This is a genomic window from Hylemonella sp. P2_B10, from assembly GCF_056404875.1.
Genome location: NZ_JBFUDE010000004.1, coordinates 614591 through 670374 on the forward strand (window position 1 = coordinate 614591; position 55784 = coordinate 670374).

55 protein-coding genes and 1 riboswitch (2 of these 56 running past the window's edge) are annotated in these 55784 nt (G+C 65.8%); of the genes, 11 read left to right on the forward strand and 44 right to left on the reverse strand.

The annotated features are described in order from the left end of the window. A protein-coding gene (gene ahcY / locus AC1DX2_RS20655) for an adenosylhomocysteinase (protein WP_477198278.1) crosses the window boundary here: on the reverse strand, positions 1-407 show its start. Its footprint begins 1027 nt before the window's first position; 407 of the gene's 1434 nt are visible here — the first part of the coding sequence; the start codon lies at positions 405-407; the stop codon falls past the left edge of the window. A 76-nt stretch (positions 408-483) separates the two neighbouring features. Then, positions 484-570, reverse strand: a riboswitch (S-adenosyl-L-homocysteine riboswitch). A gap of 250 nt (positions 571-820) precedes the next feature. Here ahcY and AC1DX2_RS20660 point away from each other — a divergent pair. Both AC1DX2_RS20660 and AC1DX2_RS20665 read left to right on the forward strand, forming a co-directional pair. Then, positions 821-2452, forward strand: coding sequence for a peptide chain release factor 3 (locus AC1DX2_RS20660; RefSeq protein WP_477198279.1), 1632 nt, complete (start codon positions 821-823; stop codon positions 2450-2452). A 134-nt stretch (positions 2453-2586) separates the two neighbouring features. Then, positions 2587-3201: a hypothetical protein gene (locus AC1DX2_RS20665; RefSeq protein ID WP_477198280.1), complete on the forward strand. Its 615-nt coding sequence runs from the start codon at positions 2587-2589 to the stop codon at positions 3199-3201. A 40-nt stretch (positions 3202-3241) separates the two neighbouring features. Here the strand turns inward: AC1DX2_RS20665 and AC1DX2_RS20670 are convergent, their stop codons facing one another. The 7 genes from AC1DX2_RS20670 to AC1DX2_RS20700 all read right to left on the reverse strand — a co-directional run bounded on the left by AC1DX2_RS20670 (position 3242) and on the right by AC1DX2_RS20700 (position 9468). Beyond that, positions 3242-4111 carry a hypothetical protein gene (locus AC1DX2_RS20670; RefSeq protein WP_477198281.1) on the reverse strand — a complete coding sequence of 290 codons (870 nt, stop codon included), beginning with the start codon at positions 4109-4111 and terminating at the stop codon, positions 3242-3244. Beyond that, on the reverse strand, positions 4108-5568 hold the full coding sequence (locus AC1DX2_RS20675) for an oligosaccharide flippase family protein (protein ID WP_477198282.1): 1461 nt from the start codon (positions 5566-5568) through the stop codon (positions 4108-4110). The genes AC1DX2_RS20670 and AC1DX2_RS20675 overlap by 4 nt, the downstream gene beginning before the upstream one ends. Next, positions 5565-6713, reverse strand: a complete 1149-nt coding sequence (locus AC1DX2_RS20680; RefSeq protein ID WP_477198283.1) for a glycosyltransferase family 4 protein — start codon at positions 6711-6713, stop codon at positions 5565-5567. Before AC1DX2_RS20680 ends, AC1DX2_RS20675 begins: the two co-directional genes overlap by 4 nt. 1 nt (position 6714) lies before the next feature. Beyond that, on the reverse strand, positions 6715-7686 hold the full coding sequence (locus tag AC1DX2_RS20685) for a glycosyltransferase (protein ID WP_477198284.1): 972 nt from the start codon (positions 7684-7686) through the stop codon (positions 6715-6717). Between the two features lie 62 nt (positions 7687-7748). Then, on the reverse strand, positions 7749-8315 hold the full coding sequence (locus AC1DX2_RS20690) for a YceI family protein (protein ID WP_477198285.1): 567 nt from the start codon (positions 8313-8315) through the stop codon (positions 7749-7751). A 19-nt stretch (positions 8316-8334) separates the two neighbouring features. Continuing rightward, entirely contained in the window at positions 8335-8877 is a 543-nt protein-coding gene (locus tag AC1DX2_RS20695) for a cytochrome b (RefSeq protein WP_477198286.1), read from the reverse strand. 3 nt (positions 8878-8880) lie between these two features. Next, positions 8881-9468 carry a peroxiredoxin gene (locus tag AC1DX2_RS20700; RefSeq protein WP_477198287.1) on the reverse strand — a complete coding sequence of 196 codons (588 nt, stop codon included), beginning with the start codon at positions 9466-9468 and terminating at the stop codon, positions 8881-8883. A gap of 110 nt (positions 9469-9578) precedes the next feature. Here AC1DX2_RS20700 and AC1DX2_RS20705 point away from each other — a divergent pair, with 110 nt between their 5' ends. Then, positions 9579-11126, forward strand: coding sequence for a phospholipase D-like domain-containing protein (locus tag AC1DX2_RS20705; RefSeq protein ID WP_477198288.1), 1548 nt, complete (start codon positions 9579-9581; stop codon positions 11124-11126). A 15-nt stretch (positions 11127-11141) separates the two neighbouring features. Continuing rightward, positions 11142-11555 (forward strand): VOC family protein, encoded by a 414-nt coding sequence (locus tag AC1DX2_RS20710; RefSeq protein WP_477198289.1) that lies wholly within the window; start codon positions 11142-11144, stop codon positions 11553-11555. A gap of 9 nt (positions 11556-11564) precedes the next feature. Here AC1DX2_RS20710 and AC1DX2_RS20715 read toward each other — a convergent pair whose 3' ends face one another. Next, positions 11565-12536: an AraC family transcriptional regulator gene (locus AC1DX2_RS20715; protein ID WP_477198290.1), complete on the reverse strand. Its 972-nt coding sequence runs from the start codon at positions 12534-12536 to the stop codon at positions 11565-11567. A gap of 9 nt (positions 12537-12545) precedes the next feature. Next, a complete protein-coding gene (locus tag AC1DX2_RS20720; protein ID WP_477198291.1) occupies positions 12546-13070 on the reverse strand; it encodes an OsmC family protein in 525 nt (174 codons plus the stop codon). Positions 13071-13363: 293 nt separating this feature from the next. On the opposite strand from AC1DX2_RS20720, the gene AC1DX2_RS20725 reads away from it, so the two are divergent. Next, a complete protein-coding gene (locus AC1DX2_RS20725) occupies positions 13364-14203 on the forward strand; it encodes a class I SAM-dependent methyltransferase (RefSeq protein WP_477198292.1) in 840 nt (279 codons plus the stop codon). A 74-nt stretch (positions 14204-14277) separates the two neighbouring features. Here AC1DX2_RS20725 and AC1DX2_RS20730 read toward each other — a convergent pair whose 3' ends face one another. The 3 genes from AC1DX2_RS20730 to AC1DX2_RS20740 all read right to left on the reverse strand — a co-directional run bounded on the left by AC1DX2_RS20730 (position 14278) and on the right by AC1DX2_RS20740 (position 15805). After that, positions 14278-14547, reverse strand: coding sequence for a hypothetical protein (locus tag AC1DX2_RS20730; RefSeq protein ID WP_477198293.1), 270 nt, complete (start codon positions 14545-14547; stop codon positions 14278-14280). A gap of 48 nt (positions 14548-14595) precedes the next feature. After that, positions 14596-14751, reverse strand: a complete 156-nt coding sequence (locus tag AC1DX2_RS20735; RefSeq protein ID WP_477198294.1) for a hypothetical protein — start codon at positions 14749-14751, stop codon at positions 14596-14598. Positions 14752-15163: 412 nt separating this feature from the next. Continuing rightward, positions 15164-15805: a hypothetical protein gene (locus tag AC1DX2_RS20740; RefSeq protein ID WP_477198295.1), complete on the reverse strand. Its 642-nt coding sequence runs from the start codon at positions 15803-15805 to the stop codon at positions 15164-15166. A 214-nt stretch (positions 15806-16019) separates the two neighbouring features. Here AC1DX2_RS20740 and AC1DX2_RS20745 point away from each other — a divergent pair, with 214 nt between their 5' ends. Next, on the forward strand, positions 16020-16991 hold the full coding sequence (locus tag AC1DX2_RS20745) for a glycosyltransferase (RefSeq protein WP_477198296.1): 972 nt from the start codon (positions 16020-16022) through the stop codon (positions 16989-16991). A gap of 38 nt (positions 16992-17029) precedes the next feature. Here AC1DX2_RS20745 and AC1DX2_RS20750 read toward each other — a convergent pair whose 3' ends face one another. From AC1DX2_RS20750 to AC1DX2_RS20760, 3 genes are read right to left on the reverse strand one after another with little or no spacing between them, the layout of a single operon-like run. After that, entirely contained in the window at positions 17030-17809 is a 780-nt protein-coding gene (locus AC1DX2_RS20750) for an NIPSNAP family protein (protein ID WP_477198297.1), read from the reverse strand. Beyond that, on the reverse strand, positions 17806-18366 hold the full coding sequence (locus tag AC1DX2_RS20755; protein WP_477198298.1) for a hypothetical protein: 561 nt from the start codon (positions 18364-18366) through the stop codon (positions 17806-17808). Before AC1DX2_RS20755 ends, AC1DX2_RS20750 begins: the two co-directional genes overlap by 4 nt. 6 nt (positions 18367-18372) lie before the next feature. Beyond that, a complete protein-coding gene (locus AC1DX2_RS20760; protein WP_477198299.1) occupies positions 18373-19602 on the reverse strand; it encodes a LysE family translocator in 1230 nt (409 codons plus the stop codon). Between the two features lie 103 nt (positions 19603-19705). Between AC1DX2_RS20760 and AC1DX2_RS20765 the strand changes: the two genes are divergently transcribed. Together AC1DX2_RS20765 and AC1DX2_RS20770 are read left to right on the forward strand one after the other, a co-directional pair. Beyond that, complete coding sequence (locus AC1DX2_RS20765) at positions 19706-20674, forward strand: helix-turn-helix transcriptional regulator (protein WP_477198300.1); 969 nt, start codon at positions 19706-19708, stop codon at positions 20672-20674. Positions 20675-21077: 403 nt separating this feature from the next. Then, the gene (locus tag AC1DX2_RS20770; RefSeq protein ID WP_477198301.1) at positions 21078-21434 is read left to right on the forward strand and encodes a hypothetical protein; all 357 of its coding nucleotides are present in this window, start codon (positions 21078-21080) and stop codon (positions 21432-21434) included. Between the two features lie 207 nt (positions 21435-21641). Here AC1DX2_RS20770 and uvrA read toward each other — a convergent pair whose 3' ends face one another. The 12 genes from uvrA to AC1DX2_RS20830 form a co-directional block, all read right to left on the reverse strand. Continuing rightward, complete coding sequence (uvrA, locus tag AC1DX2_RS20775) at positions 21642-27569, reverse strand: excinuclease ABC subunit UvrA (RefSeq protein WP_477198302.1); 5928 nt, start codon at positions 27567-27569, stop codon at positions 21642-21644. 144 nt (positions 27570-27713) lie between these two features. After that, positions 27714-28247: a hypothetical protein gene (locus tag AC1DX2_RS20780; RefSeq protein ID WP_477198303.1), complete on the reverse strand. Its 534-nt coding sequence runs from the start codon at positions 28245-28247 to the stop codon at positions 27714-27716. A gap of 207 nt (positions 28248-28454) precedes the next feature. Beyond that, entirely contained in the window at positions 28455-30125 is a 1671-nt protein-coding gene (locus tag AC1DX2_RS20785; RefSeq protein WP_477198304.1) for an MFS transporter, read from the reverse strand. A 191-nt stretch (positions 30126-30316) separates the two neighbouring features. After that, positions 30317-30958 carry a 2-hydroxychromene-2-carboxylate isomerase gene (locus tag AC1DX2_RS20790; protein ID WP_477198305.1) on the reverse strand — a complete coding sequence of 214 codons (642 nt, stop codon included), beginning with the start codon at positions 30956-30958 and terminating at the stop codon, positions 30317-30319. Next, the gene (locus tag AC1DX2_RS20795) at positions 30955-31197 is read right to left on the reverse strand and encodes a DUF1289 domain-containing protein (RefSeq protein WP_477198306.1); all 243 of its coding nucleotides are present in this window, start codon (positions 31195-31197) and stop codon (positions 30955-30957) included. The genes AC1DX2_RS20790 and AC1DX2_RS20795 overlap by 4 nt, the downstream gene beginning before the upstream one ends. After that, entirely contained in the window at positions 31194-31700 is a 507-nt protein-coding gene (locus tag AC1DX2_RS20800) for a YbaK/EbsC family protein (protein WP_477198391.1), read from the reverse strand. Before AC1DX2_RS20800 ends, AC1DX2_RS20795 begins: the two co-directional genes overlap by 4 nt. A gap of 40 nt (positions 31701-31740) precedes the next feature. After that, complete coding sequence (locus tag AC1DX2_RS20805; RefSeq protein WP_477198307.1) at positions 31741-32649, reverse strand: hydroxymethylglutaryl-CoA lyase; 909 nt, start codon at positions 32647-32649, stop codon at positions 31741-31743. Between the two features lie 9 nt (positions 32650-32658). Then, the gene (locus tag AC1DX2_RS20810; protein WP_477198392.1) at positions 32659-33579 is read right to left on the reverse strand and encodes a 2-hydroxyacid dehydrogenase; all 921 of its coding nucleotides are present in this window, start codon (positions 33577-33579) and stop codon (positions 32659-32661) included. 11 nt (positions 33580-33590) lie between these two features. Further along, entirely contained in the window at positions 33591-35633 is a 2043-nt protein-coding gene (locus tag AC1DX2_RS20815; protein ID WP_477198308.1) for an acetyl/propionyl/methylcrotonyl-CoA carboxylase subunit alpha, read from the reverse strand. 24 nt (positions 35634-35657) lie between these two features. Continuing rightward, a complete protein-coding gene (locus tag AC1DX2_RS20820) occupies positions 35658-36836 on the reverse strand; it encodes a dienelactone hydrolase family protein (protein WP_477198309.1) in 1179 nt (392 codons plus the stop codon). A 13-nt stretch (positions 36837-36849) separates the two neighbouring features. After that, on the reverse strand, positions 36850-38472 hold the full coding sequence (locus AC1DX2_RS20825) for a carboxyl transferase domain-containing protein (RefSeq protein WP_477198310.1): 1623 nt from the start codon (positions 38470-38472) through the stop codon (positions 36850-36852). 123 nt (positions 38473-38595) lie between these two features. Continuing rightward, positions 38596-39252: an HAD family hydrolase gene (locus AC1DX2_RS20830; protein ID WP_477198311.1), complete on the reverse strand. Its 657-nt coding sequence runs from the start codon at positions 39250-39252 to the stop codon at positions 38596-38598. 111 nt (positions 39253-39363) lie between these two features. Here AC1DX2_RS20830 and AC1DX2_RS20835 point away from each other — a divergent pair, with 111 nt between their 5' ends. After that, on the forward strand, positions 39364-40800 hold the full coding sequence (locus tag AC1DX2_RS20835; RefSeq protein WP_477198312.1) for a hypothetical protein: 1437 nt from the start codon (positions 39364-39366) through the stop codon (positions 40798-40800). Between the two features lie 35 nt (positions 40801-40835). Here the strand turns inward: AC1DX2_RS20835 and AC1DX2_RS20840 are convergent, their stop codons facing one another. Genes AC1DX2_RS20840 through AC1DX2_RS20850 form a run of 3 tightly spaced genes read right to left on the reverse strand, consistent with a single transcriptional unit; the run spans position 40836 to position 42016 of the window. Next, on the reverse strand, positions 40836-41150 hold the full coding sequence (locus AC1DX2_RS20840) for a hypothetical protein (protein ID WP_477198313.1): 315 nt from the start codon (positions 41148-41150) through the stop codon (positions 40836-40838). A gap of 19 nt (positions 41151-41169) precedes the next feature. Beyond that, positions 41170-41607: a YchJ family protein gene (locus AC1DX2_RS20845; RefSeq protein WP_477198314.1), complete on the reverse strand. Its 438-nt coding sequence runs from the start codon at positions 41605-41607 to the stop codon at positions 41170-41172. Continuing rightward, positions 41597-42016 (reverse strand): rhodanese-like domain-containing protein, encoded by a 420-nt coding sequence (locus AC1DX2_RS20850; protein WP_477198315.1) that lies wholly within the window; start codon positions 42014-42016, stop codon positions 41597-41599. The genes AC1DX2_RS20845 and AC1DX2_RS20850 overlap by 11 nt, the downstream gene beginning before the upstream one ends. A 151-nt stretch (positions 42017-42167) precedes the next feature. Between AC1DX2_RS20850 and AC1DX2_RS20855 the strand changes: the two genes are divergently transcribed. Then, entirely contained in the window at positions 42168-43289 is a 1122-nt protein-coding gene (locus AC1DX2_RS20855; protein WP_477198316.1) for an HD-GYP domain-containing protein, read from the forward strand. 4 nt (positions 43290-43293) lie between these two features. Here the strand turns inward: AC1DX2_RS20855 and AC1DX2_RS20860 are convergent, their stop codons facing one another. After that, positions 43294-44424: an acyl-CoA dehydrogenase family protein gene (locus AC1DX2_RS20860; RefSeq protein ID WP_477198317.1), complete on the reverse strand. Its 1131-nt coding sequence runs from the start codon at positions 44422-44424 to the stop codon at positions 43294-43296. Between the two features lie 99 nt (positions 44425-44523). On the opposite strand from AC1DX2_RS20860, the gene AC1DX2_RS20865 reads away from it, so the two are divergent. Beyond that, positions 44524-45648 carry a J domain-containing protein gene (locus AC1DX2_RS20865; RefSeq protein ID WP_477198318.1) on the forward strand — a complete coding sequence of 375 codons (1125 nt, stop codon included), beginning with the start codon at positions 44524-44526 and terminating at the stop codon, positions 45646-45648. 20 nt (positions 45649-45668) lie between these two features. Here the strand turns inward: AC1DX2_RS20865 and AC1DX2_RS20870 are convergent, their stop codons facing one another. The 12 genes from AC1DX2_RS20870 to aceK form a co-directional block, all read right to left on the reverse strand. Then, on the reverse strand, positions 45669-46937 hold the full coding sequence (locus AC1DX2_RS20870) for an NAD(P)/FAD-dependent oxidoreductase (protein ID WP_477198393.1): 1269 nt from the start codon (positions 46935-46937) through the stop codon (positions 45669-45671). Next, positions 46937-47269 (reverse strand): c-type cytochrome, encoded by a 333-nt coding sequence (locus AC1DX2_RS20875; protein WP_477198319.1) that lies wholly within the window; start codon positions 47267-47269, stop codon positions 46937-46939. The genes AC1DX2_RS20870 and AC1DX2_RS20875 overlap by 1 nt, the downstream gene beginning before the upstream one ends. A gap of 28 nt (positions 47270-47297) precedes the next feature. Further along, positions 47298-48056 carry a sulfur oxidation c-type cytochrome SoxA gene (gene soxA / locus AC1DX2_RS20880; protein WP_477198320.1) on the reverse strand — a complete coding sequence of 253 codons (759 nt, stop codon included), beginning with the start codon at positions 48054-48056 and terminating at the stop codon, positions 47298-47300. Further along, on the reverse strand, positions 48053-48379 hold the full coding sequence (locus AC1DX2_RS20885) for a thiosulfate oxidation carrier complex protein SoxZ (RefSeq protein WP_477198321.1): 327 nt from the start codon (positions 48377-48379) through the stop codon (positions 48053-48055). The genes soxA and AC1DX2_RS20885 overlap by 4 nt, the downstream gene beginning before the upstream one ends. A 3-nt stretch (positions 48380-48382) precedes the next feature. Next, positions 48383-48835, reverse strand: coding sequence for a thiosulfate oxidation carrier protein SoxY (locus tag AC1DX2_RS20890; protein ID WP_477198322.1), 453 nt, complete (start codon positions 48833-48835; stop codon positions 48383-48385). Continuing rightward, positions 48832-49263: a sulfur oxidation c-type cytochrome SoxX gene (gene soxX, locus AC1DX2_RS20895; RefSeq protein ID WP_477198323.1), complete on the reverse strand. Its 432-nt coding sequence runs from the start codon at positions 49261-49263 to the stop codon at positions 48832-48834. Before soxX ends, AC1DX2_RS20890 begins: the two co-directional genes overlap by 4 nt. A 7-nt stretch (positions 49264-49270) precedes the next feature. Beyond that, positions 49271-51481 (reverse strand): xanthine dehydrogenase family protein molybdopterin-binding subunit, encoded by a 2211-nt coding sequence (locus AC1DX2_RS20900; RefSeq protein ID WP_477198324.1) that lies wholly within the window; start codon positions 51479-51481, stop codon positions 49271-49273. Further along, positions 51478-51981, reverse strand: a complete 504-nt coding sequence (locus tag AC1DX2_RS20905; protein WP_477198325.1) for a (2Fe-2S)-binding protein — start codon at positions 51979-51981, stop codon at positions 51478-51480. Before AC1DX2_RS20905 ends, AC1DX2_RS20900 begins: the two co-directional genes overlap by 4 nt. Positions 51982-52302: 321 nt before the next feature. Next, the gene (locus tag AC1DX2_RS20910) at positions 52303-52761 is read right to left on the reverse strand and encodes a VOC family protein (RefSeq protein ID WP_477198326.1); all 459 of its coding nucleotides are present in this window, start codon (positions 52759-52761) and stop codon (positions 52303-52305) included. Between the two features lie 188 nt (positions 52762-52949). Beyond that, positions 52950-53369: a hypothetical protein gene (locus AC1DX2_RS20915; RefSeq protein ID WP_477198327.1), complete on the reverse strand. Its 420-nt coding sequence runs from the start codon at positions 53367-53369 to the stop codon at positions 52950-52952. Between the two features lie 311 nt (positions 53370-53680). Further along, positions 53681-54871, reverse strand: coding sequence for an acetyl-CoA C-acyltransferase (locus tag AC1DX2_RS20920; RefSeq protein WP_477198328.1), 1191 nt, complete (start codon positions 54869-54871; stop codon positions 53681-53683). Between the two features lie 48 nt (positions 54872-54919). After that, a protein-coding gene (aceK, locus tag AC1DX2_RS20925; protein ID WP_477198329.1) for a bifunctional isocitrate dehydrogenase kinase/phosphatase crosses the window boundary here: on the reverse strand, positions 54920-55784 show its 3' portion. It continues 1010 nt past the right edge of the window; only the last 865 of its 1875 coding nucleotides appear in the window; its start codon lies off the right edge, out of view; the stop codon is at positions 54920-54922.

The following is a 55784-nucleotide window of genomic DNA, read 5'->3' on the forward strand; positions in this document are numbered from 1 at the left end:
GGGCCTTCGCCTTCAGAGCCCTTGGGGCCAAAGTCGAAAATGCGGTGCGTGTAGTCCCAGTAGTCGGTCAGGTTCTCGCCCTTGTAGGCGAACACCGGCGTGCCGGTGGCCACCAGCGCGGCGGCGGCGTGGTCCTGCGTGGAGAAGATGTTGCACGAGGCCCAGCGCACTTGCGCGCCCAGTGCCTGCAAGGTTTCCACCAGCACGGCCGTTTGAATGGTCATGTGCAGCGAACCGGTGATGCGCGCACCCTTCAGCGGTTGCTTGGGGGCGAATTCTTCGCGGATGGCCATCAGGCCGGGCATTTCGGTTTCGGCAATGCGCAATTCCTTGCGGCCCCAGGCGGCCAGCGACAGGTCGGCAATGACGTAATCTTGTTCAGTGGTGGATTTGAGAACAGCACTCATGGAAGGCTCCAAAACAAAGTTGAGGGCCACTGAACTCGCGTACGGGAGCTTGAGGGAGCCTCACCACACGCGATTCAGTGGGTGAGCGCAGTTAGAAACAAAGGTTGTTTCCGAGCCTCGCCCCCGGCGTCCATGCCTGGGGGTTGCAGCGCTCCTCGGAGAGCTGCAATTATAGCGAGGCCGGCCACGCCCGGTGTGCATTCTTTGGCAAAGGTCTGGAAAGTCGTTTAAAATCAAGGGGATGCGCACGTCACCCCCCTGACTTTCCGGCAAAGCCATTGCCCGCCACTGCGGCTGGGCAGGCACGCCTTGCCTGCGCTCCCCCGGGAAACCCATTCCCTGGCTGGTTCGCAGCGCCCGCCCCACCCCGGCCCCGAGACCCTGGGCCACCGCGACACGAACAGGACCTGATCTTGAGCTTTGAAACCGAAACCCGGCGCCGCCGGACCTTTGCCATCATCTCCCACCCCGACGCGGGTAAAACGACGCTGACGGAAAAGCTGTTGCTGTTCTCCGGTGCCATCCAGATCGCCGGCAGTGTCAAGGCGCGCAAGGCCACCCGCCACGCCACCAGCGACTGGATGGAAATCGAGAAGCAGCGCGGCATCTCGGTGGCCAGCTCGGTGATGCAGATGTTGTACCGCGAGCACGTGATCAACCTGCTGGACACGCCCGGCCACAAGGACTTCTCGGAAGACACCTACCGCGTGCTGACCGCTGTGGATTCCGCGCTGATGGTGATCGACGCCGCCAACGGCGTGGAAGCGCAGACGCGCCGGCTGATCGAGGTTTGCCGCCAGCGCGACACGCCCATCATCACCTTCGTCAACAAGATGGACCGCGAGGTGCGCGACCCCATCGTGCTGCTGGACGAGATCGAGGCCGAGCTGGGCATGCCCTGCGTGCCCATGACCTGGCCGGTGGGCCAGGGCAAGGGTTTCGGCGGCATCGTCAACCTGCGCACGCGGGAGATGAAGGTGTTTGAATCCGGCTCCGACCGCCGCCCGCAGGACTTCGACACCATCCCCATGACCGAACTGGCCACATTGCGCGCGCGCTTCGGCCAGGATTTCGAACTGGCTGAGCAGAACATCGAGCTGGTGGCCGGCGCCGCCCCGGCGTTCGACCGCGAGGCCTTCCTGGCCGGCAAGCAGACGCCGGTGTTCTTTGGCTCCGGTGTCAACAACTTCGGTGTGATGGAGGTGCTGGACGCGCTGGTGGACCTGGCGCCCTCGCCGCGCCCGCGCACCAGCTCGCTGCTGGTCAACAAGCAGCCGGTGGTGAAAGAGATCAAACCGGAAGACGAAGCCTTCTCCGGCGTGGTGTTCAAGGTGCAGGCCAACATGGACCCGTCGCACCGCGACCGCATTGCCTTCGTGCGCATGTGCTCGGGCAAGTACACGCCGGGCATGAAGCTGAAGGTGCAGCGCACCGCCAAAGAACTGCGCCCGACCTCGGTGGTGACTTTCATGAGCCAGCGCCGCGAGGCGGTGGAAGAGGCCTATGCCGGCGACATCGTGGGCTTCACCACGCACGGCGGCGTGCAGCTGGGCGACACCGTCACCGACGGTTCGCTGGCGCTGCAGTACACCGGCCTGCCGTTCTTCGCGCCCGAGTTGTTCATGACCGTGGTGCTGCGCAACCCGCTGCGCACCAAACAGCTGCAGCAAGGCCTGGCCCAGCTGGGTGAGGAAGGCGCCATCCAGGTGTTCCGCCCCGAGATGGGCGGCAACATGCTGCTGGGCGCGGTGGGCCAGCTGCAGTTTGAAGTGGTTCAACACCGGCTGAAGGGCGAGTACGACGCCGACATCAAGCTGGAATCCAGCCAGTACACCGGCGCACGCTGGATCACCGCCGACACCCCCGCCGAGCTGAAGGCGTTTTGCGACGCCTACCCGGCGCGCATGGCGCGCGACGCCGCGGACACGCTGGCCTACCTGTGCACCTCACCCTACGACGTGCGGCTGGCGCAGGAGCGCTTTCCCAAGATCCATTTCCACCCGCTGCGCGAGCACGCCGGGCTGGCGCTGCAGTCGGCCGGTTGAACCAGTACCGCGGGGACAGCCAGCGCAACGGGCAGCGCGCGAAGCCTGCGTAACGAACTGTAAAGCCGGCGGTGTATGCCACGTGCGTGCCGCGCATCACTCCTACAATTTGGCCAATGCGCGCGGGCCGGGCCTTGAGCTCTTTGTGGGTGCTGATACGAGCCGGCTCGCCAGTCCTGGCCGTGGCCTGGCTGGCCGGCTGCGCCGCCGTGGCCATCGCGCCAGCGGTTCCTATCGCCAACGGCGCGCGCGAGGACAAGATCAACATCTCGCTGGACGAAGCCACGCTGACGCCTGCCGTGCGCAACACCTTGTTGCGCGCCAAGCGGGTGGGCCTGGTGGTCAGCGAGCCCTGGGCCATCAAGCTGGCCGACCTTCTGGAGGCGCGCGGCGGCTACTCGCTAGCCATCGAACGCCCCAAGGCGAAGGTCAGCGAGATGACGGCCACCGAAAGGCGCGAGACGCTGCACGGCATGTGCGGCGCAGGCAGGCGGACAGACATCGCCGTACTGGGGCGGATAACCCGGGTGCAGACCGGCAACGCCTCGATGGCCACGCTGACCGGGCGCACCAGCATCAAGAACAGTTGGAGCCTGGACATTCTGTCCTGCCGCAGCCACACCACACAGACGGTGGGCGGAGGCTTTGACTTGGACGTGTCCACCGCCAACGCCAAATCACCGGCGGAGTTGGATGAGAAGATGGGTGTGGCGCTGGCGGACAAGGTGCTGATGGCACTGGGCAAGTAGCACGCCTGCCTTGGCGCCTCTCGCACCGCCTCGTGACGTGCTAGGGGCTGCTGGCAGCCAAAATGAGTCGACGCAACTCGTAGCGGCGCCGGTTCACAAAGCGCTTGAGGGCATTGGAGTTGTAGATGTCCACGAAACGAAATCCGGCACACTTCAGGCGGTGCGTCAGGTGGGCCTCCAGCAGGATCATCTTGGCCTTGTCGCGCAGGAAGGCGAAATTCTCTTCGGTATAGGGCGTCCGCCTGCTGTGCGGCCAGCGGCCCACTCCTGCTGGCTGTGACGCGCCCAGCCATTGGTTGAAAAAAGCGTTGAATTGGCGGGCCTTAGGGTGCACGAACAAAGACGGGCCGAAACGCTGCGCCAGGTAGGCGCTGAAATCCACGTCACCCAGCACACCGCCCACCGCCTGCAGGTGCTGAAAGCGGATGGCGACGAAATACGTGGCCAGTTGCTCGCCGACACGCCGGCCGAACACCCGCAGGCCGCTGAGGTCATTGATGATGGGCCCAAGTGCGACCTTCGACCCGAAGTCCACGTTGCCCAGCCGAAGCACGCCGTTGTCCATGGCCAGGCGCAGCAGCCGGTCGCTGCGGAAGATGGTGTCGTTGGTCAGCACCACCACGTCATCGGCACGTGGCTCCAGGTGCGCCTGGTAGTGCGCCAGGCCCTCCTCCCAGGCGCTGAACTCGCGCAAGGTGTTGCTGCCGTACAGGCTGGCCTCGGCCTGGCAGGGCGGGAACGCCCCCTGCGGCAGGTTCTGCACGAAGATCACCTGGGCGGCGTCACCGTAGCGTTGGCGAAAAGCATGGAAAAACGGCTGTTCCCTGTCGAAGCCTGCGCCACCATACATGGCATGGACCAGGATGTAGCGCACCGCCGCGCCGTTGCCGGGAGACTGTCCAGTGCTCATGGGCGTTTGCGGGTCAGGTAGTCCATCACTGTGGACTCCAGGCCTTCCGGTCGGCCCACCAGGCGCCATGTCAGGAAGGCCCAGACTGCGTAGGACGACACACCGACCACCACGCCCACCACGATGTCGACGATGGCGAGCTGGAAGTGGGGCGTGACGCTGGTCACCAGCGCATACATCAGACCGCCACCCACCCAGGGCCGTGCCAAGCCAGCCAACACCGCTGCTGGACGCAGGCCGCACAGCCTGCGGGTGGAGTACAGCGCGAACGTGAAGCCGCTGACATTGCCCAGCATGCGAGCCCAGACCAGGCCCATCAGGAAATGCCCCGGCACCAGCAGCAAGGCCGCGCTGGCGAACACCACAAACTCCAGCCACACCTGGTAGCTGTGCACGCGCGTGTGCCCATGCAGTATCAGCAGTGTGTTCAACGGGCCGGCCATGATCTGCAAGGTGCCGGCCACGGCGAAAGCGGCAACGAAGGGCGCGGCTTCCGCCCAGTTGGCACCCAGCACCAGCGCGGTGGCTTGCGTGGCCAGCGCGGCAAAGCCCAGACCCAGCGGCACCGTGATGGTGTTGACGGCCGTGATGGCCTTGACGACCGCCTGGTTGGTGCGATGCACGTCGTCCTTGATGGTGGACAGCACCGGCAGGAAGGCACGCAGCAGCGCCGGTCCGATTTCCCCTGTGGGCATGGTACCCAGGTCGGCGCCCACGTTGTAGCGTCCGAAGTCGCCGCTGCCGCCCAGCCGCGCGGCAACCAGCTCGTCGCTCTTGCGCAGCACGAACCCCCCCATGCCGGACAGCATCAGCCACTTGGTGACCGACCAGATCTCGCGCATGTGGCTGGTGCTCCAGCGCGGCCGGTACGGATGCATCCGGTAGCTCAACACCATGGTCAGCACGTAGCTTGCCGCGATGCCAGTGACCAACGCCCGATAGTCGCGGAAATAGAGCCCCGACAGCACGGTGGCCAGGACGCCGATGATTTTGCCCGCCACCGCGAGCCTGTAGGTGCGCGAAAAGTCGAAGGTCTTTTGCGCCAGCACGAAGCCCACGTTGTCGGCGCAAGCCAGCGCCACCGACACGGCCAGCACCCACAGCACCGGCTGCACGCGTGGCTCGTTGAAGTAAGCCGCCGCGAACGGCGCCGCCGCGAACAGCAACAAGCCCACCACCACCCCCTCGATCACACTCAGCGACCAGGCAGAATTGATCTCATCCTCCGACACCTCGCCCTTGCGCAGCAGCGCCGTGGAAGCGCCGAAGTCCACCATCGCCTGTATCAGGCCCACCACCAGCATGGCCATGGCCACGATGCCGTAGTCGCTGGGCAGCAGCAGCCGGGCCATGATGACGGTGTTCAGGAAGCCAAGACCCTTGAGCGACCAGCGCATCGCGATGTGCCACATGGCACCGCGTATCAGGATGGCCTTGGGCTGTCCTATCGGGCTCATAGCTGGGTATAGAACGCTTGCAGGGCGGAAATCATCCGCGCTTGTGACAGATGTGCCAGCGCATGCGCGCGCGCCGCCGCGCTGCGCGCGGCGCGCGTGTCGGCATCGGTGTGGGCAAAATCGCGCAGCGCGTCGCCCCACACGTCCAGGGTATTCAGCGGCAACAAGGTGGCGGCCGTGGCCTGGCCGAAGCACTCCATGAACACCGGGTGGTCGGGCACGAAGACTGGCAAGCCGCAAGACAGGGCCTCGCTGGTGGCCAGCGGGAAACCTTCATTGGCCTTGCTGGTGCTCAGGTAGGCGTCGGCGGCGTTGAACACGCCCCGCGTGTCAGGCACCTGGCCCAGCAACAGCAGCCGGTCTTGCAGTTGCAGCGCCTGGGCCTGCTGCTGCAACGCTTGCTGTTCGGGACCGCTGCCCACCATGGCCAGCTTGATGCGGGACTGGCGCAGCTGCGGCAACGCCAGCAGATCCAGCGCCAGCTGCGGATTCTTCATGGTCGACAAACGGCCGCACCATACCAGCAGGCAATCGGTATCGGTCAGGTTCAGCTGCGCGCGCCAGGTCGCGCGTGCCTGAACGTCCGGGGCGTAAGTCTGGGTGTCTATGCCGTTGTGCACCACCTGGATGTTCAGGTGTCGGCAGGCTTGGCCATAGACGTCCTGGAAGCTTTGTTTCGCCATACCGGACACAGCGTAAGCGCCCACCGCACCCGCCAGGGCTTCGTCCAGCAGCGCGCGCAACTCAGGGCTGAACGTGCGCGGCGGGTAGGTGACGTGCAGACCCAGCACAAAGGGGATTTTTTGCCGTGCCAGCTCCAATGCGCGCGTCATGCCCTCGGTGGTCCAGGTGGACACCACATGGGCCAGGTCAAAGCCCTGGCCGCGGATGCCACCACGGCTCAGCGCCGGCAGCGAACGCCAGGGCCAACCAGTCTGCTCCCGCTCGATGAATTTGTAAGGGTTCCAGCGATGCAGCGTGCCACCGGCCTGCAGAATGCGCGGATGCCACAGCACCGCCTGCGGGAAGCTCGGTGCGGCCACCTGAACCTCCCAGCCCAGCCCACGCAGTGCCTGCACCTCCTGCACCATGCGCGCTTCAGCGCCGCCAAGCGCTCCGGACTGGGATGTGACGAGGACTTTCATGCTAGCCACCCACCAGTGTCTGCACTGCAGCCGCCAGGGTGGCGCGAAAGCCCGCCTGGTTGGCCAGGAAGGCAATGCGGGCGCGTTCACCCATCGCGCGCCGCTGCGCCAGCGGCAGTTGCAGGCAGGTGGCCATTCGCGCTTGCAGATCCTCGGGGCTGACGAAGAACCGCTCACCCTGGCTCAAGACTTCCTTGCGGGCATAACTGGCCAGCAGCCCGAAATCCGGCCGCACCAACTCGTTCATGGGCGGCGCGTCCACGGTGATCACCACCGCCTGGGTGGACAGGCCTTCGGCAATGTAGTGGCCAAAGCCTTCCGCCTCGGAAGGACAGAGGTGGATACCGCGCTCATTCATGTGCGTCACCAGCTCTTCTTGCGTCAGGCTGCCCACGCGAAGCTGGATGTTGTGACAAGCATATTTCTGAAAATCCGGGTTGTTGGACACAACCAGCAACTCGGGCCAGTCCGGGTTGGCGGCCCAAACCTTCAGCAGCGTGTGGGTGCCTTTCAGGGGGCTGCGGCCAGCGACGTGGATGGCGCGGCCGTAGTCTTTGGCGACGCCGGGCCGATAAAGGTCCGCGGAGGTGAAGCCAATGTAGCGGGTCTTGAAGCCCAACCCGCTGAAGATGCCCTCAGCATATCGGCTCTTGCACCAGATTTCCGCGCATGCCGCCATATGCTGCAGCAGGTTGCCGCGTACCCACTCCTGGTTGGGAATCAGCACACACGCCTTGCCGGTGCCCACCCAGCCGAGCGGCAGGCTTTCGGAGAAGATGGTCAAAGCACTGCCATAGCGGGTGTGGGCGACCAGCTTGCGCAGCCAGCGCCGATGCGGCAAATGCAGGTTCCGGAGCCGCGAGATATGCGTGCTCACCGTCCACTGCGGGCTCAGAGCGGCGGCCAACACCTCAGCGTCGCGAACCAGGCCGGGGGTTCCCCCTGTGACGATATCTATGCGCTTGTCTTTCATGGCGAGTCACCCATTCTCGCCGCAAGTCTCCCTGGAACACCCAAAAAAACCGACGCCCCGCCTTACAACGCGCCCACGCCGCTCAACACCAGCTTGAGCTTCACCTGCACCTCGTTGGCCACCAGCGAGATGTCTTTCCAGTCGCCATCGCCAATCTTGAACTCCAGCCGCTTGATGACGAAGCTGCCGCTGGCGGTGGTGTTGCCGCCGGATTGCACCAGGCTGATCGGCACCGTCACATCACGGCTGTTGCCCTTGATGGTCAGCTTGCCCGTGATGTCGAATTTGCCAGGCCCACTGGCCTTGATGCTGCTGCTCTGGAAAGTGGCCTGCGGAAAGGCCTTGGTATTGAACCACTCGGCCTTGACCACCTCGGCCTCCAGCTCGGGTGCGCCCAACGAGGCGCTGGCCAGGTCCACCGTGAAAGCGATTTTGCTGGTTTCCGGCTTCTTCGGGTCGAAGGCCAGCTGGGCGTCGAATTTCCTGAAGTGCCCCTCCACCGTGGCGCCCATCTGCTTGCTGACGAAGGCGATGTCACTCTGCGCCGGCACCAGCTTTTGCTGGGCGAAGCTGGCGCCAGCAGCCAGCGCCAGTGCGGCCAGCAAGACGGATTGCACCAAGGGCTTCATGGTCAGGATTCTTTCGGGGTTATGAGCGGGCGGGCCACATGCGCGACAACAGGCCATCGCGATCCACCCAATGGTGCTTCAGCGCGGCGGCCACATGCAGCAGCACCAGCGCCGCCAGCGTGAAGGCCAGGTAACCGTGCCAGGGCTTGATGGCCTGCGCCAACGCCTTGTCGGCCGGCACGAAATCGGGCAGCGGAATCAGCCCGAACAGCGCGACGGGCAAGCCCGCCGCCGAACTGTAGGCCCAGCCCACCAGAGGGACGGCAAAAAACAGCAGGTACAGCGTGGCGTGCACGGCATGCGCCGCGCTCAGTTGCCAGGCCGGGCCAGGCAGGTCGGGCGGGGGTGGGTGGCGCAGGCGCCACAGCAGCCGCAATGCCGACAACGCCAGGATGCAGATGCCGGTCCACTTGTGCCAGTTGAACAGCTTCAGGCGCTGGGGTGAAAACGGCAGGTCAGCCATGTACACGCCCACACTGAATGCGCCCACGATCAGCAGCGCCAGCAGCCAGTGCAAGGCCATGGCCGTGCGGCTGTAACGCTGGTCACCGCCGGCGGCCATCGCTTACTTGGGCGAGCCGGTGGACACCGCGGACACGTTGGTGGACTTGGCCGGAACGGTCGCTCGCCAGGACTTGATGGCGTTCAGCGTGTTGGCCACGTGCTTGGCCGGGTTCAGGCTGGTGTATTGGTAGATGATCTTGCCATCCGGCGCGATCACGTAGGACACCCGGTTGGCGTAGTCAGGACGCGAGGCCAGCACCGCGTCGTAGGACTTCATGATGCTCTGATCGGCATCGGACGCCACCGCAAACTTGCCCTGGCACACGCTGGCAGAGAATTTCTTCTGCGTCTCGATGTCGTCGCGTGACACGCCGATGACGGTCGCACCCAGTGCCTTGAAGCCGTCTATGGCCTCGGCAAACTCGTGCGCCTCCATGCTGCAGCCCTCGGAAAACGAGGCTGGAAAAAAGTACACCACCACCGGGCCGCGGCCCAGGTTTTCGGCCAGGGAAAAGCTCACCACCTGCCCGGCCACCGCAGCCTGTGCGGTAAACTTTGGCGCCGACTCACCGATGTCCAGGGCCGCAGTCGCCGCATGACTGGCCAGCCCCAACAGTGCGGTTGCCAAAAGGTTTGACCATGTTTTCATCGCTATCCCCCGGTGCAAGCCCCTGCCAGGTGGGCCCGTCAGCAACGCAGTTTAGCGAAAACAGGGGTTCCCGTGCGTCACCGGGGTCTTTGCTGTGCTGGCTGGGCCTGTTGTTGTTGACATTGTGGCTGACTGGCTGCGCCACCCCGCTGCCCCGGGTGGACCGCAAGGCGATTGAATCCGAAGCCATCGAGGCGTCCGACAAGACCACGCTGGGCCGCATTGCGGCCTTGTCCCAACCTGAGAAAGACCAGTCCGGCGTCCGCCTGATGCCGCTGGGCACCTTCTCGCTGGACACCCGCGTGCAGCTGGCGCGTCGCGCAGAGGCCACGCTGGACGTGCAGTACTACCACATCGCCAACGACGAGACCGGCCGCTGGTTCCTGCGTTCGCTGCGCGACGCCGCCCAGCGCGGCGTGCGCGTGCGCCTGCTGATTGACGACCTGTACACCGGCGGCGAGGACTGGCTGTTCCTGGGCCTGGCGGCCCACAAGAACGTGGAAGTGCGGGTGTTCAACCCGTTTTGCTGCGCGCGCGAGCATGGGCAGGCCACGCGCTTCCTGAGCTCGTTCGGCGAGATCGGGCGCGTCAACCACCGCATGCACAACAAGATGTTCATGGCCGACGGCGCCATGGCCATCATCGGCGGGCGCAACGTGGCCAACGAGTATTACCTGCGTGGCATGTCGGACAACTTCATTGATGTCGACGCCTTCGTGGTGGGCGCCGTGCTGCCCGCCATGGAAGCGCTGTTTGACCGTTACTGGAACAGCGACACGGTGTACCCGTACAAAAGCGTGGCCCGCAGCGACCAGACCGATGAGCAGTTGCGCGCGCGCTTCGAAATGGAAACCGGGCCTCTGAAGACCCCCGCGCCAGCCCCGCTGCCCAGCAACGACATCCTGGGCTACGGCCCGCTGGCCGACGATCTGGACGCCGGTCGCCTGGGCCTGCACTGGGGCACCGCCTATGTGTTCGCCGATCACCCGGACAAACCGTTCGAGAGCTCTTCGGGCGCCGAACTGCTGGAGACCAGCGTCACCTACAACGTGCTGGAGGCGCTGGCGCAGGCCAAGCACGAGATCGTGGGATCCTCCCCCTATTTCGTGCCAGGCGAGCGCGGCATGGCCTTCATCAAGAAGCTGCGCGACAAGGGCGTCAAGCTCACCATCATGACCAACTCGCTGGGCTCCACCGACGAGCCCATCGTGCACACCGGCTACAGCCGCTACCGGGAGCAGATGCTGAAACTGGGCGTGGACCTGTATGAAATCAGTTCCAGCCGGGTCAAGGGCAACAAGCGCCAGTTCCTGTTCGGCTCGTCGCTGGGGCGGCTGCACGCCAAGGTGTTCGTGATGGACAAAAAGCGCGTCTTCATCGGCTCCATGAACCTGGACCCGCGCTCGGCCTCCATCAACACCGAGTTCGGCGCCGTCATCGACAGCCCGGAAATCGCCCGGGAACTGAACCGCATCATCGACATCGACCGCTTGCAGAGCGCTTACCGCGTGCGCCTGAAACCCAATGGCAGCGGCTTGCAATGGCTGAGCATGGACGACGACAAGGAGTTGCTGCTGGATGTCGAACCCGACACCTCATTCTGGACACGCTTCAAGTCCTGGGTGTTCAGCGCCTTCGTACCGGAACAGGAACTCTGAGCAAGTGGTATTCGCATGATCCATATCCGCCACCTCGACCACCTGGTGTTGCGCGTGACCGACCTGCCGGCGATGCTGGCGTTTTACTGCGGTGTGCTGGGCTGCACGGTGGAGCGCCGCCAGGACGAGATCGGCCTGGTGCAGCTGCGCGCCGGCAGCGCGCTGCTGGACCTGGTGCCGGTGGACGGCAAGCTGGGCCGCATGGGCGGTGCACCCCCTCGGCGCGAAGCGCACAACCTGGACCACTTCTGCTTCCGGCTGGATCCGTTCGACGAGGCGGCCATACGCCGGCACCTGCAGGCCGCTGGCATTGAGGCGGGCGAGACCAGTTCGCGCTACGGTGCCGAAGGCGAGGGCCCGTCTATCTACCTCCAGGATCCGCAAGGCAACACGGTGGAGCTCAAGGGTCCGCCCTGGCCCCCTGCCTGAAGTCGCTGCCTACTGCAGCCGAGTGCGCTCGGCGTGTCCTCGACGCCAGGTTGCGGGTGGCGACCCGAATTCGCGGCGAAATGCGCGGCTGAAGGCCGTGTCCGTCTGGTAGCCCACATCCTGGGCGATGCTGGTCATCGAAGCGCTGCTGCTGCGCAGCAGGTTGGAGGCCAGCAGCATGCGCCACTGGGTCAGGTACTGGATGGGGGAACTGCCCACCAGCAGCATGAAGCGCTCAGCCAACACGGAGCGCGAGGCGCCGGCCGTGCGTGCGAGTTCATCCAGCGTCCAGGCGCGGGCGGGGTCCTTGTGCAAGGCATTCAGCGTGGCGCCGACGATGCGGTCCCCCACCCCGGCAAGCCAGCCCCGACGTCCTTCGACTTGCTCGTTCACGTACAGTCGCAGCACCTCAATGAACAGCACTTCCGCCAATTTGTCCAGCACCCCGGCACCGCCGGGCCGGGGCGAGCGCGCTTCGGCCAACGCATAGCGCACCGAGGCTTCCAGCCAAGCACCGGCATTGGAGCCACGCACATTGACCCTGATCATGCGTGGCAGCCCGGTCAGCAATAAGCGGCCCAACCGGGCATCGCAGGCCATGTAACCGCAGACCAGGCGGGTGGTGGCGCCGCCGCCGCCAAAGCTCAGTTGGCGCGGCCGACGGGTCAGCACCTCGTCCAGCCGGCGGCTGTGCGTCGGCACCAGGCCCGGCTGGGAGCTCATGCCATGCGCATCACCTTGCGGGAACACCACCACGTCGCCGGCAATCAGGTGCACGGGCGGCTCGCCGTCCATCGCCACATGGCATTCGCCTTCCGTGATCAGGTGGTAGATCACCACCCGTTCCGCGCCGGGGTGCAGCACCGGCGCCGCCATATCGGCACAGGGTGATTGGTAACCCCAGGGCGCGGTGAAGCGGGCATTGATGAAGATGGCACCTGCCAGGCGCACCACCCGCAGCGTTTCCGACAAGGCGTCCATGCTGGTGGCCTAGGTTTCAACGTGCACGGTGATCGTCGCCGCGTGGCCGACGACCCCCAGCGCCGGTGAGCGCCGGCAGCCCTCGTCCACCAGGTCGCGTAACACTTGCTCAGGCACACCCACGGCGGCGATGCGCACCAGGAAAGTCAATTCCACCGGCGCCGGGGAGACGGTCTGGCCATCGGCACCCTTCATGCCAAGAAAGCCACGCGCGTCTGAACGGCTGCTGACCAGCAGCCGCAGGCTGGTCAGCTCCACCCCCCGCAATGCGGCGTGCATGGCGATGGTGGTGGCCGTGCACGACGCCATGCCGGCCCTGAACAGCCAACCGGGTGTCGTGTACGCGCCGCCGCCGCCCGCTTCCACCGCCATGTCCGACGGAATCTGCGTGCCGTTGGCGTGGCAAGCCAGCATGCCGGTGCCCCCGGTCCAGCGCGCCTCGGCCGGCGCGTCGTCATGCACGGCGATCTCGGGGCGCCGTGCCAGGACGCTCTCCATGCGCTGCAAGGCCGCCGCCACATCCCTGGTTGCCATCTGCGCTTTCTCCGGCTTCATGGTGAAGCGTCAGATTCTGAAGACTTTGGCGGCTATGGGCAAGGTGCGCGACGCCTGAAAAACCGGCCGTCGGACGCTTGGGCAGGAACGCCGGACGCCGGGTTGCCCCAAGGCAATCTCCCCTCCGACAAGCGGACGCATGGGCAAGGACGGCCGACACAGGGACAGGACTGCATGCTGCTGCGGCTCTCACAATGCACTGGCACGGGCAGGGCCTGGTGGTCGCCAACCACGCTGCGCCGTTGCCCCACCTAAACCCTGATCACGACCACATGGACGACAGACTGCAACGGCGCATTCAACGCTACGGCTGGGACCTCGCTGCCGCCACTTACGAGCCGCTTTGGGCGGCACAGCTGGCCACCGCGCAGGCAGCGCTGATGAAAGCGGCCGCGCTGGCAACTGGCGAGCGGGTGCTGGATGTGGCCTGCGGCACCGGCCTGGTGACGCTGGAGGCGGCGCACGCGGTAGGCCCCTTGGGACAGGTCACGGGCATAGACCTGTCCGGGCGCATGGTGGAAGCCACACAGCGGCAGGCCGCGCTTCAGCAGTTGCCCAACCTGCAGGTTGCCCGCATGGACGCGCAGGCGTTGGCGCTGCCGGACGCCAGCTTTGACGTTGTGGTGTGCGCATTGGGGTTGATGTACATGCCGGACCCGGCACAGGCGCTGCGCGAAATGCGGCGCGTGCTGCGGCCCGGTGGCCGGCTGGCCATCGCGGTCTGGGGGGAGCGCGCCAACTGCGGCTGGTCCCCGGTGCTGGCGATTGTCGACGCGGAGGTCAGATCGGAAGTCTGCCCGTTGTTCTTTCGCCTGGGCCAGCAAGACAGCTTGGCACGCCTGTGCGGCGACATGGGCTTTGTGGCCGTGCGGCAGCAACGCCTGGCCGCAACGTTGGCCTACGCCAGCGCCGACGCAGCCTGCGATGCCGCGTTTTTGGGCGGGCCTGTGGCGCTGGCATGGTCACGCTTTGACGCTGCGGCCCGGGCACGCACACGCCAGCGGTACTTGGCAGCCATTGCGCCATGGCGGCAGGATGGCGGCTACCAACTGCCGGGCGAATTCGTCGTTGCGTCAGCGCTGGTTGCCAGACCGGCCGTGGCCACCGACTGATCCGCCTGGCATAAACCAGGCCAACCAGCCACCCCGGATCAAAGCCGATGGCGGCTGGCTGCTGGCAGCGCCCACTACAGGCGCTTGACGCCGGTCAGGTAACCGACCAGCAGGCCATCGGCGTACAACGCGCCTTCAGGCGCGCCCGCCTCGGCATAGAACTCCATCACGGTGGCGCGCACCACCCTATCCTGGCGCTTCCTTTCGGCAGCAGCCAGTTGCCGGGCCATGCGGGCCAGCATCGCGCTGGCGAAGCGCAGCAGCACGGCCGCCACCAGGCGGGGCGTCCTGGCGCGCGGGGTTTCAACGTAGGGACGGTACGTCCAGGGCATGTTCTTGACCATTTTTCATCTCCTTGGCCGGCGCTGAGGTGTGACAGCAACCGGTTTGAACTAAGTGCTTCGGTGTTGGGGGTGGACGGCTTCACGTCGCAATTGCTGCAGCAGCGCCGCGCTGCGGGTGGCCAGGCCAGTGCCGCTGATCCATGGGGTGATGGGCTTGCGGGCTGTGACGGGCTTGGCGGCTTGGGCATTCATGGGCTTCTTCATGGGGCTCTCCTGGTGGGTGGACAAAACAAATCAAACAAAACTGGCGGACAAAAACAAAACGGCCCGATTGCTTGCGCTCCGGGCCGTGATGGGGGTGAGAAACCTTGTAGGGGCGTCAACACTGCATCGCGGGGCCGGGCGGGCCGCCGATTCGGTTCGCGAATCGGTTGTGGAATACGTGGGTTGCTGTACCGTTGTGGCCCAGCGGGGCCGCACCATGGCGCAGCACGGCCTGCATCAGGGCAGACAAGCGTGTGGCGGGCCAGGTGGTCACGAGCAACAAAACGAACTCCGGGGTTAGGGTTGAAGGAACATGCTGCCCGGCTGAATCAAACAGCTTGGGCAACACACTTGCTCAGATGATAAACGATTGATTATCTTGCGCAAGCAAAATTTTCAGATCCGCTGAAAATTACTTCTTCTGTTTCAATGGTGCAACACCAGACTGCGAGCGCAGCCACAGCGCATGGGCGCTGTCGGCCGGGGTCGGTGCCGGTGCGGGCTTGGACACAGGTACCGCCTTGCCAGCAGACGGCTGCGGCGCCCGGGGGGCACCGGTTGCCGCAGGTGGGGGCGCCGAGCTGGCGGTGGGTGTCAGCACCTCGCCCAGCAAGTCCAGCAGCCGGGTGCGGGCCCGTTGCGGGTGGCGGCGGTAATAGGTCAGCACCAGGCCGACAATGAAACGTTCGTCGTCGTCCTGCGGCGCATGGCTGTCCGTGGCGGCTGACGCGCCCGCGAAAGGTGCCGGAGCAGGCGCACTGCCCAGCGGGGCCAGCCCAGGCGTCTGGCCGCCGCCGCGCCACTGGTCCATCCAGCCATGGGGTTTATGGCACAGCTGCTCGAACTGGCGCGCCAACCGCTCGCCAATCTGGCGCGAACGCGCCTTGATCTGGCTCCAATAGCTGGGTTGAATTTGCACGCGCTCGGCAAAACGCCGTTCCAGGCCGCGCAGGGTGGCGGCGTCAGGGTGTTTGACGGTGTTGCGCACAAACTCGTCAAACAGCGCCACCGCGTTTTCATAGCGGATCTGCGCCAAATCGGGAACGGGAGTCATCTAACCGGGCCTGCCCAAAGGCATTGCTTGAACAGGTGCCTATGATAAACCTGTCTTGCCCTGTTGGGTTAGGCTGCTGCATCCAAAAAGGTGAAATGCCCCACCGGGGGCACACCTCGCCTGGCCTCTGCGGCTTGCAGAGTGTGCGGCCACACCTGTACTGTAAACTGCCACCGGCAACCATGCTGCACAACCCCAGACCCAAAGACCGACCATGAGTGAAGCGCGCGCAGAGGCCACCCTGGGCGCGGGCACAGCGCTTGCCGGGCCAAGAGTCGCGGTCCTGCTGCCTTGCTACAACGAAGGCCTGACCATACGCAAGGTGGTGGCGGAATTCCAGTCGGCATTGCCCGGCGCTGCCATCTACGTGTACGACAACCGCTCTTCGGACAACACCTTCGACGAAGCGGTTGTCAGCGGCGCCATCGTCCGGCGCGAAAACTGGCCGGGCAAGGGCAATGTGGTGAGAAGGATGTTCTCAGACATCGACGCCGACATCTACCTGATGGCCGACGGCGACGGCACCTATGACGCCGGCATGGCAGCCACCATGATTGACCGCTTGGTGGAAGACCACCTGGACATGGTTGTCGGCACACGGCGTGACGTCTACGACAACGCCCACCGGGCCGGCCACGGCGTTGGCAACCGCTTGTTCAACAGCTTCTACCGCGGCCTGTTCGGCCCCTTGTTCAACGACATTTTTTCCGGTTACCGCGTGTTTTCGCGCCGCTTCGTCAAGAGCTTTCCGGCGGTCTCCGGCGGGTTCGAGATCGAGACCGAGATGTCAGTGCATGCCGTGCAACTGCGCATGCCGGTGGCCGAAGTGCCAACCGACTACGGCGCGCGGGTGGAGGGGAGCGCCAGCAAGCTGCGCACCGTGCGGGACGGTTTTCGCATCCTGATGACCTTCTTGCTGCTGTACAAGGAAATCCAGCCAGCGCGCTTTTTCGGCGTGCTGGCCGCTTTGCTGGTGGCCGGCGCTGCGGTGTTGGCGATTCCGCTGGCCGCCACCTACCTCGAAACCGGCCTGGTGCCACGCCTGCCGACCGCCGTGCTGGTGACGGGCATGGTGTTGCTGGGCGCCCTGCTGATGGTCAGCGGGCTGATTCTGGACAGTGTCGCGCGCGGCCGCCTGGAGCAAAAACGCATGTGGTACATCGCCAATTTCGGCTTGCTGAAGTAGCCCTCGTCCAGGCGCCCGAAAGCTCAAGCTCCGCCGCTTCAGCGCAGCGCCGAACGCGCCGTGGGCTCCAGCAACAGCGTCTGCAAGGGTGACTTCAAATGCCGGCCCAGCGCGGGCAGCACCTGGGTGGTCCAATGCCGCGAATGCAACAGACGCAACGCCACATCCTCGTGCAGGCTGGCGCTGGCGTGCCGGCACAGCCACACCAGCGCGTGCTCGCCTTCGCGCACCGGCAGACGCGGAAAGTTGTTGGCCGCATACTCGGTGTGCAGCACCGCCACCAGGTCGGCGCCGGCCTCTTGCAGCGCTGGTCGCAGCTGGTTGTTGAACAAGGCCAGCAACTCCGGCCCCGGCGGTTCGTTCAGCAGCGCGATGCTGGCGCTGATGCGCGATGACGGCAGTGCCGTGCTGCCCGCTGCCGGGCGCGTTGCCGGCGCGAAGCCGTCGCCCGGCACCAGCGGGCGCAGCAGCAGCACGTCGGAGGCATCGATCATGGTGGCGTTGGCGGCGTCGCGGTGGGTCTGCCATACCGGACCGCCATAGAACCCACTCAGCGCCTGGGCACGGGCCGGCATGCCGGCGAAACCGCGCAACCAGACGAAACGGTTGGCGTCCCCCGGCACGCGGAACTGGCCGATGATGCGCATGCCCTGGGCCTCCTGGCCTTCGAGGAATTCGCGGTCAAACAGCGTGATCAATTCATCGCGCCGGCCGGGATGCAATGTGTATTGGCGCAGTTCGTACACGCTGCAGTCATCCCCGGCAGCAGCAGGCCGCGTCGCCAGGGACTTGCGGGTGGGAGTTTGTGCGGCGCTCATGGGGTACGCGTCTCCACCATGAACCAGTTGGGCTTCCAGGTTTTGCCGCCGTCCTGGGAATAGGCCTGCTGCCACTTGGGGTGGTCGGTGGTGGTGTCGGTCCAGGTGTAGCGCACGCGCACCGGCCGGCCAGCGACCACGTCATCCCCCTCGAAGACACCCACGCCGTTGTCGAACTTTCCCACCACCGGCGGCATCAGCAAACCCGTGGCGCTGTCAATGCCACCCGTTTTGGGGCTGATCCAGTACAGGCTCCACAGGCCAGTTTCGGGGTTGAAGATGCGCATCGTCATGCCCATCCAGTTGGGCCGCCACTCGAGGGCGATGAAGGTGTCCAGGTTGCCAAATCCGCCCGGCATTTTGTGCACATGCGCGGTGCCGCTGAAGGTCACCCACACTGGATCGTCGTCAAACGGGTTGGTCAGGAGGCGGTTGTCCACATGCCAGCTGCCCATCTGGAAATCAAAATCGGCGCGGGCATTTTCAAACGGGCTGTCGGTGGTCACGGTGATCACGGGGTGGTCCTCGACGGGTAGGGTGTGAATGGGATCGGTCATGGCAACTCAGTGTTTGATGCGGGTTTCGACCATGAACCAGTTGGGCTTCCAGGTCTTGCCGCCGTCGAACGAGAAGGCTTGCTGCCACTTGGCCTGGTCGGGCGTGATGTCGTACCAGGTGTAGCGCACCCGCAGCGCCCGGCCGTTGATGACGTCGTCACCCTCGAAGATGCCCACGCCGTTCTCGAACTTGCCCACCACCGGTGGTGTCAGCGCGCCGGTGGCGCTGTCGATGCCGCCGGTCTGCGGGCTCAGCCAGTACAGGCTCCACAGGCCGGTCTCGCCGTTGAAGATGCGCAGCGTCATGCCCATCCAGTTGGGCCGCCAGCTGGGGGCCACGAAGGTATCGATGTTGCCGAAGCCGCCCGGCAGCTTTTCCATGTGCATGGTGGCGCTGAAGGTCTCCCAGGGGGAGTCTTCATCCAGCGGGCGCACCAGCTTGCGGTTTTCAATGTGCCAGTCACCGGGCAGGAAATCGAAATCAGCACGGCCTGGTTTCTCGGTGACAACGCCAGGGGCAGCGGGTTGGGTCATGGTGAGGTTCCTTGTGGTTGGGTTGGAGGACGAAGGGCTTGCGGGCTGGGCGGGCTGTTGCTGGCCAGACCAGGCCTGCGTGGCGGTCAACAGCGCTGCGGCCATCAGCAGCACGCCCATGGCGCGGGCGATCAGCCGCTGGTGTGTCAGCAAAAAGGCGCGCGCCCGCAGCGCCAGCGCGGCCACGGTGCCGTATACCGCGACCTGGGTCAGGGTGGTGATCAGCCCCAGCGCCAAGGTCTGCATCAGCAGCGACCGGGTGTCGCTGCGCACGAAGGCCGGGAACAGCGCGAAGGTGAAGGCATAGGCCTTGGGGTTCAGCAGGCAGGTGGTGACGGCGCGGCGGTACACGGCCAGGCCGGTCAGCGCGGGTTGCGGGGCGTTGGGGTCCGCCGCCTCGCCGGCGGCTGCGGCGCTGCGGTAGATGCCCCAACCCACCCACAGCAGGTACAGCGTACCGACGGCCAACATGACGCGAAACAGCGCCGGGAACATCACCATCAACGCCGCCATGCCGGTGGCGCCCACCGCCACATGGATGGCGCCACCGGTGGCGATGCCCGCCACCGAGCTGACAGCGCCGCGCTTGCCACCGGCCAGGCTGCTGGCCATCACATAGGCCATGTCCATGCCCGGCAGCAGGATGACGGCCAGCACGGCCAGGAAGTAAAGCCAGAGATCGGGGGCGGGTAAGGGTGCCATGCCACTGCTCCAAAAGAAGAGAACGTGTTGTTGAAGGGTCTGCTGGCAGTGTAGAAACGATATAGGTCAAAATCAGGCCTAATTCGGTCGCACAATTGCCACCATGGACAAACCCCTGCAACGCGTGCTGGCAGCACTCGAATTGCTGCAATCCCACCCCAGCCTGAGCGGCGCGCAACTGGCCCAACTGCTGGGCGTGGAGCGCCGCACCGTGCGCCGCTACATCGTGGAGCTGGAGAAATTCGGCGTGCCGATACGCGCCACGCGCGGGCGTGACGGCCACTACGCGCTGATGCCGGGCTACAAGCTGCCGCCCATGGTGTTCAGCAACGACGAGACGCTGGCCCTGTCCATCGGCCTGCGGGTGGCACGCGAGCTGGGCCTGAGCGACATGGCACCAGCCGTGGCCGCCGCCCAGGCCAAGCTGGACCGGGTGATGCCGCAGGCGCTGCGGCGCAAAATCGGCGACCTGAACGCGGTGGTGACGCTGGACCTGTCACGCCCGCAAGCCGAGGGCGGCAGCGAGTTCTTCGCCCAGATCACCCAGTGCGCCAGCGCCGCCCAGCGCCTGCGCATCAGCTACCGCGCGCCCGACGGCCGCGCCAGCGAGCGCGAGGTCAACCCGTATGGCCTGGGGTACCTATACGGCGCCTGGTACCTGGTGGGCTACTGCCATATGCGACACGACCTGCGCTCGTTCCGGCTGGATCGCGTGCAAGCGCTGGAGCCGCTGCCCAAGAGCTTCGCCAAGCCCGACAACTTCAACGTCGTCGAATACCTGCGCGAGGCCATCGCCGCCGTGCAGCGCGACCACACGGTGGTGGTGCGCTTCCCAGGCACCGACCTGGCCACCGCCCGCCGCGCCATCCCGGCCAGCCTGGGCAAGCTGACTGCGCAGCGCGGCGGCACGCGACTGGACATGCAGGCCGATGAGCTGAACTGGGTGGCGCGCGAACTGTCTAGGCTGAACTTCCCGTTCGTCATCGTTGAACCTGCCGAACTAAGGTCCGTGTTGGCGCGACACTTGCAACAAATGCTGCAAGCGCACGCACCTGCGAACTCCCGCACATAGGCCGAGATCGGGCCACTTTGGTTGGCGAGATCAGGCCGCCACGGCACTCCGCTCCGCGGCTGTCCCCCGGGCCTTCGGCCCTCCTCCTTGATGCCGCTGCGCAGAGTGCCATGACGTCCTGATCTCATTAGCCGGGTAGGTGTACCGACGTTCAATACAGCCAACCCACGCGCTGCCTTGTCTTTTCCCTCTACTGGGGGATTGGTGGATGCAGCACTGCCCCTTAGACTACGACAGGTAAAAGTCGACATGACGGTAATCACTGCGCCTGTAAAGATGCGCAGGTATTTGGGGCAGGCACACGATCGAAAACAGTCTTCCCCAATTCGGCTCACCATTCCTCGTGCGACCAAGTCATCCCGCACACAAGCGAGATATGTCAAAGTTCAGCGTCCCTACAGAAATGGAAGTATCCGTGAGTGCTTTTGGAGATCGAGTCCGGATCAAGGAGAGCTCAGAAACTGCTGCGGCAGGTATAGCCGGCCTGGAAGGCGATATTTACGGATTTACCACGCCATCAGTCACGAGCGTTGAGGTAATTGGCGGCGCTCCGGAGGATCACGCGCTCAACGTCTCCGTAGACAAAGGCACGTTCTGGCTCCGGCCAGATTTGGTCGAGTTTCTACATCACAACACTGGAATGGCAATCACCGTCGGGAATGTCAAAGCGGTTCGTGAATCAGATGGACGTTGGTCGGAGAGTCGAGTCTCCCAGAAGGAACCCAGCTTGTGGGCGCGGCTAAAGGCTTTCTTCACATGAATATGCCGCCGGAATCCTTCAAGCCATTTCGGCGTACTGGCGCCACGCACGCCAACGACCCCGATGTCGCTGGGGCGCGTGGCGGAGCGGAATCAAGGAGGAGGGCCGCAGGCCCGGGGGACATCCGCGTAGCCACGCGCACCAGCGGCATCGGCAGTTCACCAACCGGGCAACGAATAGCACCTGCTACCTTCACGAGGGAACGGGCTACCTCTCCAGCACAGCCTTCAACGCTTTGCCCGTAGGTGTGCCCAGCTTCACCACGCCCTCCGGCGTCGTGGCCGCCACGATCTGCCCGCCCGCATTGCCCCCCTCCGGTCCCAGGTCGATGACCCAGTCGGCCTCGGCGATCACGTCCAGGTCGTGCTCGATCACCAGCACACTGTGGCCGCCGTTGACCAGGCGGTGCAGCACATGGGTCAACTTTTCAACGTCGGCCATGTGCAGGCCCACCGTGGGCTCGTCCAGCACGTACAGCGTGTGCGGCGCCTTCTGGCCGCGCCGGGTGATGTCGTCGCGCACCTTGCTCAGCTCGGTCACCAGCTTGATGCGCTGGGCCTCGCCGCCGCTCAGCGTGGGTGACGGCTGGCCCAGCGTCAGGTAGCCCAGGCCCACGTCTTTCAGCAACTGCAGCGGGTGGCTGATGTTGGGCATGGCGGCGAAAAACTCCACCGCCTCGTCCACCTCCATCTGCAGCACGTCGCCGATGTTCTTGCCGCGCCAGGTCACGGCCTGGGTCTCGGGGTTGAAGCGGGCGCCGCGACAAGTCTCGCACAGCACCTTCACGTCCGGCAGGAAGCTCATGGCGATGGTGCGTATGCCCTGCCCTTCGCAACTGGGGCAACGGCCGTCGCCGGTGTTGAAGCTGAAGCGGTTGGCGGCGTAGCCGCGCGCCTTGGCCTCCAGCGTGTCGGCGAACAGCTTGCGTATCACGTCCCAGAAGCCGATGTAGGTAGCAGGACATGAACGCGGCGTCTTGCCGATCGGCGTCTGGTCCACCTCCAGCACCCGGTCCACGGTCTGGTAGCCATCCAGCCCGGTGCAGCCCACCCAGGTGGGAAACTTGCCTTTGGCCTGCGCATCGCGCCCGGCCTTGGTGGCACGCTGGCTGACGGCCGCCTGCACATTGGCCAGCAGCACGTCGCGCGCCAGCGTGGACTTGCCCGAACCGCTGACACCGGTGACCGCCACCAGGCGTTGCAAGGGCACCTGTACATCAACGTTGCGCAGGTTGTGCAGGTTGGCACCGGTCAGCTCCAGCCACGGTCTGCCGGCCTTGGCATCCGCCGCCGGCTTGCCCACTTCGCGGCGCGGGTGCAGCGGGTGCTTGATGGCATGCAGCAGGTAACGGCCGGTGACGGACTCGCCGGCCTTGGAAATATCGGCCACCGCCCCTTGCGCCACCACCCGGCCACCACGCTTGCCAGCGCTGGGGCCGATGTCGATGATGTGGTCGGCGCGGCGTATGGTGTCCTCGTCGTGCTCCACCACCACCAGCGTGTTGCCCTTGTCGCCCAGCTTGTGCAGGGCGTTGAGCAGGATCTGGTTGTCGCGCGCATGCAGGCCAATGGTGGGCTCGTCCAGCACGTAACACACGCCCTGCAGGTTGCTGCCCAGCTGCGCCGCCAGGCGTATGCGCTGGGCCTCGCCGCCGCTCAGCGTGGGGGCACCGCGGTCCAGCGTCAGGTAGCCCAGGCCGACCTCTTCCAGGAACTCCAGCCGGCTCTTGATCTCGGGCACCAGGTCGCGTGCGATGTCGGTCTCGCGGGCGCTCATGTGGCCCTGTTGCTGCAGCACCTGCACCCACTTGCGCACGTCCGTCACGGACAGGCTGGCAATGTCGGTGATGGGCACGCCGTCGGCCGCCGGTCCGGCGTCCACGTGCTCGTGGGCACCGAAGCGCACATGGCGCGCGGTGGCGTTCAGGCGCGTGCCGTGGCAGCCGGGGCAGGCGGCCTCGGTCAGGTCTTCCAGCTCGACTTCAGCAAAGGTCTGCTCGCGGCCCTTGTTGTCGTCATCGCGCACCGAGTCGTCCAGCGCCTTGCGCTGTTCCTTGGTCAGCGCAATGCCGGTGCCCACGCAGTCCGGGCACCAGCCATGCTTGCTGTTGTAGCTGAACAGGCGCGGGTCCAGCTCGGCATAGCTGGTGCTGCACACCGGGCAGGCACGCTTGGTGGAGTACACATGCAACTGGCCGATGCCGGCGGCCGGCGTGCCGGCCAGCATGGCCGCGCGCAGGCCGGTCAGGTCGCTGAGCACATGCACCACGCCCTTGCCGTGTTCCAGCGCCCGGGCCAGCGCCTGGCGCAACGCTTCTTCGTTCTCGGGCGTCACGTCCAGGCTGGCCACAGGCAACTCCACCGTGTGTTCCTTGAAGCGGTCGATGCGCGGGAAGCCGGTGGTGGGCAGGAAGTTGCCGTCCACCCGCAGGTGGGTGTAGCCACGTGGGCGCGCCCAATCCGCCAGCTCGGTGTAGACGCCCTTGCGATTCACCACCAGCGGGGCCAGCAGGCCAATGTGCTGGCCGCGGAAACGCTTCAGCAACTGCGCGGCAATGCTGTCTGCCGTCTGCGGCTGCACCGCCGTGCCGTCATGGATGCAGTGCTGCACGCCCAGCTTCACGTACAGCAGGCGCAGGAAGTGCCAGACCTCGGTGGTGGTGCCCACCGTGCTCTTGCGCCCGCCGCGTGACAAGCGCTGCTCGATCGCCACCGTGGGCGGTATGCCATAGACCGCGTCCACCTCCGGCCGGCCTGCCGGCTGCACGATGGAGCGCGCATAGGCGTTCAGCGACTCCAGGTAGCGCCGCTGCCCTTCGTTGAACAGGATGTCGAACGCCAGCGTGGATTTGCCGGAACCACTGACGCCAGTCACGACGCTGAACTTGCCGCGCGGGATGTTCACCGACAGCGACTTCAGGTTGTGCTCGCGCGCGTTGACGATCTGTATCGCATCGCCCGCGCCGCCGTCGACCGGCTCGGTCAGCCCGGCCTTGGCACGGCGCACCAGATCGCCGGCCTGCGTGCTGTCCGGCAATGCCGTGCTCTTGCGCAAGGGGGTGTAGACGCCATAGCCACCGCCGGCCGCCCAGGGGGCGCCCTTCTCCTGCACCTGGTCGCCGCCCAGGCCCAGGCTGTGGTCGTAGTCGCGCAATGCCTTGGCGGTGTGCGAACTGGGGTGCAGGCGCACCTCTTCTGGCGTGCCCTGGGCCACCAGCAGACCGCCAGCGGTGCCGCCTTCGGGCCCCAGGTCAATCAGCCAGTCGCTGGCGCGTATCACGTCCAGGTTGTGCTCGATCACCACCAGCGAGTGGCCGGCGTCCAGCAGCTTGCGCAAGGCGCGCATCAGCTTGGCGATGTCGTCGAAGTGCAGGCCGGTGGTGGGCTCGTCGAACATGAACAAGGTGCCGCGCCGCGCCGTGGCCTGTTTGCTGGCGCTGCTGGTGCGCGCCGCCTCGGCCAGAAAGCCCGCCAACTTGAGGCGCTGGGCCTCACCGCCAGACAGCGTGGGCACCGGCTGGCCCAGCTTCACATACTCCAGCCCCACGTCCACAATGGGTTGCAGCGCGCGCAGCACGTCGCGGTCCAGCGCAAACACGTCGGCAGCCTCGCTGACCGTCAGGGCCAGCACGTCCGCCACGTTGATGTGCCGGYCGCCGCGCTCCACCACCACCTCCAGGATCTCGGGCCGGTAGCGCTTGCCGTCGCAGTCCGGGCAGCGCAGATACACATCGCTCAAGAACTGCATCTCCACATGCTCGAAGCCGGAACCCCCGCAGGTGGGGCAGCGGCCGTCGCCGCTGTTGAAGCTGAACTTGGACGCCGTGTAGCCACGCTGTTTGGCCATCGGCGCGTTGGCGAAAATCTCGCGCACCGCGTCCCAGGCGCCGACATAGCTGACCGGGTTGGAGCGCGCCGTCTTGCCGATCGGCGACTGGTCCACAAACACCACCTCGCTGAGCTGCTCAGCGCCCAGCAGCCGGTCATGCGCGCCAGGCGTCTCGGTGGCCTTGCCGAAATGGCGCAGCAACGCCGGTGCCAGCACGTCCTGGATCAAGGTGGACTTGCCCGAGCCGCTGACGCCGGTGACGCACACCAACCGCTGCAGCGGGAAGCTGACGCTGATGTCCTGCAGGTTGTGCTCGCGCACGCCTTCCAGGATCAGCTTCGGCGTGCTGTCGGTCACCATGCGCTTGAAGCCCATGCCGACCTGCTTGCGCCCGCCAAGGTAGGCACCGGTCAGCGTGTCGGCGTCGCGCAAATCTTTCGTGCTGCCGTCGAACACGATGCGCCCGCCGCGCTCGCCGGGGCCGGGGCCCATGTCGATCATGCGGTCGGCGGCCAGCATCACGGCCGGGTCGTGCTCCACCACCACCAGCGTGTTGCCGGCGTCGCGCAGGCGCTGCATGGCCTGGATGATGCGGTCCATGTCGCGCGGGTGCAGGCCTATGCTGGGCTCGTCCAGCACAAACAGCGTGTTGACCAGCGAGGTGCCCAGCGCCGTGGTCAGGTTGATGCGCTGCACTTCGCCGCCGGACAGCGTGCGGCTTTGCCGGTCCAGTGTCAGGTAGCCGATGCCGACGTCGTTCAAATACTTCAGACGGGTGGTGATTTCCTCGAACAGCAGCTTCAACGCCTTGGCGTCGGCCTGTGCGGTGGTGGGTGCGCCCTTGTCGCTGCCCATGTCCGCATCGCCCAGGTTGGCGCGCTCCATGGCCCGAAAGAAACCCTGCAGCTTGCTGATGGGCAACTGCATCAGGTCGTGCAGGCACAGGCCCGGCAGTGCCTCCAGCTGCGCGCGCGTCCAGCCCTTGGCCGCAACACCGGTGCCCTGTGGCATGAAGCGTTGCGCGGGCGGCAACACGGCGTCGGCATCTGCCTTGCTGCCGATGCGCCACAGCAGGCTTTCCAGTTTCAGACGCGCACTGTTGCAGGTAGGGCACGGCGTGTAGCTGCGGTATTTGGACAGCAGCACGCGGATGTGCATCTTGTAGGCCTTGCTCTCCAGGTACTCGAAGAAGCGCTTGATGCCGTACCAGTGCTTGCCCCATTTGCCGTTCCAGTTCGGCGAACCGTTGATGACCCAGTCCTTGTGCTCCGGCGTCAGCTTGTTCCACGGCGTGTCGCGCGGGATGCCCGCCTGCTCGCCGTAGCGCATCAGGTCGTCCTGGTTCTCGGCCCAGGCGGGGGTCTGGAAAATCTTGATGGCGCCGGCGCGCAGCGTCAGCTTGTCGTTGGGGATCACCAGGCCGTAGTCGACGCCGATCACGCGGCCAAAACCGCGGCAGGTGTCGCAGGCGCCCACCGCCGAGTTGAACGAAAACATCGAGGCGATGGGGTCGGCATAGCGCAGATCGCTCTCCGGGCAATGCAGGCCGGTGGAGAAGCGCCAGATGACGGGTTCCGGCGCCTCACCGCCTTCCGGTGCTTCTGGCAAGTCGTAAACGTTGAGCCGGCCGCTGCCGCGCTTCAGCGCCACCTCGATGGCCTCGATGACGCGCGACTTTTCCACTTGCCCCAGCCGGAAGCGGTCTGCCACCACGTCCAGCAGCTTGTGCGGCCCGGTGGGCGTGGCGACCTCGCGCTGCGCCTGCACGCGGGTGTAACCGCTGGCCGACAGCCACAGCGCCATTTCCTCCTGGCTGGTGTTGCCTGGCAGCTCCACCGGGAAGGTCAGCGCCAGGCGGTTGTCCTTGCCGGCATTGCGGGCTACCAACTGCCCGTAGATGGTCTCCGGCGTGTCGTGCTGCACCGGGGCGGCAGTGACGCGGTCGAACAGCGCGGCTGAACGGGCGAACAACAGCTTCAGGTGGTCGTTGATCTCGGTCATCGTGCCCACGGTGGAGCGCGATGAACGCACCGGGTTGGTCTGGTCGATGGCGATGGCCGGCGGCACGCCTTCCATGCGGTCCACCGCCGGCTTGTCCATGCGGTCCAGGAACTGGCGTGCATAGGCCGAGAAGGTTTCCACATAGCGCCGCTGGCCTTCGGCGTACAGGGTGTCAAACACCAGGCTGGATTTGCCCGAGCCGCTGGGGCCGGTGACCACCGTCAATTCGCCGGTGCGGAAGTCGATGTCGAGGTTTTTGAGATTGTGCTGACGCGCTCCGCGTATGCGGATGTAACCCTGGGCCATGAGTGCAGGTCTTTCTAGTGAGGCCAAACATTCTAGGCTTTGGAAATTACCCCTGCATTGCGCTGACCGGAAACGCCTTGCAACAAAAAAAGCCCCGCGCGGAGCTTTTTACCCGGGTGACCCGGGTGATGCAAATCGGGACGGTTACCCTTTTAGCGCCGCCTCTAACGCCATCGTCTCTCGCACGCCAACAGCGTCCTGTATCTTGGGAAACAGCGCCAGCAATTCATCGTAGCCGCTGGCCGCCTCCACCGCCAGATTGAGCCGGAAGCCGCGCAACCCCAGCCCCGACACCAGCTTGACGGCCAGCGGGTAGGCATCCTGGTAGCGCTGGCCCGGCGTGCGCAGACCGGCAGGGCCTGCGGCCGGGGCATTGGCGCCTGCGGATGCGGGCTCGCCGACGGCAACCGACTCGCCGGCCACGTCAGGGGTCTGGCTTGGTGCAGCAGCGGGCTGGCCCGGTGCTCTCGCCACCGCCCCGCTGGGTTCCAGAAAACCTTGGGCCACCAGGTGCTCGATGTCCGCGGCGGTCACGCCCAGGCCGGCCACCGCCTGCAGCACGGTATCCAAAGGCTTCACACCATCGAACATCAGGAAGGCGGCGCGCTGTCGGGCCGACAGCAGAGGCGACCTCTCCTTGAAAGCCTGCTGACCTGCCTGTGTTTTCGCGTAACGCATATTGTTTGGCAACCTGTGTCTTCCCCAAGGGCCAACGCCGACATGAACCGCCGACGCTGCGTTCGGCATTATGAGCGCCGGAACGCGCTCTGGGCAAATTGGGGCAATCCATAGCACCCAGCCAAGAAAAAAGGCCCCCGAGGGGGCCTTTGGTCGCTCGCCAGGCCACGCCATCAGCGGCGCAGGCCAGGAAAGGGCACGGAATCGTCAGTCGTTGGCGTAGATGTCCACGTCCTTGGTCTCCTTGATGAACAGCATGCCGATGATGAATGTGCCGGCTGCCACGATCACCGGGTACCACAGCCCGTAGAAGATGTCGCCGGTGGCCGCCACCATGGCAAATGCGGTGGTGGGCAGCAAGCCGCCAAACCAGCCATTGCCAATGTGGTAGGGCAGGCTCATCGAGGTGTAGCGGATGCGGGTGGGGAACATCTCGACCAACATCGCGGCAATCGGCCCGTACACCATGGTCACCAGAATCACCAGGTAGACCAAGATCACCAGCACCATGACTGTGTTCATGGCCTTGTCGTCCGCCTTGGCGGTCAGGCCGGCGCCCTTGGCCGCATCGGTCACAGCCTTCTTGAATTCGGCGATGGCTTTGCCGCTCTCGGCTGAGAAGGCGTCACGCTTGTCATTCAAGGTGGCGGTCAACGACGGAATGACCTTGTCACCAATCGTGATGGTGGCATTGGTTCCGGCGGGCGCCGCCACATTCTTGTAAGGAATGTAGTTCTCGGTCAGGGTACGCTTGGCGATGTCACAAGAGGTGGTGAAATCGATCGGCCGCGCAATCGGGCTGCCCTGGAACGAGCACTGGCTCGGATCGGCGGTGATAGACACATGCGATGTTTGCTGCGCCTTGACCAATGCCGGGTTGGCGTAATTCAGCAGCATCGGGAAGACGGTGAAGTACGTCAGCGCAGCCAGCAGGCAGCCCGCCATGATGATGATTTTCCGGCCAATCTTGTCCGACAGCGCGCCGAACACGATGAAGAACGGCGTGCCGATCACCAGCGACGCGGCGATCAGCAGGTTGGCCGTCTTGGCGTCCACCTTGGCAATGGACAGCAGGAAAAACAACGCGTAGAACTGGCCGGTATACCAGACCACGGCCTGGCCGGCGGTCAGGCCCACCAACGCCAGGATCACGATCTTCAGGTTCTTCCACTGGCCGAAGGATTCGCTCAGCGGCGCCTTGGATGTCTTGCCCTCAGCCTTCATCTTGGCAAAAGCCGGCGACTCGTTCATGCTCAAACGGATGTAGACCGAGACGGCCAGCAGCAGGATGGACAGCAGGAAGGGAATGCGCCAACCCCAGGTGTCGAACTCACCCTCCAGCATGGTGCGGCAGACCAGAATCACGATCAGCGACAGGAACAGACCCAGCGTGGCCGTGGTCTGAATCCAGGCGGTGTAGGCACCGCGCTTGCCGTGCGGCGCATGCTCGGCCACATAGGTGGCAGCACCGCCGTACTCGCCGCCCAGCGCCAGGCCCTGCAGCATGCGCAAGGCCACCAGGATGACCGGCGCCGCCAAGCCTATGGAGGCGTAACTGGGCAGACAACCGACGATGAAGGTCGAGGTGCCCATGATCAGGATGGTGACCAGGAAGGTGTATTTGCGGCCGATCATGTCCCCCAGCCGGCCAAACACCAGGGCGCCGAAAGGCCGCACCAGGAAGCCGGCGGCAAACGCCAGCAAGGCAAAAATGTAGGCAGACGTGGGATCCAATGCACTGAAGAACTGCTTGGCGATGATCGGCGCCAAAGAGCCGTACAGGTAAAAGTCATACCACTCGAACACGGTGCCCAGCGACGAGGCGAAGATAACCTTCTTCTCCTCGCCAGACATGGGACGCGGCGCTGCTGTTGCCATAGATTTGTCTCCAAAGGTTTGTGACCCCCGAGCGGGGCTGTGGCGCATTGTTCGGCCCGGCCCTGACCCCGCTCTGACGTGTAGCCAACGCAAGCTGACAAACTAGGTAGCAACCCGAACAAGTGCTGCCGGTATGTGAAATATGACAGCCTCAGCGCCATGCTGCGCTGCACCCAAGATCTACGGGCTTGTCAGGTTTTGCGGCTGATGCCGGTCGGCAACTGGCGCGCCGCCTGCCAATCGGCACCCTCAAACCAGGCATCGCCGGCCAGGTAGTCGCGCAGCATGGGCAGCGCGTCGAAGCCCCAGAACAGCTTGTCGTCCACCGCGAAGGTAGGCACACCAAAGGCGCCCAGCGCCAGCGCCTCGTCGCTGTTGGCTTTCAACTGCGCCTTGACCTCGTCGCTGTTGACATCACGCGCTGGCGCCAGCGCGGTGGTGACGGCTTGCAGGCGCGCCGCGTCGGCGGCGTCTTCACCGCTCTGCCACACATGGCGAAACAGCGTCTCGCACACCAGGCGGTTCGGCTGCCCCTGCGCTTGGCAGGCCACGGCCAGCCGCAGCAACGGCAAGGGGTTGAAGGGGTGGGCGGCGGGCAAGCGCAGGGCCAAGCCCAGCTTGTGCGCCTGCCACAGCACCTGGCGGTAGGTCCAGTCGCGCTTGGGCGCGATCTCGGCCGGCCCCAGCTGGCCGTGCTGCTTCAGCATGGCGGCAAACAGCACCGGCTTGTGGGTGACGCTGTAGCTGTGCCCCATCAGCGCCTGCGGCAGCTGTTCGAACGCCAGGTAGGCATAGGGCGAGATGAAGTCCAGGTAGAAGGTGATGTGTTTCATGAGGTTTGCTGCGCCAATCCGGCGCGCTGTGCGATGCTTTGCCACACCTGCCGCTTGGCCGCATCGTCCATGCGCGACCAGCCGGCGATCTCTTCAATGCTGCGCAAGCACCCCCCGCACAGGCCGGTGGCGGCCACCATGGCGCACACCGAGATGCAAGGCGATGGCAACTGCTCGGCACAGGCCAAGGCATGGGCCACGCGTGTTGCCAGGGCGTCGGTCACGGTCCCCGCCGTCATGCAGACACCCCCTGTGTCACGTCGGCCAGCGGCGCGCCACCGGTCAAATGCACCAGGTCTTGCGGCGCCAGCTTGAAGACGCCATGCGGGTGGCCGGCGGCCGCCCAGATCTCTTCAAAGCGCAGCAACTCGCGGTCGATCAGCGTGACGCAGCGCGTGGCATGCGCCAGCGGCGCCACGCCGCCGATGGAGAAACCGGTGGCGGCCTTGACGAATTCGGCGTCAGCCCGGCCCAGCTTGCCCAACAACGCCTCCACCTTCTTTTCGTCTACGCGCTTGTCGCCAGAGGTCACCACCAGTACCGCCGCGTCATCGGCCTTGCGGCGGAAAATAATGCTCTTGGCAATCTGGCCCACGCCTATACCCAGCGCATCGGCCGCCTGCTGCGCAGTGCGCGCGGCGTCGTCCAGCATCACGGGGGCATGGGGGTGGCCCAGGGCCTGCAGGGCTGCCACCACGCGGCGCACGCCCTCGGGCAGGGCTTGGAGTTCGCTACCACACATGTTCTTTTCGGTGTCCATTCAGGGGTTGGGATTCAAGGGCTCACGTGACGCGTTTGGCCAGCAGGGCCTTGGCCACGCGCGAGCCATTGGCGCGCTGCAAAAAGTCGCTGATGTACTGGCCAGCGTCAATCAGCTTGTCCAGGTCAATGCCGGTGTCTATGCCCATGCCGTGCAGCAGGTAGACCACGTCCTCGGTGGCCACGTTGCCGGTGGCACCCTTGGCATAGGGGCAGCCGCCCAGGCCGGACACCGAGGCGTCAAACTGCCACACACCCATCTCCAGGCAGGCCAGCGTGTTGCTCAGCGCCTGGCCGTAGGTGTCGTGAAAGTGGCCGGAGACATCGCTCAAATCGTAGTGCTTCAGCGCCGCTTCCATCGCCCGCTGCACCTTGCGCGGCGTGCCCACGCCTATGGTATCGGCCACGCCCACGTGCTGCACGCCGATGTCTTTCAGCAGCCTTGCCACCATCTCCACCCGCTCGGGCGCCACCTCGCCTTCGTAGGGGCAGCCCACCGCGCAGGAGATGGCGCCCCGCACGTGGATGTTGGCCGCCTGCGCCGCCTGCACCACCAGGCGGAAGCGCTCAATGCTCTCGGCAATGGAGCAATTGATGTTGCGCTGGCTGAAGGCTTCGCTGGCGGCGGCGAACACCACCACCTCGTCAGGCTGGGTCTTCAACGCCGCTTCAAAGCCCTGCATGTTGGGCGTCAGCACCGAATACTGGATGTCGTCGCGCCGCTGCAGGCCGGCCATCACCTCGGCGTTGTCGGCCATCTGCGGCACCCACTTGGGCGACACGAAACTGGTGACCTCGATGTGCTTCAGGCCGGCGTCTTGCAGGCGGTGCACCAGCTCCACCTTGACCGCGGCCGGCACCGCCTGCTTTTCGTTTTGCAGGCCGTCGCGCGGGCCCACGTCAACGATCTTGACTTTGGTCGGGATGCCCATGGTGTTCCTTCAATAGCCCACTGTTCTGTCAACGATACCCGCGATCGGCTGGCCCTGCTGCAGGGCCAGCATCTTGCCCACGATCTGGTTGATGCTTTCACGCCGCAGCGTGCGCGCCGAGCTGTGCGGCGTGATGGTGATTTTCGGATGGCTCCAGAACGGGTGGTCGGCCGGCAGCGGCTCCTGGCGGAACACGTCCAGCGCGGCACCGGCCAGGTGGCCGCTGTCCAGCAGCGTCAGCAAGTCTTCTTCCACCAGGTGCGCGCCGCGTGCCACGTTGATCAGATAGCCTTCAGGCTTCAGCCTTGACAACGTTTCCAGCCGCAGCACGTCGCGGGTGTCGGCCGTCAGCGGCAACAGGCACACCAGGATGCGGCTGGAAGCCAGAAAATCATTCATCTGCTCGGCACCGGCAAAGCAGCGCACGCCGGGAATGACTTTGGGCGACCGACTCCAGCCCAGCACCGGGAACTCAAACTGCTGCAACGCCTGCGCGACGCGCTGGCCCAGCACGCCCAGGCCCATGATGCCCACCGGGAAATCCGCCCGGTCGTTAGGGCGGCGGTAGGCCCATTTTCCCGCCTTGACCTCGGCTTGCTCAATGTCGAAATCGCGGAAGTGCCGGCTCACCGCGTGGCACACGTACTCGGCCATCTGCACCGACATGCCGGCATCGTCCAGCCGCACGACCAACGTGTTCGTCGGCAGCGTCAATTTCATGAGCGCGTCCACACCGGCGCCAATGTTGAACAGGGCCTTCAACTGCGGTTGCTCATTCAGAAACTGCTGCGGCGGCGCCCACACCACCGCATAGTCGGCCGGTGGCGCGCCGGGGGACCACAGTGTCACCTCCGCCTGCGGCAAGGCGGTGCGCAGGCCTTCCAGCCACGGATCGGGCTTGGTGTCGGTGCAACAGAAGCTGATGCGCATGGGCTCGTCCGTCATGCAGACAGTTTCAACAATTCAGCCCCCTCCGTCACCTGGTCGCCGGGCGCGTACAGCAGTTCCACCACCGTGCCATCGGCTGGGGCGGCGATGGTGTGCTCCATCTTCATCGCGTCCATCACCGCCAGAGCCTGGCCACGCTTGACCACGTCCCCTGCCTTGACGGCGAAGGACACCACCTTGCCCGGCATGGGCGCGGTCAGCCGCCCACCCTCGGCCTGGGCCTCGCCGGCATGGGCCAACGCGTCCACCACGGTGATCTGCGTCGCGCCGGAGCGGCCGAACACATGGTTGACCTCACCACTGTGGTACACGCTGACACGCTGGCGCTGGCCCTGGAACTGCACGTCCAGCATGGCACCGGCGCTGCTAAACACCAGCGGCCCGGCCACCTCGCCCATCGCCAGTTGCAGGCCCCCATCGTGCAGGTAGCTGAGGTGGGCCACCAGCGCTTCGCCGTGAAATTTGAAATCGAACCGGCGCCGGGTCACGCCGTGCGCGCGCCAGCTGTCGCGGCGCGACCAGGGGTCAATCCAGCCCTGCTGCGCTGCCTGGCGCTCCAACTGCTGCTCACCGGCCAGCACATGGGCCACGGCGCAGGCCACGGTGAAGGCTTGGCCCAGCTTTTCCTGCTTGAACAGCACGGCGGCTTCGCGAGGGATCAGCGCCGTGTCCAGGTCCGCCTGGCTGAAGGAGGTGCTGTGCACCACGTGGCGCAGGAACTGCACATTGGTCGCCAGGCCCACGATGTGGGTGGCAGCCAGCGCGGCATCCAGCCGGGAGAGCGCCTGCTCGCGCGTGTCGCCATGCACGATGAGCTTGGCGACCATGGAGTCATAAAACGGCGAAATGGCGTCGCCCTCGCGCACGCCAGCGTCTATGCGCACCGGCGCGGCATCATGGAAAGGCTGGCCATCCGCGTTGCGGCTGAAGGCCACGTGGGCCGGCCAGCGCGCCACCTGCAGCGTGCCGGTGGCCGGCAGGAAGTTGTTGTCCGGGTTCTCGGCGCAGATGCGCGCCTCAATGGCATGGCCGCTGATCTGCAACTCTTCCTGCCTCATCGGCAGCGGCTCACCGCTGGCCACGCGCAGCTGCCATTCCACCAGGTCCTGACCGGTGATGGCCTCGGTCACCGGGTGCTCCACCTGCAGGCGCGTGTTCATCTCCATGAAGAAGAAGCGCATGCTGCCGTCCGCCGCCTGCTCGACGATGAATTCCACCGTGCCGGCACCGACGTAGTTGACGGCACGGGCCGCCGCCACCGCCGCCTGGCCCATCTGGGCGCGCAGCTCCGGCGTCATGCCGGGCGCCGGGGCTTCTTCCAGCACCTTCTGGTGCCGGCGCTGCACCGAGCAGTCGCGCTCGAACAGGTAGACGCAGTTGCCCTGGGTGTCGCCAAACACCTGGATCTCGATGTGGCGCGGGCGCTGCACGTATTTTTCGACCAGCACCGCGTCGTCGCCAAAGCTGTTGGTGGCCTCGCGCTTGCAGGACGCCAGCGCGGCGTCAAAGTCTTGCGCCTTGTCCACCGCGCGCATGCCCTTGCCGCCGCCGCCGGCGCTGGCCTTGATCAGCACCGGGTAACCGATGCGGTCGGCCTCGCGCTTCAGCAGCGCCGGGTCTTGGTCGGCGCCGTGGTAGCCCGGCACCAGTGGCACCCCGGCCTTCTCCATCAGCTGCTTGGACTCGGCCTTCAGCCCCATCGCCTGGATGGCCGAGGCCGGCGGACCGATGAACACCAGGCCGGCGCTGGCGCAGGCCTGGGCAAACTCTTCGTTCTCGCTCAAAAAGCCGTAGCCCGGGTGCACTGCCTGCGCACCGGTGGCGCGCGCCGCGTCCAGGATGCGCTGCCACTGCAGGTAGCTGTCCTTGGGCGCGCTGCCGCCGATGTGCACCGCCTCGTCGCACACGCCGACATGCTTGGCCCGGGCGTCGGCGTCGGAATACACGGCCACCGTCTTGATGCCCATGCGCTTGGCCGTGGCGGCCACGCGGCAGGCGATCTCGCCGCGGTTGGCAATCAGTATCTTGTCAAACATCACATCGTCTCCATACATTCGGGCTCAAGGCGACCAGACCACCACGTCGTCCACCGCATACAGCTTGCAGGGCAGGCCGGCGCGCTGGCAATTGCCCATGGCCCGCCCCACCGCATAGTCACCCTTGGCGAAGCCATAGCCGCCGCGCGCATTGACAGCGATCGCGCGTGGCGACGGCAAAGCCAGGAACTTCCCATACGCGGCTTGCTTCAGGGCGTCGCGCACCGGCAGCTTGCCCACATCATCCACTTTGGCGAAGTCGGTGGCTGGCGGTTTTCTCACAATCGCGTCCTGCGTGAAACCCAGCTTGGCCAGGAAAGCATCCACCACGGGCAGCCAGTGGTCCATGTCGCTGCCAAAGCCGGCATGGCCATCGTCACCAAAGGCGGGCAAGCCCTTGAATTCAGCCTGTGCGCCGGCCTGTGTCCAGGCCTGGTGCCAGCGTTTGGGCAGGTCTTCGCCCCAGTACTTGTCATTGGCCCAGTACAGCCACAGCATGGGCGCCGTGGCGTTCTTGGCCAGCTGGCCCCAGTGGTAGGTCAGCGCCGACGGGCTGCAGGGCCGGCCCGGGCTTTTGTCCGGGTTGCCGCCCACGCCGCCAGCAAAGTTGATGCCGCCCAGCAGGCCAGCCGGCTTGCGGCCCACGGTGGCCACGCTGGTGAAGCCACCCACCGACTGCCCGGCCACGAGCCAGCGCGAGGTGTCGGCATACGGCAGCATCTTGGCAAACTCCAGGGTCGCCAGCACCTGGTCCGACACCGCTTGGGATGACGGCTCTACGCGCAAAGCGTTGCAGGCCCCGGTGTCCTCAGGATCGAAGGGGCCGTAGGTTTCCCAGTAGCCCACCCGCGTGGGCGCCAGCACCACAAACCCCTTGGCCACAAAGTAACGGGCCGCCGCCTCGGGGTGCCAGCGGCCCTGGGCGCCGCGCTTTTCAGACACCGCGCGGCCATGGTTCAGCACCAGCACCGGGTAGGGGCCGTTGCCCGCCGGGCGGTAGATGGTGATGGGCATGGGGCGGGACTCTTCGCGCCCATACAGATCGCGCAGCTTCACCTGGATGCGCACGATTTCCTCGCGCAGGTCAAGCGCCAGCGCCGGCTCAGGCTCAGCCTGCGCGGCGGCTTGCGCCAATGCCGCGCCCGCGCTGGCCCAACATGCCGCCAGCAGCAACAACCGACAGGCGATGCGCAGTGGGTTCATGCAGCCCCGCAGCTCACATGCGGAACACGCCGAAACGGGTGTCCGGTATCGGCGCGTTCAGCGTGGCACTCAGGCCCAGCGCCAGCACGCGGCGGGTGTCGGCCGGGTCGATGACGCCGTCGTCCCACAGCCGGGCGGTGGCGAAGTACGGATGGCCCTGCTCTTCGTACTGGGTGCGTATCGGCGCCTTGAAGGCCTCTTCCTCCTCCATGCTCCAGCTGCCGCCCTTGGCCTCAATGCCGTCGCGCCGCACGGTGGCCAGCACGCTGGCGGCCTGCTCGCCGCCCATCACCGAGATACGGGCGTTGGGCCACATCCACAGGAAGCGCGGCGAGTAGGCGCGGCCGCACATGCCGTAGTTGCCGGCGCCAAAGCTGCCGCCGATGATGATGGTGAACTTGGGCACCTGGGCGGTGGCCACGGCCGTGACCATCTTGGCGCCGTTGCGGGCGATGCCCTCGTTCTCGTACTTGCGGCCCACCATGAAGCCGGTGATGTTCTGCAGGAACACCAGCGGAATCTTGCGCTGGCAGCACAGCTCGATGAAGTGCGCGCCCTTCAGCGCCGATTCGCTGAACAGGATGCCGTTGTTGGCGATGATGCCCACCGGCATGCCCTCCACGCGCGCAAAGCCGCACACCAGCGTGGTGCCGTAGCGCTGCTTGAACTCGTCCAGTTCGCTGCCGTCGACGATGCGGGCGATGATCTCGCGCACGTCAAACGGCTTGCGCGTGTCGGTGGGGATGACGCCATACAACTCGCTGGCCGGGAATTTCGGCGGCACGGCGGCCAGCGTGGTCACGCCAGGCTGCTTGCTGGCATTCAGGTTCTTGATGGCGGTGCGCGCCAGCGACAGCGCATGCAGGTCGTTCTGCGCCAGGTGGTCGGCCACGCCGGACAGGCGGGTGTGTACGTCGCCACCGCCCAGGTCTTCGGCGCTGACCACCTCGCCGGTGGCGGCCTTCACCAGCGGCGGGCCGCCGAGGAAGATGGTGCCCTGGTTCTTGACGATGATGGACTCGTCACTCATCGCCGGCACATAGGCACCGCCGGCCGTGCACGAGCCCATCACCACGGCGATCTGCGCAATGCCCTGGGCGCTCATGTTGGCCTGGTTGAAGAAGATGCGGCCGAAGTGGTCACGGTCGGGGAAGACCTCGTCCTGGTTCGGCAGGTTGGCGCCGCCCGAGTCCACCAGGTAGATGCAGGGCAGGCGGTTCTGCTGCGCCACCTCTTGCGCGCGCAGGTGCTTCTTCACCGTCATCGGGTAATAGGTGCCGCCCTTCACAGTGGCGTCGTTGCAGACGATCATGCAATCCACGCCGCTGACCCGGCCTATGCCGGCAATGACGCCGGCGCAAGGCGCGGCGTCCGTACCATCGCGGTCCGGGTACATGCCCAGCGCGGCCAGTGGTGACAGTTCCAGAAAAGGCGTGCCGGGGTCCAGCAACATCTGCACACGATCGCGCGGCAGCAGCTTGCCCCGTGCAGTGTGCTTGGCGCGCGCCGCGTCGCCGCCACCCAAGGCGGCCTGGGCCAGCTTGGTCTTCAGGTCATCCACCACCGCCTGCATGGCGGCGGCATTGGCCTGGAACTCGGCGGAACGGGCGTTGAGTTGGGTCTCCAGAACAGGCATGTTGTTGTGCTTTCCAAAACCCGGCACGGCGGCCGGCAAGGGCAGGTATCCGTCACACTGGCAAATTGACGTTTACGTAAACGTCAATTGTGGCATGTTTCCGCAGTTTTTCGTTGGCCGGACTCACGCCATCAGCATGGTAGGCAAGTCTGCCATGTGGGTAAACACCCGGCTGGCGCCGGCCTGCAGCAAGGCGTCGCCCTGGCCGTCCGGCGCGTAGCCCAGCACGGTGGCGCCGGCAGCCACCCCGGCGGTGACGCCGGTCACCGTGTCCTCCACCACCGCGCAGGCACCGGCCGGCACACCCAGCGCGGCGGCAGCGGCCAGGTACACGTCCGGGAACGGTTTGGAGCGCGGCGTTTCGTGGCCGCTGAATGTGCGTCCCTGGAAAAAAGGCATCAGCCCCACTTTGTTCAATTGCAACTCCATCTTGCCCCGGTCCGCACCGGAAGCGCAGGCAATGCGGCCTGACCATCGCGCATGGATGGCGCGCACCGCATCCAGCGCGCCGGGTATGGGCATCAGCCGGAGTCGCAATTCCCGGTCGCGCTGTTGCTGGAAACCGGCCAACCAGGCGCGGTCCACCGTATGGCCGGTGTACTGGCGAATGATGGCCACCTCGTCCATGATGGATTTGCCCACGAAATGCCGCATGCACTCCTGCAGGGTCAGCGTCCAGCCCAGTTCTTCGAGCAAGTCGCGCAGCACGCCGATGGTGATGGGTTCGGAATCGACCAGCACGCCATCGCAGTCGAACAAAACGGCATCGAATTTCAACATGGTGACCTCTGGTGGGTGGTAGCAATTGGTAGCAATTGGCAGGCGTAGCGAGCACAAATCCTGACACACAATAACCGAAGCGACCTCAGCGCCATGCCACCCGCCTCGCCCATGTCCCGACCGCTCCCCGCCCTGCCCCGTTTGCGCGTCACCGCACGCTGGTGGCCGCTGGCCCTGGCCGTTGTGCTGCTGCCTGCCGGCGCAGCGCCACCCAAGGTGGGCGCCTGCCAGATCCTGCCATCTGACCACATCTTCAACACCCGCATTGACGCGCTTCCGGTCCACCCGAACTCAGCCGCCTACCTGCAGACCATCAGCAGCGGCACGCGCAACCTGCACCTCGATCTGGGCACATCGGAGAACATGGCCAGCGCCAACTACTATGGCATTCCGTACAACGCCGCCAGCGGCGGTGCCACCACATGGCAACCGCTGTTTCATGCCAACGGCTGGCCCGATGAAAGCGATTGCGCCAAAGCCGACCACAGCATCGCCAGCCCCTGCGTCAACACCGGCAGCCAGGCGCTGATGCCCATGCCCGCCAGTCCGAAAGTGGAAGGCGGCATCGCGTCCAACCCGGCGGTCGAGGGCGACCACCATATCCTCTCCATTGACCTGGACCGGTGCGTGTTGTGGGAGGCGTATCACAGTTACCCACGTACCGGTGGCGGCTGGAATGTGCTGTCCAGCGCCGCCTTTGATTTGAAGAGCAACGCCCTGCGCCCCGCCGGCTGGACATCGGCCGACGCGGCGGGCTTCCCCATCATGCCCTTGCTGCTGCGCGCCGATGAAGCCAGCGCCGGCGAGATCAACCATGCGCTGCGCTTCACCATCCAGTCCAGCAAGATCCGCGCGGCCTATGTGTGGCCGGCCCGGCACCTGACCAGCAACGGCGGCAGCAGCAGCGCCAAGCCGGCCATGGGCCAGTTGTTCCGGCTGCGCGCCGACTATGCCATTCCCGCCAACTACACGGTGCAGGCGCAAGCCATATTGACGGCGATGAAGCGCTACGGCATGTACATCGCCGATGGCGGCTCGGATATGTACGTGACAGGCGAGCCCAGTGCTCAGTGGCAGGACGCCACCATCAGCCAGGTGCAAAGCGTGCCGCACACCGCGTTCGAGGCGGTAGACCTGGCGCCCATCATGGCGCGCACCGGCTTCAATGCCAATTCAGCAGCCGTGCCACCGGCCAATGGCACCTTCAGCATCACGCCCAATGTGGTGCGCAGCGGCAACAGCCTGAGCTTGTCGGCCACGCTGACCGTGTCCAGCGCGGACCAGGGGCAAGCCGGTTTTCTGTACCTGGTGGCCTGGGCCCCGGCATTGGGCGGCCTTTGGGCACTGACGCCCCAGGGTTGGCAGCCCGTGGTGGGCGGTGGCATTGCGGCCTATGCCAACACCCCACTGGGCACCCACAACCTGACGGTATTGACCGGCCTGGATGTGTCCAGCCTGGCCGGTCTGATGATTTTTGCCGGCTACGGCCTCAGCACAGCCGATCTGCTGGCCGGCAGCAAGTTTGCGCTGATCTACAACCAACCCTAGGCCAACACTGCGGCCGAACAAGACAGCGCCGGATTTCAGCCCGGCATGTCCATTTTTTCGGCGTCCATCTTGCCATGGACGACCTGCATGGTCCCGGTACTGTGCGGCGACAGCCCGAAAGCGCGAACATTGCGGCGCAATTCGGCCGGGTCCAGCTCGTTCCAGGCCAGGCCGCAGTCCAGACAGGCCAGCGACTCGTCGCCGGCCAGCACCACCGGCTTGCCCAGCAGCGCCCTGAAAAAGCCACGCTGCGGGTAAAAGCGCGCCGACTCGCCCAGCGAGCCACGCACCACCTTGCGGCTGCTGCAGCGCAGGCAGTACAGGCCGCGCACCACTGAATTTTTCGTCATCATGTCGCCCCCTGTTCGGCTACTGGATGTCGCCATCCACATAGTACCAACGCCCATGCTCGCGCACGAAGCGGCTACGCTCGTGCAACCGATGGGCACGGCCGCCAGCGTCGCGGCTGCGGGCGACGAACTCCACCTGTGCGTGATCAGCATCCTGCTGGCTGGTGGCGCGCACTTCCAGGCCCAGCCATTTGATGCCGGGCTCCACCGTCAGATCCGCTGGCCTTGTGCTGGCATGCCAGGTGGCGCGCAGGTAGTCCACATCGCCCAGCACGAAGGCGCTGTAGCGCGAGCGCATCAGCGACTCAGCGTCCGGCGCCGGCACCCCGTCCCCATGCCCCAGGTAGCGGCCGCAGCACTGAGCCAACGCCAAGCCGCGGCCGGCGCGGTCCTGGCGGCCGCAGGGGCAGGCGGCGGTGTTTGCGGCGGGGGCGGCGGCCACGTTGTCAGCCCGCACCCTTGCGCGCCTTGCGCTGCTCCAGCGTCTCGGTGGGCGCGCCCTGCTTCACCCACTCGGCGTAGCCGCCGTCGATGTGTGCGACGTTGCGCATGCCCATGTCCTGCAAGGTCTTGGCGGCCAGCGCGCTGCGCCAGCCGGCGCCGCAGAACAGCACGTATTCCTTGCTGTCGTCGCCCAGCGCCGGTTTGAAATACGGCGATTCCGGGTCAACCCAGAACTCCAGCATGCCGCGCGGCGCGTGCAAAGCACCCACGGCCGTGCCATCGGCCAGCTCGCGGATGTCGCGGATGTCCACCAGTTGCAGGCGCGGCTCACCCAGGCGGGCCTTGACCTGCTCCACCGAATAGGTGGTGACCTCGGCCATGGCCTGCGCCACCAATTGTTTGTAACCCACGGACAAGGCCATTTTGTGCATTCCTTCACGGATTGTGGAGCATCAGTATCGCGCAGCGCCCGTGGTGCAGCGCCCGTGGTGCAGCGACGGCGAAGCACGGCCGATACAAAGGATACAGAGCGAAAACGTCTGCGCACCCGAGGTCGCGCACACTGCCACCATCATGAAATTGATACCGCTTTCCGAAGTCAGCCACACCCTGTTGCCCGGCGCCACCCTGCCCTGGGGGGTGCGCGATGGCGACGGCAACCTGCTGCTGGCCAAGGGCTTTTTGCTGCGCGACATGGGCATGCTGAACACACTGCTGACGCGCGGCATGTTCGTCGACGTGGTGGACACCGAAGCCGGGCGCGACGAGCCAGGGGCGCCGCAACCGAGCATGAGCGACCGCTGGGCCAACCTGGAATCACGGCTGGGCAGCGTGCTGCGCTCCAGCACCGAGCGCTACTTCCTGCAGCGGGTGGAGGAATCGGTAGAGATGTTGGCCGGGCTGACCGAAGGCAACACCGACCTGCTGCTGTTCCTGATCCTGCGGCACGACCACTCGCGCCCGGCCAACTATGGCGTGGTGCATTCGCTGCACACCGCCGCCCTGTGCGGCCTGCTGTCACGCCGCCTGGGCTGGAACGAGGGCCGGCGCCAGAGCCTGCTGGGCGCCGCACTGACCATGAACATCGCCATGCTGGACCTGCAAGGCAACCTGGCGGCGCGCAGCGGCGGCTTAACGCCGCAGGAGCGCCAGCTGATCGACGACCACCCCAGCGCCAGCGCCCGCATGCTGCGCGAAGCCGGGCTGGCCGACGAGGACTGGCTGGACGCGGTGGAGCAGCACCACGAGGTGCCCGGTGGCAGCGGCTACCCGAACCGGCTGACGCAGCCGTGCGAGATGTCGCAGTTGCTGCGCTTCGTCGACTGCTTCACCGCCAAGCACAGCCCGCGCGGCGGCCGCAAGCCGCAACCGGCCCAGAAGGCGGCGCGCGAACTGTTCACGCAGAGCAATGGCAACGCCATGGCGGCGCTGATCATCAAGGAATTCGGCATCTACCCGCCGGGCTGCCACGTGCGGCTGGCCAGCGGTGAGCTGGCCATCGTCACCCAGCGCGGCGCCAGCGCCAACACGCCGGTGGCCGCCGCCATCACCAACAAAAAGGGCGAGCCCATGCAGCAGCCGCTGCGCCGTGATACCGCCAAGCCGGAACACGCCATTGTCAGCAGCGTGCCGGAAGAGCAAGTGATGGTGCGGGTGCCCGTCGAAAAACTCTACGACCGGAAATCGAACCGTTGAGCAACTAAGCCAGCGCCCGCTGAATGATGATTTTCTGCACGTCCGACGTGCCTTCGTAAATCTGGCACACCCGCACGTCGCGGTAGATGCGCTCCAGCGGAAAGTCGCTGACGTAACCATAGCCGCCCAGCGTCTGGATGGCCGCCGAGCACACCTGCTCGGCCATCTCGCTGGCAAACAGCTTGGCCATGGCGGCTTCCTTCAGGCACGGCAGGTTGGCGTCGCGCAGGCTGGCGGCGTGCCAGATCAGCTGCCGCGCCGCCTCGATTTTTGTCGCGCACTCGGCCAGCCGGAACCCCACCGCCTGGTGGTTGAAGATGGGCTGGCCGAAACTGGTGCGGTCCTTGGCATAGGCCACCGCCACGTCCAGCGCACTGCGCGCCATGCCCACGCTTTGCGCGGCGATGCCGATGCGGCCGCCTTCCAGGCCACCCAAGGCGATCTTGTAGCCCTCGCCCTCGGCACCGATCAGGTTCTCGGCCGGGATGCGGCAATTGTCAAAATTGATCTGCGCGGTGTCGCTGCTGTGCTGGCCCAGCTTGTCCTCCAGCCGCGCCACCACGTAGCCGGGGGCGTCGGTGGGCACCAGGAAGGCGCTCATGCCCTTCTTGCCCGCGCCCTTGTCGGTGACGGCGATGACGATGGCCACATGGCCATTCTTGCCGCTGGTGATGAACTGCTTGACGCCGTTGAGCACATAGCTGTCGCCGTCTTTCACGGCGGTGGTTTTCAACGCCGACGCGTCGGAGCCGACATGCGGCTCGGTCAGCGCGAACGCGCCCAGCATGTGCCCCTGCGCCAGCGGCACCAGCCACTTGGCCTTTTGTGCGGCGCTGGCGTAGCGCATCAGGATGGCGTTGACCGGGCAGTTGGTGACGCTGATGACGGTGCTGGTGCCGCCATCACCGGCGGCAATCTCTTCCAGCACCAAGGCCAGCGTGACGTAGTCGAAATTGGCGCCGCCAAACTCCTCGGGCACGCAGATGCCGTAGGCGCCCAGCGCGGCCAGGCCCTGGTGCGCTTCCTTGGGGAAATGGTGCTCCTTGTCCCAGCGCGCGGCGTGGGGCCACAGTTCGGCCTGGGCGAAATCGCGCACGGCGTCACGCACCATCTGCTGGTCTTGGGTCAATAACATGTCAGCGCTCTTCTCTGGCGATGGTTGGACAACGTTCCATTATGGTCCAGCCCCGGCAGGTAAAATTGGCCGCAACGGGCTCAGCCCCACCCCTCGCTCATGACAGCCTCCCGTACCGTCAGCATCTCCTCCGTCACGGGCGACCACACACTGTCACCTGGGCAAAAAAAATTCAATGGCCTGATCGCCAAGATCGATATCCAGCGCAAGCTGCTGGCCGAATGGAATGCCGGCATTCCGCTCTACCGGCAACGCCACGCCAGCGAGGTGATGCCTTTGCTGGCGGCCTACCAGGCGCTGAACGCGGAACTGGCCCACCTGCTGGACCAGCGTGTGGACCAGAAGAGCTTCAACCGGGCCGACCGCGACACCCTGCGCGAAACGGTTCGCGACATTGCCGTGCAAATGATGCATGGCCCCTACCTGGACGACATGAAGACGCTGTACAACCGCAACAGCGACACCGATTTCGAGGCCGACCAGCTGCTGGCGCGAAAGGCCTTGAAGGCCATGGTGGAAGAAGAGTTTGGCGTGAAGTTGGGCGAGGACATTGACCTGAACTCCCCGGAGGCCCTGTTTCAAAAGCTGCAAAGCGAAATGCAGGCCCGCGACAACGAACAGCAACGCGACGAGCCCCCCAAGCGGCGCGGCAAAACCAGGCCCTCAGCCAAGCAGCTGAAGGCGCAAGCCGAGGCTACCGATGCCAGCCAGTCGGTGCGCGAGGTGTACCGCAAACTGGCCAGCGAACTGCATCCTGACCGGGAAACCGATGCCACGCAACGTGAGCGCAAGACCGTGCTGATGCAAAAGGTCAACCAGGCCTACGCGGCCAAGGACTTGCTGACCCTTTTGCAGTTGCAGCTGGATATCGAGCAGATCACGCCGCTGGCCCTGAACGGCATTGCCGAAGACCGGCTGAAGCACTACATCAAGGTGTTGACGACCCAGTTGGCGGAGCTGCAGACCGAGGTGGGCGAGGTGGAGCACGCGTTCAGGCAGCAATTCAACCTGGACCCCGATGAACGCCTGGCCCCGGCCCAGCTGCCAAAGCTGCTGGCACGCCAGAAGCAGGTGCTTCAGTACGACAGCGCGCAACTGCAACGGCAGTTGCGCAGCCTGGCAGACGACGCCCACCTGAAACTGTGGCTGAAGCAGCGCCGCCAGTCGGCGCGGCACAACGACGAGGATGAGTTGCTCGCGGGCCTGGTGAGCCAGTTCCGTTAGTCGCCCCACCGCGTCGCGGGTTACCGCAGTGCGTCGTCCCAGATGTTGCGCGCCCAGGCCATGGCGAAGCCGGCTTCCGCCTCGCTGGGCGTGGCCGATGCGCCACTGGAACCTGGCACCTGCACGTAGGTCTTCTTCGCGGCGTCATAGGCATGCACGCCAGCCACGTGGAGGACTTCCTTGTCAGAGACAAAGCTGTAGCACACACTGGTCAGCATGGCCTTGTCGTTCAACGACCGGCCTTCCAGGCCGTCCAGCACGGCGGCGGCACAGGCCTTGGCATGCTGGTTGGCCATGTGGGCCGACTTGGCCATGGCCGGCGCGATCTGCACCGCGTCGCCCAGCACGTGCACGTCCCTGGCCTGGGTGGAGGCGAAGTTCAGAAAGTCCACCTCGCACCACCTTTTGTTGATGTTGGCCAGGCCAGATGTCAACGCGATGTCACCCGCGCGCTGCGGCGGAATCACATTCAGCACGTCGGCCTTGACCTCGTCGTTGAACTCGGACACCGCCGTCAGCGTGGCCGCATGCACGTCGGCCAGCGTGAAATTGGGCCGGTAGTCGATGATGCCGGCATAGCGCTCGGCCCACAGGCGTTTGAACTGCCGGCCTTCGGCCACCACGTCTTCATTGGCGTCCAGGATGATGAGCTTGGATTTGGGTTTGCTGCGGCCCAGGTACAGCGCCACCTGGCAGGCACGCTCATACGGCGCCGGCGGGCAGCGAAACGGCGTCAACGGGATGCTCATCACAAACACGCCACCATCCGGCATCGCCTGCAACTGGGCGCGCAACGTGGCTGTCTGCGGGCCGGCCTTCCAGGCGTGCGGCACGCGCGCCTGCGCCTCGGGCGTTTGCAGGCCGGGCAACTGCTCCCACATGAAGTCCACGCCGGGGGACAGGATCAGCTTGTCGTAGGCCAAGGTCTGCCCCTGGCCCAGGCGCAAGTTGCGCTGACCAGCATCCATGCCCACCACGCTGTCGCGCACTACCCGGATGCCGCGTGCGGCCAGGCCGCTGTAATCCAGCGTCAGCTCCGACAGTTGCCGTGAGCCGCTGAGCACCAGGTTGGACAAGGGGCAGGAGACAAAGCTGGCATTGGGCTCCACCAGCGTCACGGCCACACGGTCCTCACCCCACAACTGCAAGTATTTGGCCGCCGTGGCGCCGCCATAGCCGCCGCCCACCACCACCAGATGCGGCTTGGCACCGCCAACCAGCGGCGCGCCGGCGGCCACGCCGGTGGCCAGCGCGGCGGCACCGCCCACCAGCAGCGTGCGCCGTTTCATCATGGCTTGCCTTTCGCCGCTGGCGCAGCGGCACGGTTAGCAAGATAAGCGGCGAGCAACGCCAGCTGCTCATCGCTGTACCCCTTGGCGACCTGCTGCATGATGGTGGCGCTGCGCGTGCCCGCCTTGAAGGCACGCAGGCTGGCCAGCAAGGCCTGCTGGGTTTGGCCAGCCAGCGCCGGCACGCTGGGCAACGTGGCCTGGCCGCTGCTGCCGTGACAGCCGGCGCAGCTGGCGTACAGGCGCTGAGCGGCATCCGGCCCGCCGGCCGCATGCGCCATGCCGGCCGACAGACCCAGCCCCAACAGCACGATCAGCAGCCCATCTTTCATGTCGGGTTTCTCCAGCCTGGTGCGGACGCTACGGCCGCACCCCGGGTGATTCCATCGCCATGCCCTTGGCGCGCGCGGCCAGGTACAGCTCCAGCTCCACCAGCTCTTGCGCATCATAGGCCGGCGCCTCGGCGCGCACGCCACTGATGCAATTGCGCAGGCGCCGCTGCAGCGAACCCATGGCCTGCCACTCCAACCGGTAGATCGGGTAGGCGTTGGCGTGGCCCTGCGGGATGGGGCTGCCGCCCAGCTTGCCGCCCGCGTGCTGGTCATGGCACTGGGCACAAGACAGGTTCAGCTGGCCCATGCGCTGCGTGAACAGTTGGCGACCGCGCTCGGTGGGCGCGGCCAGGCGCGCATCGGCCGGCGGGCTGACCGGCAGGCCGCGCGATTGCAGCGCCACATAGCTCTCCAGCGCCAGCAGTTCGCGGCTCTCGGCGCGCCAGGGCGTGGCCTGCTGGTGCTTCACCTGGCACTGGCGCAGGCGTTGGCTCAAGCTCAGCACGGTGCCGCTGGCGGTGTCAAAGGCCGGAAAGCGCGCCGCCACGCCGCGCATGCTCTGGGCGGCGTCGCCATGGCAGCCGGCGCAGGACTGGTTGGCAGCGCCTGCTTTGGTGCGCCACAGCGCTTCGCCATCGGCCACCCACAACATGCCGGGGTTCTGGCTGTCGTCGCGCTGCATGACCTGCGTGGTGGGGCTCATGAACTCGGCGCCGGACTTTCTCGGGTCCTGCGCGCTCACGGTGCCGACCCATGCCAGCAACAGCCCCAGGACGACAGACCTCATGGGCTGACCGCCAGTACACGGGTTTCGCTGTGGGCAAACCCGTTGTCACCCACCCATCGGAAGGCCAGCACGCCGGGTTCGTCAGGCGTCAGGAAGAAGGCGATGTAGGGGTTGGCGGCAATCGCAGGGTGCAGGTCGGCGGCAAACACCAGGTCGTTGTTGTAATGGCAGGTGAAGCGGCGGATGATGTCGCGCGGCAGCACCCGGCCATCGGCACCAGGCCGGTAGCCGGTTTCCATCGGGTGGCTGACCAACGCCCGCACCTCGATGGGCTGGCCGCGTTTGGCGGTCAGGGGCACGGTGATCAAGGCACGTGTGGCCATGGTCTATTCGATCTCTTCAATACAAGCCGCTAAGGTGACGATGACGTCCACCGACGCCGAGCAGTAGCTGCCGTCGCTCATGCGCGCCACCGCCGTCAGCGTCTGTGTGTTGGCCAGGCGTAAGCGGGTGGACACCTGGGCGCGGGCGGCGCGCGGCCCCAGCGTGAACACCACCACGTCGGGTTGCGGGTTGCGTTGGTTGAACAGCGCCAGCGCGGTAGCGCGCACGCCGGGCGATTCGGCCGCTGCGGCGTTGATGGTGACGGGCACGGTGTTGCCGTTGTCCACCAGCGGCGCCACGTCCAACACCAGCTTGCCCACCGTGGGTTGCACGCCGCCGGTGAAGGCTTGGATGGCGGTGGCCATGCTTTCGGGTGTAGCGCCAGCGGTACGCACCAGCAACAGCGCGCCGGCACCGGCCAACAGCTTGCGGCGATTCATTGGCGCGGGCTTCATGGCGTGTCCAGCGTCTGCAGGTAGGCCACCACATCCTCGATCTGCTGCGCGCTCAGGATGGTCTTGCCGGCCAGCGCGGCGGGCACGCGGTTCAGCGGTGCGGTGGGCATGTAGTAGGCCGGCATCATGGTGGTGGGGTTCAGGCGCGAGGGTTCGACCAGGCGCAGCCGCAGTTGTTCCGCACGCCAGCGCGCGCCGCTGCCTTTCAGGTCCGGCGCCAGGTTGCCCTGGAAGCGCTCTTCAGGAATCGGCCCGCTGTGGCACAGCAGGCACAGGCCTACCTGCCGGTTGGCCACAATCGCGCGTCCGCGCACCGCGTCACCCGGCTGGTTGGTCAGCGGCGGGCAGCCGTCGCCCGGCGGGCAAGCCGGGTTGGCCAGGGCCGCCCCACAGGCCAGCAGCAACAGCAGGGCGGCTGGGCCTTTCACACCGGGGTCACGCCCGCTTCAGGCTGTGGTTCTTCAGCGGCATGTCGCGCACCCGCTTGCCGGTGGCGGCGAAGATAGCGTTCAGCACCGCCGGCGCCGCCACGGCGATGGTGGGCTCGCCCACACCGCCCCAAAAGCCGCCCGAGGGCATGACGATGGTTTCCACTTTGGGCATGTCGACCATTTTCACGACCGGGTAGGTGCTGAAGTTCTCCTGCTGCATCTGGCCGTCTTTCAGCGTGCACTCGCCGTACAGCATGGCCGACAGGCCGTAGGCGAAGGAGCCTTCCACCTGCGCCTCGATCTGCTGCGGGTTGACCGCGTAGCCGGAGTCGGTGGCGGCCACGATGCGGTGGATCTTCACCTGGCCGGCCTTGCTGACCGACACCTCCGCGCAGGCCGCCACATAGCTGCCAAAACCCATGGTCTGTGCCAGGCCACGGAACTGGCCCTTGGGCGCCGGCTTGCCCCAGCCCACCTTCTCGGCCACCGCGTTCAGCACCGCCAGGTGCTTGGGCGACTGGGCCATCAGCTTGCGGCGCAGCGCCAACGGGTCCTGCTTGGTGGCGTGCGCGATCTCGTCGATGAAGCACTCCAGGTACAGCGTGTTCTGGTTCAGGTTGACGCCGCGCCAGAAGCCCGGCGGCACCGGCGGGTTGCGCATCGCATGGTCCACCAGCAGGTTCGGCACGGTGTAGCCGATCGACGCCTCGGGCCCGGGCGGGTTCAGGCCCTGGAAGACGACCGGGTCCTTGCCGTCCTTGATGTTCTGCGGTGCCACCGCCGCCAGGATGGACTGGCCGGAGATGCGCATGTGCAGGCTGGTCAACTCGCCCTTGGCGTCCAGGCCGGCGGTCAGCTTGCACTGGGTGACCGGATGGAAGCGGCCGTGCAGCATGTCCTCCTCGCGCGACCACAGCAGCTTCACCGGCGTGCCGGGCAGTTCCTTGGCGATCAGCACCGCCTGGCGCAGCCAGTCCTGCATGCCACGGCGGCCGAAACCGCCACCCAGCAGCTGCTTGTAGACCTCGCACTTGTCGGCCGGCAAGCCCGAGGCCTCGACCAGCGTGGCCAGCGAGGCTTCACCGTTTTGCGTCGGCACCCAGGCGTCGCAGCGCTCCGGCGTGTAGCGCACGGTGGCGTTCATCACCTCCATGGTGGCGTGGTTCTGGTGCGGGAAAGAGTAGACGGCCTCGATCTTGCGCTTGGCTGCCGCCAGCCCAGCCTTGGCGTCGCCGTTCTGGTTGCCCACCACCGCGTCGGTGGCGGTCAACCCGGCTTTCAGCGTGGCGGCGACGTCGGCGCTGGAGACCTTGGCGTTGGGGCCCTTGTCCCATTCGATGGGCAGCGCGTCCAGCGCCGTCTTGGCGTGCCACCAGGTGTCGGCCACCACGGCCACGGCGCTGTCGCCCACCTGCAGCACCTTCTTCACGCCGGGGCGCGAGGCGATCTTGCTGGCATCAAAGCTCTTGATCTTGCCGCCGAACACCGGGCAGTCCTTGATGGCGGCGTTCAACATGCCGGGCAACTTCAGGTCCATGGAGTAGACCTGGGCGCCGGTGGTCTTGGCGACCGTATCCAGCCGGGCCATGCGCTTGCCGGCCAGCTTCCAGTCCTTCGGGTCGCGCAGCACGATGTCAGTGGGCGCCGTCAACTTGCCCGCAGCGGCGGCGACCTTGCCATAGGTCGTCGTGCGGCCGCTGGGCGTGTGGGTGATGACGCTGCTGGCCGCCTTGCACTCGGCCACCGGCACGTTCCATTCGTTGGCGGCGGCCTGCACCAGCATCATGCGGGCGGCGGCACCACCCTTGCGCACATAGTCATGCGAGGTGCGTATGCCACGGCTGCCCCCGGTGCCGAAGTCCCCCCACACCCGCTTGCGCGCCAGGCTGGCGCTGGGGCCGGGGTATTCGGTGGTGACGCGCGCCCAGTCGGCGTCCAGCTCCTCGGCCACCAGCTGGGCCAGCCCGGTCAACGTGCCCTGGCCCATCTCGGAGCGGGCGATGCGGATGATGACGCTGTCGTCCGGCTTCACCACCACCCAGGCGTTGACCTCGGCCACCGCGTCGGCGGCAGGCGCGGCCTGCTGCGCAAAGGCGGTGCGGGCGAGCGGCACATGGAAAGCCACCACCAGGCCGCCAGCGGCTGATGACTTCAGGAAGCCGCGGCGCGAAACGCCAGATAGCTTCTTGGCAGCGGTTTGGACGGCGGCGCTCATGCTTGCGCTCCCGGCACGTGCTGGATGTCCAGCCCGGCAGTCTTGATGTCACCGCCCGCCGCCACCACGTGGATGGCCTTGCGCACCCGGTTGTAGGTGCCGCAGCGGCAGATGTTGGTCATCGCCGCGTCGATGTCGGCGTCGGTGGGCTTGGGCTTCTGTTTCAGCAGCGCCGTGGCCGCCATGATCATGCCGGACTGGCAGAAGCCGCACTGCGGCACGTCCAGCGCAGCCCAGGCCTTTTGCACCGGGTGCGAGCCGTCCTTGGACAGGCCTTCGATGGTGACGATTTTCTGGCTGGCAGTGACGCTGGAAGCCGGCCGCACGCAACTGCGCGTCGCCACCCCATCGATGTGCACCGTGCAGGCACCGCAGGCGGCGATGCCGCAGCCGTATTTGGTGCCCGTCAGGCCCAGCTGCTCACGCAGCACCCACAGCAGAGGGGTGTCGTCCTCCGCCTCGAAACTCAGCATACTGCCGTTGACATTCAGTTGCGCCACTTCAGCTCCTCGTTGGTTTTGCGGGGACTAACCGGCGGGAATATACACCTGCGCTTCGAAGTCTGCTTGTCACTTCTCCGAAAGCAGTTTTCACCGGTTCGTGTGCTCTGCTGGCCGCTGTGCGCTGAGGGTTCGCTATCTGCCGATGCCACTGGGGCGCGTGGCTACGCGGATGTCCCCCGGGCCTGCGGCCCTCCTCCTTGATTCCGCTCCGCCACACGCCCCAGCGACATCGGGCTCGTTGGCATGCGTGATGCTGGCATGCCGGCCCCGTTTGCGGTTAAGCCGCAGGCCGGTGACTGGCGATCGGCGACCGAAGCGCTACCTCGGCACCGATTGAAGCTCCAGGATGTTGCCCTCCGGGTCCGTGACATAGACCCAGGTCAGCCGCTTGCCCAAGGCATTGGTCAGCGTCACGACCTCGCCGACAGCTCTGCCTCCCGCGCCCAGGACCGCCTCGCGCGCGGCAGGAACGTCATCCACCACGAACGCGATGTGGCCAAACCCTGGGCGGTTCACCGCCGCCTCGGGCTTGTCCTCGAGGATGTTGTAGTTGAAGATTTCCAGCGTGGGACCCTCGGGACCATGCCCGGGCAGGCGCAGGTGCTCGCCGCGCAACTCCGCGCCGGGGATGCCGGTGCCGCGCTCCAGGTCCGCGCCCTTGAAGTCACGCACAGGGGGAACGGGTGTGCAGCCGAACAGGTCCTGGTAAAAGCGGGACAGCGCCCGCCAGTCGTTCGCGACGAGATTGGTATGGCCATAGCGTGCGCCAGCGATCATTTTTCATCTCCCTTGACAGCGGTCGAAGTGCCGCGCTGGCAGTCTACGCGCGCGTGTGACTTGCACAAAGGGGGGTCGATACGGCAGTGATACAGCGGAAACAGGGCTGAAACAGAGCACCAGACTCGCTGGCACATGATCAAAAAGGCTCAGACAAAAGAGACAACTACCGAGTCGCCCGAGCACGACTAGATGCCCATGTATTTGCGCATGTCACTCGGAACGTCGGGGAACTTGCGGTAGAGAGGGTACGGCGTCACACCTTCGTTAAAAAGCTGCGTCGAATACAAGGATTCGGTTGACGGCCTGTATGCGATGGACATGTGGCGAAATGCCACTTTTCTCTGCGGGTCGATTTGATCAACCTTCAGGATGTTGTCGGCTGCGTCAAACAAAGCTCGGATCGGCCCGCCGAGCAGCGTATTCCTTTCAATGGAGCCGCCAACAATCCAGCCATCGCCATCGCCTTTCAGATAGAGCGCGATTCCGTCGATCACGATGGGGCCACGAAAGACGGCTTCCTTCCCAGCCCAGACACCCACAAGGTTGGCAGGCACAGCAAGAGCGGGACGAGTGATCCAGATCGCCGAGCTGGCGATGGTGAGCAAAGCCAGTCGCCGACCTCTGCAATTGAGCGGATGGCAATCGGACTGGGAGCGCATGCCTTCAGTCTAGGCGCCAGTGCTGCGTCTGCCAATCCCCCAACAGAGGGAGAGGCGAGACAAATGTGCATACCCGCCTCCGTTTAAAAGGTTATTTAGGGCACAGCACGCCAATGGCCCCCGATGTCGCTGGGGCGTGTGGCGGAGGGAAATCAAGGGGGAGGGCCGAAGGCCCGGAGGACATTCCCGTAGCCACGCGCCCCAGCGGCGTCGGCAGACCGCCAACCGTCAGCGCGTGGCCTTAGACAGGCGAAGACTTACATCAATTCCAAGGCAACGGCAGTGCCTTCGCCCCCGCCAATGCACAAGGTAGCCAAACCACGCTTCAACCCATGCGCCTTCAACGCATGCATCAGCGTCACCATGATGCGCGCACCGCTGGCGCCGATCGGGTGGCCCAGCGCGCAGGCGCCACCGTTGACGTTGACGATCTCGTGCGGCACGCCCAGTTCCTTCATCAGCGCCATCGGCACCACGGCGAAGGCCTCGTTGACTTCCCACAGCTGCACGTCCTTGGCACTCCAGCCGGCCTTGGCCAGCGCCTTTTGCGTCGCACCCACCGGCGCGGTAGTGAACCACTCCGGCTCCTGCGCATGGGTGGCGTGGCTGACGATGCGCGCCAGCGGCGTGGCGCCCAGCTTGGCGGCGGTGGAGGCACGCATCAGCACCATGGCGGCGGCGCCATCGTTGATGGACGAGCTGGACGCGGCGGTGATGGTGCCGTCCTTCTTGAAGGCGGGCTTCAGCGTCGGGATCTTGTCCAGCTTGGCCTTGGCCGGGCCTTCGTCGATGGACACCACCACGTCGCCAGCGCGGCCCTTGACGGTGACCGGCGTGATCTCGGCGGCGAAGGCGCCGCTGGCCGTGGCGGCCTGGGCGCGCTTGACGCTGGTGATGGCGAAATGGTCTTGCGCGTCGCGGCTGAACTGGTACTTGGCGGCGCAGTCTTCACCAAAGGTGCCCATGGCGCGGCCGGGCTCGTAGGCGTCTTCCAGGCCGTCCAGCATCATGTGGTCAAAAATGCGGTCGTGGCCGATGCGGATGCCGCTGCGGCCCTTCAACAGCAGGTGCGGCGCGTTGGTCATGCTCTCCATGCCGCCGGCCACCAGCACGTCGTGGCTGCCGGCCGTCAGCATGTCATAGGCGAACATCGCTGCGCGCATGCCCGAGCCGCACATCTTGGACAGCGTGACCGCGCCCGCGCCCTTGGGCAGACCGCCCTTGAAGGCCGCCTGGCGCGCCGGCGCCTGGCCCTGGCCAGCCATCAGGCAGTTGCCAAACAGCACTTCAGTGACCAGGTCGCTGGCCACACCCGAGCGCTGCATGGCGGCACGGATGGCGGCGCCGCCCAGGTCGTGCGCGGACAGGCTGGCGAAATCACCCTGGAAAGCCCCCATGGGGGTGCGGGCGGCGCCGACGATGACGATGGGATCAGAAGAGTTGGACATGGAATTTTCCTTTCAGCAAAACTAAACAGACAGACAAACCCGCGTGGGTCATCCTGCCTCGGTGACGAAGCGCTTCTCGCGCTCATAGGGGAAGACGTCGTGCACATGGCCGGCAGCGATGCGCTCCTGGTGCTTTTGCCAGAAGCCGGCGTCCAGCAGGTCAGCGTGGTGGCGCATGAACACCTCGCGCACCGCCGGGTTCCCCAGCAGGAAGGGGCCGAAGGTTTCGGGGAAGACGTCATGCGGCCCCACGCTGTACCAGACCTCGCCGGACATTTCGTCCTCTTCGTTGCGCGGCGCCGGCACGCGGCGGAAGTTGCAGTCGGTGATGTACTCGATCTCGTCGTAGTCGTAGAACACCACCTTGCCGTGGCGGGTGACACCGAAGTTCTTCCACAGCATGTCGCCCGGGAAGATGTTGGCGGCCACCAGGTCCTTGATGGCGTTGCCATACTCCACCACGCCGCGCTCGATCTGCTCGTGCGCGCGCCGGTTGGCGGTCTCGGTGGCGTCCGGGGCCGAGCCGGCGTCGAAGGCCTCCTGCAGGTAGATGTTCAGCGGGATCATGCGCCGTTCAATATAGACATGCTTGATGATGACTTCAACCTCGCCGTCGCCATCGCGGTCGCTGATCTCCAGCTGGCTGGGAGCGAATTGCTGGATTTCGGCGATCAGGTCGTCCTCGAAGCGCGCGCGCGGGAAGGCCACCTCGCTGTATTCCAGCGTGTCGGCCATGCGGCCCACGCGGTCGTGCTGCTTGACCAGCAGGTACTTGCCCTTGATCTGCTCGCGCGTGGTGTCCTTCTGCGGCGGGTAGTAGTCCTTGATGACCTTGAACACATAGGGGAACGACGGCAGGTCGAACACCAGCATCACCATGCCCTTGATGCCCGGCGCGATGCGAAACTTGTCG

Excerpts from the sequence above, each read along its gene's own strand:
- AC1DX2_RS20890 (WP_477198322.1), bottom strand. The coding sequence starts at position 48,835 with ATGAAGCCCGCGCCAATGAATCGCCGCAAGCTGTTGGCCGGTGCCGGC.
- AC1DX2_RS20750 (WP_477198297.1), bottom strand. The coding sequence starts at position 17,809 with ATGAGCGCCGCACAAACTCCCACCCGCAAGTCCCTGGCGACGCGGCCT.
- AC1DX2_RS20725 (WP_477198292.1), top strand. The coding sequence starts at position 13,364 with ATGGACGACAGACTGCAACGGCGCATTCAACGCTACGGCTGGGACCTC.
- soxA (WP_477198320.1), bottom strand. The coding sequence starts at position 48,056 with ATGAGGTCTGTCGTCCTGGGGCTGTTGCTGGCATGGGTCGGCACCGTG.
- AC1DX2_RS20825 (WP_477198310.1), bottom strand. The coding sequence starts at position 38,472 with ATGCCTGTTCTGGAGACCCAACTCAACGCCCGTTCCGCCGAGTTCCAG.
- AC1DX2_RS20830 (WP_477198311.1), bottom strand. The coding sequence starts at position 39,252 with ATGTTGAAATTCGATGCCGTTTTGTTCGACTGCGATGGCGTGCTGGTC.
- AC1DX2_RS20875 (WP_477198319.1), bottom strand. The coding sequence starts at position 47,269 with ATGAAAGATGGGCTGCTGATCGTGCTGTTGGGGCTGGGTCTGTCGGCC.
- AC1DX2_RS20670 (WP_477198281.1), bottom strand. The coding sequence starts at position 4,111 with ATGAGCACTGGACAGTCTCCCGGCAACGGCGCGGCGGTGCGCTACATC.
- AC1DX2_RS20700 (WP_477198287.1), bottom strand. The coding sequence starts at position 9,468 with ATGAAAACATGGTCAAACCTTTTGGCAACCGCACTGTTGGGGCTGGCC.
- AC1DX2_RS20680 (WP_477198283.1), bottom strand. The coding sequence starts at position 6,713 with ATGAAAGTCCTCGTCACATCCCAGTCCGGAGCGCTTGGCGGCGCTGAA.
- AC1DX2_RS20800 (WP_477198391.1), bottom strand. The coding sequence starts at position 31,700 with ATGTGTGGTAGCGAACTCCAAGCCCTGCCCGAGGGCGTGCGCCGCGTG.
- AC1DX2_RS20735 (WP_477198294.1), bottom strand. The coding sequence starts at position 14,751 with ATGAAGAAGCCCATGAATGCCCAAGCCGCCAAGCCCGTCACAGCCCGC.
- AC1DX2_RS20910 (WP_477198326.1), bottom strand. The coding sequence starts at position 52,761 with ATGATCGCTGGCGCACGCTATGGCCATACCAATCTCGTCGCGAACGAC.
- AC1DX2_RS20850 (WP_477198315.1), bottom strand. The coding sequence starts at position 42,016 with ATGGCCTTGTCCGTGGGTTACAAACAATTGGTGGCGCAGGCCATGGCC.
- AC1DX2_RS20855 (WP_477198316.1), top strand. The coding sequence starts at position 42,168 with ATGAAATTGATACCGCTTTCCGAAGTCAGCCACACCCTGTTGCCCGGC.
- AC1DX2_RS20690 (WP_477198285.1), bottom strand. The coding sequence starts at position 8,315 with ATGAAGCCCTTGGTGCAATCCGTCTTGCTGGCCGCACTGGCGCTGGCT.
- AC1DX2_RS20870 (WP_477198393.1), bottom strand. The coding sequence starts at position 46,937 with ATGAAACGGCGCACGCTGCTGGTGGGCGGTGCCGCCGCGCTGGCCACC.
- AC1DX2_RS20785 (WP_477198304.1), bottom strand. The coding sequence starts at position 30,125 with ATGGCAACAGCAGCGCCGCGTCCCATGTCTGGCGAGGAGAAGAAGGTT.
- AC1DX2_RS20740 (WP_477198295.1), bottom strand. The coding sequence starts at position 15,805 with ATGACTCCCGTTCCCGATTTGGCGCAGATCCGCTATGAAAACGCGGTG.
- AC1DX2_RS20765 (WP_477198300.1), top strand. The coding sequence starts at position 19,706 with ATGGACAAACCCCTGCAACGCGTGCTGGCAGCACTCGAATTGCTGCAA.
- AC1DX2_RS20900 (WP_477198324.1), bottom strand. The coding sequence starts at position 51,481 with ATGAGCGCCGCCGTCCAAACCGCTGCCAAGAAGCTATCTGGCGTTTCG.
- AC1DX2_RS20715 (WP_477198290.1), bottom strand. The coding sequence starts at position 12,536 with ATGGACGCCTTGTCGGAAACGCTGCGGGTGGTGCGCCTGGCAGGTGCC.
- AC1DX2_RS20770 (WP_477198301.1), top strand. The coding sequence starts at position 21,078 with ATGGAAGTATCCGTGAGTGCTTTTGGAGATCGAGTCCGGATCAAGGAG.
- AC1DX2_RS20720 (WP_477198291.1), bottom strand. The coding sequence starts at position 13,070 with ATGGCAACCAGGGATGTGGCGGCGGCCTTGCAGCGCATGGAGAGCGTC.
- AC1DX2_RS20885 (WP_477198321.1), bottom strand. The coding sequence starts at position 48,379 with ATGGCCACACGTGCCTTGATCACCGTGCCCCTGACCGCCAAACGCGGC.
- AC1DX2_RS20760 (WP_477198299.1), bottom strand. The coding sequence starts at position 19,602 with ATGGCACCCTTACCCGCCCCCGATCTCTGGCTTTACTTCCTGGCCGTG.
- AC1DX2_RS20685 (WP_477198284.1), bottom strand. The coding sequence starts at position 7,686 with ATGAAAGACAAGCGCATAGATATCGTCACAGGGGGAACCCCCGGCCTG.
- AC1DX2_RS20835 (WP_477198312.1), top strand. The coding sequence starts at position 39,364 with ATGTCCCGACCGCTCCCCGCCCTGCCCCGTTTGCGCGTCACCGCACGC.
- AC1DX2_RS20695 (WP_477198286.1), bottom strand. The coding sequence starts at position 8,877 with ATGGCCGCCGGCGGTGACCAGCGTTACAGCCGCACGGCCATGGCCTTG.
- AC1DX2_RS20840 (WP_477198313.1), bottom strand. The coding sequence starts at position 41,150 with ATGACGAAAAATTCAGTGGTGCGCGGCCTGTACTGCCTGCGCTGCAGC.
- AC1DX2_RS20865 (WP_477198318.1), top strand. The coding sequence starts at position 44,524 with ATGACAGCCTCCCGTACCGTCAGCATCTCCTCCGTCACGGGCGACCAC.
- AC1DX2_RS20820 (WP_477198309.1), bottom strand. The coding sequence starts at position 36,836 with ATGAACCCACTGCGCATCGCCTGTCGGTTGTTGCTGCTGGCGGCATGT.
- AC1DX2_RS20745 (WP_477198296.1), top strand. The coding sequence starts at position 16,020 with ATGAGTGAAGCGCGCGCAGAGGCCACCCTGGGCGCGGGCACAGCGCTT.
- AC1DX2_RS20710 (WP_477198289.1), top strand. The coding sequence starts at position 11,142 with ATGATCCATATCCGCCACCTCGACCACCTGGTGTTGCGCGTGACCGAC.
- AC1DX2_RS20810 (WP_477198392.1), bottom strand. The coding sequence starts at position 33,579 with ATGCGCATCAGCTTCTGTTGCACCGACACCAAGCCCGATCCGTGGCTG.
- AC1DX2_RS20815 (WP_477198308.1), bottom strand. The coding sequence starts at position 35,633 with ATGTTTGACAAGATACTGATTGCCAACCGCGGCGAGATCGCCTGCCGC.
- AC1DX2_RS20795 (WP_477198306.1), bottom strand. The coding sequence starts at position 31,197 with ATGACGGCGGGGACCGTGACCGACGCCCTGGCAACACGCGTGGCCCAT.
- AC1DX2_RS20730 (WP_477198293.1), bottom strand. The coding sequence starts at position 14,547 with ATGGTCAAGAACATGCCCTGGACGTACCGTCCCTACGTTGAAACCCCG.
- AC1DX2_RS20860 (WP_477198317.1), bottom strand. The coding sequence starts at position 44,424 with ATGTTATTGACCCAAGACCAGCAGATGGTGCGTGACGCCGTGCGCGAT.
- AC1DX2_RS20805 (WP_477198307.1), bottom strand. The coding sequence starts at position 32,649 with ATGGGCATCCCGACCAAAGTCAAGATCGTTGACGTGGGCCCGCGCGAC.
- AC1DX2_RS20790 (WP_477198305.1), bottom strand. The coding sequence starts at position 30,958 with ATGAAACACATCACCTTCTACCTGGACTTCATCTCGCCCTATGCCTAC.
- AC1DX2_RS20920 (WP_477198328.1), bottom strand. The coding sequence starts at position 54,871 with ATGTCCAACTCTTCTGATCCCATCGTCATCGTCGGCGCCGCCCGCACC.
- AC1DX2_RS20780 (WP_477198303.1), bottom strand. The coding sequence starts at position 28,247 with ATGCGTTACGCGAAAACACAGGCAGGTCAGCAGGCTTTCAAGGAGAGG.
- AC1DX2_RS20675 (WP_477198282.1), bottom strand. The coding sequence starts at position 5,568 with ATGAGCCCGATAGGACAGCCCAAGGCCATCCTGATACGCGGTGCCATG.
- AC1DX2_RS20755 (WP_477198298.1), bottom strand. The coding sequence starts at position 18,366 with ATGACCGATCCCATTCACACCCTACCCGTCGAGGACCACCCCGTGATC.